This window comes from Cryobacterium sp. N22, assembly GCF_002929555.1.
Lineage (GTDB): Bacteria > Actinomycetota > Actinomycetes > Actinomycetales > Microbacteriaceae > Cryobacterium.
The window spans coordinates 1-56,524 of sequence record NZ_PJJP01000018.1 but is presented as its reverse complement, the minus strand read 5'-3'; the positions used below and the strand labels follow the sequence as shown (position 1 = coordinate 56,524).

The following is a 56,524-nucleotide window of genomic DNA, read 5'->3' as shown; positions in this document are numbered from 1 at the left end:
GCACGGCCAGCTCGGTGAGCAGGCGGATGCGGTCGTCGGGCGCGAGGGCGCCCATGTCGGAGCGGGCCTGGTCGGCGAGGCCGAGCTCGGTGAGCACGCGCTTGACGGCGCGGCGGCGGCCGAGCCGGCCGGCGAACATCAGTTCCTCGGCCACGACTTCGTCGACCTTCACGTCCGCGGCCGGCTCGGAGACCCCGAGGGCGTCGACGAGGGCGACCTGGCGGCGCAGGCCCGCATAATCGGTGTCGCCGTCGAGTGTGACGGTTCCGGCATCCGGCCGCATCCGCCCCGAGGCGATGAGGCCCAGGACCGTGGGGCGTCGTTCGGTCTCGGCCCTGGCGAAGGTGACGGCGCCGCTGGCGAATTCCAGGGTCGTCTCCGGGAGGGCCGAGTCCTTCGGTCCTTTGGTGACTGCAGTGAGGGTAACGCGCATGCGAGCGCCTCCAGTAGTAGAGGGCGGCCCGGCCAACGCCGGACCGAATCCTGGGGGATAAGAGGCATCGCGGCGCTGCGACAGGGTCACACTCTAATTCACTCGACCTGACTTGTGCTGACTAGTCAGTGTGAGGTTCGAAACCTCTCAGGGAACACCCGGACGAGGGGTGCGCTTGCATCCGTCGCCGGAGCGGATCTATACTGACTGGTCGGTACAAAAGGTGCCGACGAGAAGGGAACGACGTGCAGGCGACACTGATAGCGGATGAACTGAGCGTGAGTCACAAGCGAGGCGTGGTCTTCGGGCCGCTGAGCTTCAGCGCCGACAACGGCCTCACCGTGATCTGCGGTCCGGCCGGCAGCGGCCGCACGAGCCTGCTCCTCACCCTGGCCGGGCGGATGAAGCCCAGCTCCGGCAGCCTGTTCGTGCTCGGGGAGGACCTGCCCCGCCACGCCAGACGGATACAGCGCCGCACGGGCGTGTCAGGGTTCCACGGCATCGACAGCCTCGAGGAATCGGTCAGCGTGGCGGCGGCGATCCGTGAACGCCACGCCTGGCTCGCCCCGTGGTGGTCCTTCATCCGCGCGGTCGACGACGCAGAGGTCGCCCGCGTCTGCGGTCCGGTCTTCGGTGACATCCCCGTGCCGGCCGCCAGCACCATGATCTGGGACCTCGACGAGGTGGAGATGGTGCTGCTGCGCGCATCGCTGGCCATGATGAGCCGGCCCGACGTGCTGTTCTTCGACCAGGTCGAGCAGGTGCACTCCGCTGAGGCCCGCCGCCAACTCTGGTACCGGCTCGGCGCGATAGTGCAGGCCGGCACCCCCGTGATCGCCTCGGCGATCGCACCGGACTTTGAAATGTGGGCGGAACTGGGCATCGACCCGACCGTCCTGTACATGAACCAGGAGATTCGCTAGATGTTCGCCTTCCTCTCAACGGGCACGGAGCTGCGCCGATTCGGCAAGGGCACCCTCCCCAAGATCGCTCTCGTCGTGCTGATGTTCATTCCCCTGATCTACGGCGCCCTGTACCTGTGGGCCTTCTGGGCGCCCGACAAGGAGCTCAGCCACCTCCCGGTCGCCCTGGTCAACACCGACACCGGCGCCACCCGCGACGGTGAGGACTTCAGCGCGGGCGACGACCTCGTCGACAAACTCATCGACGGCAACGACCTGGGCTGGGTCGAAACCAGCGCGGCGGATGCGGCCACCGGCGTCATCGACGGCGACTACTACTTCTCCGTCACCATCCCGGCCGACTTCTCCACCGACGCGATCTCCGCCGGCACCGACACCCCCACCGCGGCAGAGGTGCAGGTCGACTACAACGACAGCAACAGCTTCCTCGCCTCCACCCTGGGCAAGCAGGCCATGGTGCAGCTGCGCGACGCCGTGTCGGTGAACATCGGCGACCAGACCGTGAACGCGATGCTCGTGGCCGTGAACGAAGCCGGCGACGGCATCCGCAGCGCCGCAGACGGCGCCGGCACCCTCGCCGACGGCCTCACGACGGCCGAAACCGGCACCGGGACCCTCGTTGACGGGTTGGGCGACCTCAACGCGGGCGCCGTGAAGCTCGACGACGGCGCCGCGCAGGTGGCCGACGGTTCGTCCACTCTGGCAACCGGGATCGGCACGCTGTCCACCGGCGCGGCCACCCTGTCCGGCTCCTCGCTGAAACTCGCCGATGGTGCCACAGCGGTTGCCGACGGATCCCAGAAGGTGTCCGATGGCTTCGCCAAGGCCGCCACCGGGGCGGCCACCCTGTCCGACTCCTCCGACCAGCTCGCCGCCGGGGCAACCTCGATCGCCACCGGTGCCGGTCAGCTCGCGACCGGGACGACCACGCTCTCCGGCGGTCTGAAGGATCTCGAGGCGGCCATGGCCGCCGCTCCGGCCGGCACGCCGGCCTCCGCCTTCCTGCCCTCGGTGACGAAGCTCGCCGGCGGCGCCGACACCCTCAACACCCAGACGCAGGGCGCCGCGACCCAGATCTCCGGCTACGCGACCTCCAGCGGGCAGTTCGCCGCCGGTCTCGGCCAGCTCTCCGATGCCCTCGCCGGTGGTGCCCCCGGCGCCGCCCAGGTCGCATCGGGTGCCTCCGACGTCGCCGCCGGTGCCGGCGCCCTCTCGGCCGGCGCCGGCCAACTCGCCACCGGAGCGGCGACCGCGGCCACCGGATCAGCCACCCTCGCCGACGGTGCGGACAGCCTGGCCGCGGGAACGGGAACCCTCGTCGACGGCAGCACCAAGCTGGTCGACGGCGGCACCGAATTGCAGTCCGGAACCGTGCAGCTCGCCGACGGCAGCCACACCCTCGCCGACGCCCTCGCGACCGGTGCGGCAGCCGCGCCGGACGACAGCGACGCGCAGATCGCCACGAAGGCCTCGGTGATCGCGAACCCGGTTGACCTCAAGCAGAGCTGGGAGAACGCCTCCGACAGCTTCGGTGAGGGGTTCGCGCCCTTCTTCCTCGCCCTGGCCACCTTCGTCGGTGCGCTGATCACCTGGCTGATCCTGCGGGCCCTGCCCACCCGGGCACTGGCCAGTGCCGCCTCGGGCCTCCGCGCCACGATGACCGGGTTCCTGCCGGCCATGGCGATCGGCCTCAGCCAGGTCGTGATCATGGTGCTGGTGCTCGTCTACGGCATCGGGCTCACCCCGGCGCACTGGCTGGGCATGTCGGTCTTCATCTACCTCACGACGCTGGCTTTCCTGGCGCTGCAACAGATGTTCATCATCCTGTTCGGCACCGCGGCCGGCCGCGTGGTCAGCCTGGTGCTGCTCATGCTGCAACTGAGTTCGTCGGGCGGAACGTACCCGGTCGAGACCACGCCGGAGTTCTTCCAGATCCTGCATCCGTGGATGCCGGCGTCGTACGTGGTCACCGGGCTCCGGCAGCTCATCACCGGCGGAATCGACTCTAGACTGTGGCTCTCCGTGCTTGTGCTCGTGGGCATCCTGGTCGGCTCGATCGCCATCAGCGCCTGGAGCGCGTCCCGGCAGCGGATGTGGACGATCACCCGGCTGCACCCCGAGATGACCATCTAGGCTGCGAGCCCGACACGAGAGCGACGAAAGGACCGGCCATGCCCCGCGCGACTGGAACGAAACGGGCGATCCTGGATGCCGCGCTGGAGCTGGCCGCCACCCGGGGGATCACCGGCACCACGATGGACGACGTCGCGGAGCTCGCCGGGGTGGCCAAGGGCAGCCTGTATTACAACTTCAGCTCCAAGGACAACCTCTTCGAGGCGCTGTTGCAGGAGGGGGTCGGCGCGCTCGCCGAAACCCTCCGCGAGGCACGCAACGGCCTGCATGGCCGGGCCGCGCTGGAGGCGTTGATCACGGTGCTGCTCGACCGGATCGAGGCCAATGCGGGCCTGGCCAAGCTGATGGCGGCCGAGATCTTCCGCACCGACCGGGCCTGGCAGAAGACCCTGTTCGCCCTGCGGCACGACGCCCTCGCGGTCTTCGCCGAGGCCATCGCCGAGGCCAAGCCGGCCACCGCGGCGGCCGGCACCAGCGGGCTGATGGCGTCGAGCGTGTTCGGTGCCGTGCTCATGGCCGGCCTGGAATGGCTGGTCTTCGAGCCGGACCGCCACCGCGACGAGGTCTCCGCGGCCATCCTCGAGTCCCTCTCCGGCGGCCTGCTCGCCTGACTCGTCTCCTCCCGCGAACTGTGACTCAAGCCCCAGAATCTCGCGATTTTTGGTGCTTAAGTCACAGCTCGCGGGGCTGAATCTCGGGTCGCGGTAGTATCGAGTGTGACCGGCGCAAATCTGATCGACCAGCCCGAGACCCTCCTACCCGCGGAACCGGAGGTGACCGAAGCGCTCAGCCGAACCGCAACGCAGGATATTGCGACCGTGGTGGCGGCGCATCCGAAGTCATCGCTGGCCTGGTCGGCGCTCGCCGACTACACGCACAGCCAGGGTCGCCTGCTTGAGGCGTACGCCTATGCCCGGGTGGGCTACCACCGCGGCCTCGACGCCCTCCGCAAGGCGGGCTGGCGTGGCCAGGGACCGATCCCGTGGGCGCACGAACCCAACCGGGGAGTGCTCCGTGCGCTGTTCGCCCTCCGCCGCGCCGCGGCCGAGATCGGCGAGACCGACGAGTTCGAACGCCTCACCGCGTTCCTCGAAGGCGCAGACCCCACCGTGATCAGCCGGCTGCGTTCGCAGCACACCGAGACCCAGATGTTCCCGGCGATTCAACCCGCCGTTTCGCCCGGCGACGACCCGGCCCCGCCGACCGCCGCCTTTGTTATTCGAGGAGACAACTAACCCATGCCAGCAATTGTTCTGATCGGCGCCCAGTGGGGCGACGAAGGTAAGGGTAAGGCCACCGACCTCCTCGGCAGCCGGGTCGACTACGTCGTCAAGTTCAACGGCGGCAACAACGCCGGCCACACCGTGGTCGTGGGCAACGAGAAGTACGCGCTGCACCTGCTGCCCTCCGGTATCCTCACCCCCGGCGTCACCCCGGTGATCGCCAACGGCGTCGTCGTCGACATCGAGGTCCTCTTCGAGGAGCTCGACGCGCTGAGCTCCCGCGGCGTGGACGTGTCGAAGCTGCGCGTGAGCGCCAACGCCCACGTCATCACGCAGTACCACCGCACCATGGACAAGGTCACCGAGCGGTTCCTGGGCAAGCGCCAGATCGGCACCACCGGCCGCGGCATCGGCCCGACCTACGCCGACAAGATCAACCGGGTCGGCATTCGCATCCAGGACCTGTTCGACGAGAACATCCTGCGCCAGAAGGTCGAGGGTGCCCTCGGCCAGAAGAACCACATGCTGGTCAAGGTATACAACCGCCGGGCCATCACGGTCGACGAGATCGTCGACGACCTGCTCAGCTACGCCGAGCGCCTGCGCCCCATGGTCGCCGACACCGCGCTGCTGCTGCACCAGGCTCTCACCGACGGCAAGACCGTTCTGTTCGAGGGCGGCCAGGCCACGATGCTGGATGTCGACCACGGCACCTACCCGTTCGTCACCTCCTCCAACGCCACCTCCGGCGGCGCGGTCACCGGGTCCGGCATCGGCCCGAACCGGATCGACCGCATCATCGCGGTCGTCAAGGCCTACACGACCCGTGTCGGCGCCGGCCCGTTCCCCACCGAGCTGTTCGACGAGTCCGGCGAATTCCTGCGCGCCAAGGGCTTCGAGTTCGGCACCACCACCGGTCGCCCGCGCCGGTGCGGTTGGTACGACGCCCCGATCGCCCGGTACACGGCCCGCATCAACGGTGTCACCGACTTCGTGCTCACCAAGCTCGACGTGCTCACGGGCCTGGCCACCATCCCGGTCTGCGTCGCCTACGAGGTCGACGGTGTGCGCTTCGACGAGGTACCCGTGTCGCAGTCCGACTTCCACCACGCGAAGCCGGTCTACGAGGAGTACCCCGGCTGGACCGAGGACATCACCATGGTGCGCCACTTCGAGGACCTGCCCAAGAACGCCCAGGACTACGTGCTCGCCCTCGAAGCGATGAGCGGCGCCCGCATCTCCGCGATCGGCGTGGGCCCCGACCGCGAGGCCATCCTCACCCGTCACGACCTCATCGACTAACCCGCACCGCCCGCGAACCGTGAGTAAAGCCCCGAAGACCCCGAGTTTTTGGGGCTCAGCTCACGGTTCGGCGAAGGGAGAACCCACGTGACTGCGCTACCACCCCACGCGACGCTGCTGACGGGGCGCTTCGTGTGCCTGGAACCGCTCAGCCGGGCCCACCTCCCCGAGCTGCACCGCGCCATCGCGCATCCGGCCGTCTTCGCCGGCGGCTACGGCGGCGGCCCGCACGGACTGCCCGCCGACCTCGACGACTTCGTGGCCTTCTCCCTCAATTACTACCAGTGGGATGCCCAGCCGTACGCCGTTCGTGTTGTCTCCGGCCCACACGCCGGCGACCTGGTCGGCACCTCGACGCTAGGCGACATCGACCTGCCCAACGAGGCGCTGCACCTGGGCTGGACCGCATACGCCCCGCAGGTGTGGGGCACCGCGGTGAACCCCGAAACCAAGCTGCTGATGCTCGGCGCCGCCTTCGACAACGGCTTCGGCCGGGTCAAGATCCAGGCCGACGTGCTCAACTCGCGCTCCCGGGCCGCGATCCTGGGCATCGGAGCCCAGTTCGAGGGCATCCACCGGCGGGTGCAGCGCCGGGCGGACGGGTCCTGGCGGGACACCGCCGTGTACTCCGTCCTCGCCGACGAGTGGCCCGTCGTGCAGGCCGGGCTGCACAAACGACTCGACCTGTTCGACGGCAAGGCCGTGGAGTACCGCGACCCGCGGGCCCCCCGCCGGCGGGTCACACCCAGCTGATTTACGGTCATCCGCCCGCGATTTTCGGACATCACCGTCGGCGGCGGTCAGAGTGCCCGCCGGGCACCGCGCCGGTGGGCTAGGGTCAGCGAGTGACCGACAATTCCAGCCCCCGCGACCCCAGGGTCGCCCTGCAATTCCTCGGGATGGGCGTGGTCTGGGGCGCCAGCTTCCTGTTCATGAAGGTCGCCCTCGACGGCGTGAGCTTCGGCCAGGTGGCCTGGTCACGCCTGGTGTTCGGCGGGCTCACGCTCGGCCTCATCGTGCTGGCCACCCGCCCGCGGGTGAACCGCGGTCCGGTGCTGCCCCGGGAGGGCGTCGTCTGGCTCCATTTCCTGGTGATCGCGCTCACCGGATGCGTCGTGCCGCACCTGCTGTTCGCCTGGGCGGAGCAGTACGTCTCGTCGAGCCTGGCCAGCATCTACAACGCCGTCACGCCCATCATGACCGCGCTGATGGTCACCGCCGTGTTCAGGGTGGAAAAACTGGCCCGCGACCAGGTGATCGGGGTGCTGATCGGCATCGTGGGCGTGGTCGTGATCATCGCGCCGTGGCAGTACTCGGAGCTGTCCGGCGACCTCTGGGGCCAGCTCGCCTGCCTGGGCGCGGCGCTTTGTTACGGCTTCACCTTCGGGTACACCCGCAAGCACCTCAGCGGCCGGCCCATCGCGGGCACCACCTTCGCCTTCCTGAACATCGGCCTGGCCGGCGTCGTGATGCTCGTGCTCACGCCCGTGCTCGCCTGGCAGCCGGTGACCCTGAGCGTGCCGATCGTGCTCAGCCTGCTCACCCTCGGGGTGCTCGGCACCGGATTCGCGTACATCTGGCACATCAACGTGCTGCGGGCCTGGGGGCCGACGACCACCTCGACGGTGACCTACGTGACCCCGGTGGTCGGCGTGTTGCTCGGCGTGCTGGTGTTGGCCGAAACGTTCTCCTGGCACGAACCGGCCGGGGCGGTGCTCGTGCTGCTCGGCATTTTGCTCACCCAGAAGCGACTGCGCCTGCCGATCGCGGTGCCGCGCACCGCCTGACCCGCCGGCCTAGCGAGCTGCCCACCTGCGGACGAGTTGCCCGGCCGTGCCGGGGCAACTCGTCCGGAACGGGGCAACTCGGCGCGGGCATCCGGGCGGGTGCAATATCGTAAGGGCATGGCTGTAAACGAGGAATTGCCCGCTGACGCGGGGCAGGACGCGATCAACGAGTTGCAGGGCATTCGCCAGAGCATCGACAATATCGATGCCGCACTCATCCACCTGCTCGCCGAGCGGTTCAAGTTCACCCAGAGCGTGGGAAGGCTGAAGGCCCAGCACGGCCTGCCGCCGGCCGACCCCGCCCGGGAGTTCCTGCAGATCCAGCGCCTCCGCGGCCTCGCCGAGGAGGCCAGACTCGACCCGGCGTTCGCCGAGAAGTTCCTCAACTTCATCATCGCCGAGGTCATCCACCACCACGAGAAGATCGCCGGCGACTCGTCCGGCGGCGCCCGGACCGCGGGCACCGCCGCGTCGCGCCCCGCCGCATCGCCCACTGCCGCCGCATCCACTCCCGCGGGCACCGACGGCCCGTCGGATTCCGCAGACCCGGCCCACCCCGCCGCCTCCGCGTGAACTGGAACCCGCGCGCGCTGCCCGACCAGTCCGGCCGCACCTTCGTCGTCACGGGCGCCAACGCGGGCCTGGGTTACTTCACGAGTGAGCAGCTGGCCGGCGCCGGCGCCCACGTGGTGCTGGCCTGCCGCAACCCGGCCAAGGCCGCGGCGGCGATCGCCGCGATCCGCGGTCGGGTGCGGGGAGCATCCGTCTCGAGCCTGGTCCTCGACGTGGCCGACCTGGGGTCCGTGAGCCGCGCCGCCGAGCGGATGCGGGAATTCCCGCGGCTGGACGGCCTCATCCTCAACGCCGGCATCGTGCACCCGCCCCAGGACCGCTCCGTAAGCCTGGACGGTGCCGAACTGGTGCTCGCCACCAACTACACCGGGCACTTCCTGCTCTCCAGCCTGGTGCTGCCCGTGCTGCAGCGCACCCCGGGCAGCCGGGTGGTGTCGCTCGGCTCGATGATCTCCCGGCTGCTGGACTCATCACTCGACGACCTGCAGCTGGAGGTCACCTACAACAACTGGAAGGCCTACGCGCAGTCCAAGATCGCTATGCAGGTGTTCGGCTTCGAACTCGACCGCCGGCTGCGCGCGGCCGGACAGGGCGGCCCCGACGGTGTGCAGAGCCTGGTTGCGCACCCCGGTTACTCGATCTCGGGACTCACGCCCGGCATCCGCGGGGTCAACGAGGTCAGCCGGGCCAAGCGCTTCGCCGACACCCTGCAGGGCTTCATCGGCGCTCAGGGCAAGGATGCCGGCGCCGGGTCGACAGTGCGCGCGACGACCGACCCCGCCGCCGTCGGTGGCCAGTACTACGGCCCGCGGCTCCTCACCCGGGGCGCCCCGACCCTGCAGCGCCCCACCCGCACCTCGCTCGACCGCGGCGTCGCCGCACACCTCTTCACCCGCACTGAGGCCCTCGTCGGCGAGGCCTTCGCCCTGCCTGCCTAGCCTTCCCCCTCCCGCCTAGCGGCCGCTCTCGGGTCCCGCTGTCTCGCGAGAGCGGCCGCGTGGCTACCTCCCGCACCGAGAAACGACCACGGGGCCGCTTTCGTGCCTCACGGGCGCCACCCTGCGGCAGCCAGAGCCGTGGTGATCTTCCGCAGGGCGGGCGAGGGCGACATCCTCAGGTGCGATTTATTGACGCGGATGACGCGCCAGCCGGCCTCCATGATCGCGTCAAGACGGTCCACGTCCCAGTGATACTGTTCCTCGTCCGTACGGTGCTGCTCGCCGTCATACTCCACCAAGACCCGGTACCCGCGAAAGACCAGATCTCCGGTCGCGATCTTGCGGCCGAGCCGATTGAAAATCTCACCGTTCACCTCCGGTTCGGGCAGCCCGGCGCGCACGATCACCAGCCTGGTCGCTGTCTCCTTGGCTGAATCCGTGCGGGGCCGCACTGACTCGAAGGCTTCACGCAGCCTCTTCGCGCCCCGCTGCCCGGTGTAGCGCATCACGCCACTGCGCAGCTCGTCCATGGTTGCCAGCGGCCGCTTGCGTCGCACCAGTGCATCTCCCACCTCAATGAGGGTGTCCAACGCCAACAGGGTGGACAGCTGACACCACGTGTCGACCGGAGCCGTCACCGGCACTCCGCTCACGGCGACAACCCGAACACGGTCGCTTTGCACGTGGTGCCCCACCACCCCGCGGCCGCCGTGCCGAAACCCGGCGATGTGCGTCGACACGTGCACGCGGGGGTCCGTGGCGAGGCGCAGCGGCAGCGGCAAACCGTGGATCAGAGCCGCGCTGGTGTGGCTGAAGAACTGCTCCCCGCTGAGATGGGGCAGGTAGGCACGCACGTGGGCGAGCGGGTCGGTCGAATCCAGGGGTTGAGAGCGGATGCCGTAGTACGGCGTGGCCAGGTCGTCGCCACGCATCCGAGCCCGCGTCATGCCCTCGGCCAGCCCTTCTTGGTGGCTGAACGCACGCCCGCGTAGAGCTGAAGGTATCTCGGTGCGCCGTTTCATCCCCAGAGGATGCACCTTGACCCCGTCGCCGCGCCGAACTTATCCCCAGCCCGCGCCCCGGCATCCCGCGAGAGCGGTCGTGTGGCTGCTTCATCTCGGTGAGGTAGCCGTTTCACCGCTTTCGCGGGAGGTGGGGTGGGGACGTTTTCGCGAGAGCGGTCGTGTGGTTGCTTCATCTCCGTGAGGTAGCCGTTTCACCGCTTTCGTGGGAGGCCGACAGCGGGCCGGCGGGGACGGCGCGCCAGCCCGGAGACCACTTTGTCGCTGGGCCGGGCATTGCCCGGGCATCTTTCCGGGGGCAGGATGCCACCGTGCGGGGTTCGTCGAACCGGTGGTCCGCCAACAGGCGGTGGAAAAGGACGGACGGGCATGGGCGAGCGCATTGCGATCATCGGCGGCGGCATCGTGGGGGTCGCCATTGCGCGGGCGTTGGTGTTGCGCGGCCTCGGCGACGTCACGGTGTTCGAGAAGGAAGACCGGCTCGCAGCGCACCAGACCGGCCGCAACTCCGGGGTGGTGCACGCCGGCCTCTACTACCAGCCGGGCACGCTCAAGGCTCAGTTGTGCGCCGCGGGCCGCGTCAGCATCCGCGACTACTGCGCCGAGAAGAACCTGCCGTACCGCGAGGTGGGCAAGCTCGTCGTCGCGGTCGACGAGTCCGAGCTGCCCGCCCTGGCCGACATCGAACGGCGCTCGCTCGCCAACGGGGTACCCGATCTGGCCCGCCTTGACGGCCTCGCCCGCCTCCGCGAGATCGAACCGTCCGTGGCGGGCATCGCGGCGGTGCACTCGCCGCACACCGCGGCCGTCGACTACGGCGCGATCACCGAGGCAATGGCGCAGGATGTCCGCAGCAACGGCGGCACCATCCTCACCGGCCAGGAGGTCGTCGGGTTGCACATCGACGGCCCGAGCGTGCGGGTGCGCACAACGACGGGCGAGCAACTCTTCGACAGGGTCATTGCCTGCGCCGGGCTGCAGTCCGACGTGGTGGCGCGGCTGGTGGGCGCGGACCCCTCGCCCAAGATCCTGCCGTTCCGCGGCGAGTACTGGGCGCTGGACCCCGCCCGCACCGACCTGGTGCGCGGCATGATCTACCCGGTGCCTGACCCGCGGTTCCCGTTTCTCGGGGTGCACTTCACCCGCGGTGTCTACGACGACGTGCATGTGGGCCCCAATGCGGTGCCGGCGCTGGCCCGCGAGGGCTACGGCTGGCTGACCGTCTCACCGAAGGACACCTGGGAGTCGCTGCGCTGGCCGGGGGCCGGTGCCCTCGCGAAACAGCACTGGCGGATGGGCATCGACGAGATCAGCGGCTCACTGGTGAAACCCCTGTACTTCCGCAAGGCCCGCCGGTTCATCCCTGAGCTGCGGATGCGCGACCTCACCCAGAAGACCGCCGCCGGGGTGCGTGCCCAGGCCTGGGGCCGCGACGGAACCCTCCTCGATGACTTCGCGGTCGATCAGGTCGGCCCGGTCACGCTGCTGCGCAACGCTCCATCCCCGGCCGCCACCTCGTCGATGGCCATCGCCGATCACCTGATCGAACACTACGTCTTTGCCCGCACCACCGACTAGCTCACGGGGCGCACCCGCGCCCACTCCCGGATGGCGCAACCCGCCACAGCCGGTGCGGCAGGGACCTGCCTACTCGCTGAGGTTGTCGCTGAGGATCTCGAGCACCGCCGAGCGGGTGGTGCGGGCATGATCGCCGAGCCGGGCGGCGACCACGTCGACAAGCGACTCGATCAGGATCACGTGCGGCACTCGCGAGGTGTGCTCGAGTTCGTGCCGGAAGGTGCCGCCTGCCGGGGCCACGACGAGGCTGATGTCGGCCAGGCTCACCAGCGGTGAGGTGGCGAAGGAGGTGATGACCACCACCGCAGCCCCGGTGTGCCGGGCGGCGCGGGCCGCCTTGAGGCTCGCCTCGCTTGCGCCGCTGCCGCTGATGATCAGCACCGCATCCGCGGCCGTCAACTGCCGGGCCGCGATCTGCTGCCCGATCGGGTCGGCCACGAACTCGGTGGGCCGGCCGACCGCGGTCAGCCGCATGCCCACGTCCAGCGCGAGCGGCGACGAGAGCCCGCTGGCCAGCGCCAGCAATCTGCCCGCCCCCACGATGGTGCTCACGGCCTGTTCCACCGCATCCTCGCTGAGCACACTCGCGATGCGCGGCAGCGTGGCGGCCAGCGTGTCGATATCGGCACGGATGGCGCCCAGCGCGGATTCGCCGTAGTCACGTTCGCCCACCAGCGTCTGCGCGAGTTCCCGGGTGAGGGCCACCCGCAGTTGGGCGAACCCCCGGTAGCCCAGCTTCTGGCAGGTGCGAATCACACTCGACCGGGCCACACCGGCCCGGTCGGAGAGATCCTGCGCGGTCATCTCGACCACACCCTCCGCGTCGTCGAGGATCAACGCCACCACACTGAGTTCGCTCGGCTGCAGGGAGTTCTGCACGGTGGCGATGCGGGTCGTCACGGTGGCGTCGTCGTTACCGGTCCAGCTCACGAACGGATGCTCCTTCGGTTATGCGCCGGCGCAGGGCACCGGACACGGCGTCGATGCTCATCGTCACGACGACCACCACGAGGAGCAGCATCCCCACGGTGGACCACTCGCGATACTGAGTGTACGAGGTGAGCATGTCGCCGATGCCGCCGACACCGATCAGGCCGAGAATCGCGGAGGCGCGCACGTTGATCTCGAACCTGTACAGCCAGAACGACACGAAGTCGGGCATCGCCTGGGGCCAGACGCCCCAGCGGATGACCTCAGGGGTCGACCCGCCCGCTGCGCGCACAGCTTCGATGGGCCCCGGGTCGACGCCCTCGATTGCCTCGTACCCCCACTTGCCGAGCGTGCCGACACTGTTCACCGCCAGGGCGAGTGCCCCGGTGAGCGGGGTGAGCCCGGTCACCGAGAGGATGGCGATGGCGATGATGATCTCCGGCACGGCCCTGATCACCGAGAACAACAGGCGCAGCGCGCCGCGGGCCGGCGCCGGGGCGAAGCCGCGCGCGGCGAGGAAGCTGAGTGGCAGCGAGATCACCAGGCCGATGACCGTGCCGACCCAGGCCATCTCCACCGACCGCCAGGTCTGCAGCAGAGCCTCGCCGATCTTGTCCCAGTTGGGGTTGGCGAACATCAGCCAGAGGTAACGCACGATCTCGCCGGGCAGGCTGCCCAACCGGGCCCAGTTGATGTCGACCGACCAGAACGCAACGATCACGATCACGGTCACCACGATCGTGGCGGTCAGCCGGCGCCAGGAACTGGGCTTGGCCGGCACCACCAGGGCAGATCGGCCGAGGGTGGCGGGCGGGGTGGGGGTGAGGGTTGTCATACCAGCCTCCGTCGAATGGCGGCGCTGACCGCGTCGATGACGACGACCACCACGAGGATTTCGAGGATGATCAGCGACAGCTGGTCGTAGCGGTAGAAGGTGCGCACGGCGTCGATGAGCAGGCCGAGCCCGCCGGCACCGACGAGGCCGAGCACGGTGGAGGCGCGCACGTTGAGTTCGAGCACGTAGAGGGTCTGGTTGACGAACGCGGGCCAGGCATCCGTCAGGGCGATGGCCCGGTTGATCTGCAGCTGGGTGCCGCCGGCGGCACGGCCGGCTTCGAGCGGGCCGGCGTCGTTGACCTCGATCGACTCCGACACCATCTTCACGATGATGCCCACGTTGAACAGCACCAGAGCGATGATGCCGGGCAACGCGCCAACGCCCACCATGGCCACCAGCACGGATGCGTAGAGCAGGTCGGGAATGGAACGCACGGCGTTGAGCAGGGTCTTGAGTGCCCCGCGGGTGTACCGGTTCGGATTGGTCAGCCGGGCCGCCCAGAGGCTGAGTGGCAACGACACCACGGCACCCACGAAGGTGGCGATCACGGCCATCTGCAGAGTCTCCACGAGCGGCGGGATGGTGCGCGGGAAGAACGTCCAGTCGGGCTGCAGGAGGGCGAGCACCTTGTCGGCGCCGTTCTGCCAGTTCCGCGCGATCGCGTCGAAGCTGAACGCGATGCCCCACTGCGGGCTCAGTGTGACCGCCGTGATGAGCAGCACGATGGCCAGGCCCAACCAGGGTTTCCAGCGACCGCGCGGCTTCGGTGGCAGAACCAGCGGTGCCAGGGTGCTCATCAGCCGAGCACATCCTCGTGCTGGATCGACCGGCCGTAGATGGTCTCGAACACGGCGTCGGAGGCCGTCGCGGCCGGGCCGTCGTAGACGACCTCGCCGGCGCGAAGTCCGATCAGCCGGGTGCCGTAGGTGCGGGCCAGGTCGAGGAGGTGCAGGTTGGTGAGCACGGTAATACCCAATTCCTGGTTGATCCGGCGCAGGTCCCGCATCACCCCGTGCGCGGTGGGCGGGTCGAGGCTGGCTACGGGTTCGTCGGCCAGCACCAGCTTGGGCTGCTGCGCCAGGGCGCGGGCGATGGCCACCCGCTGCTGCTGCCCGCCGGAGAGCGTGGAGGCTCGGTCATATGCCTTAGCGAGAATACCGACGCTGTTCAGCGCCTCGTAGGCGATCCGCACGTCCCCGGCCCGGTAGAGGCCGAGCAGGGTGCGCCAGGTTGGCGTGTGGGCGAGTCGGCCCACGAGCACGTTGTTCAGCACGCTGGCACGGCGAGCCAGGTTGAAGCCCTGGAAGATCATGCCGATCTCGCCGCGCAGCTGGCGCAATTCCCGGCCGCGCGCGGTTTCCAGGTGCCGTCCGCCTACCTCGAGGGTTCCGGAGCTGATCGGCACGAGCCCGTTGATCGTTCGGATCAGGCTGCTCTTGCCCGAGCCGGAGAGTCCGACCACCGAGACCATCTCGCCTGCTTCGATGTCGAGTGAAACGCCCTTCAGCGCCACGACCCCGTTGGGGTAGCGCACGGAGACGTCGCGCATCCGGATTGACCACGGCGCGGCGGCCGAGGTGTGTACCCCGGCCGCCGCGCTGTCGTGAAGGTCAGTCATCGGTTACTGCAGGCCCAGCTTCGTGGCCGCGTCGGCGACGACGGAGAGCGTCGACGGGTCGGCGGGCGCGAGCTTGGTGATGGAGTAGATGGAGGTGAGCACGGCGGAGCCCTCTTCGGTGGCGGAGTAGTCGGCCAGGGCGGTGGTGATCTTCTCCTGCAGCTCGGGGGAGAGGCTCTTGGTGAGTGCGACGCCGTCGTTGGGGATCTCGTCGGTCAGCGCGAACACGACGACCTTCTGGCCCACATCGGGCTTGTCCTTGGCCACGATGTCGCGGGCGTCCCAGAAGCTGAAGCCCACCTCGGCGTCGCCGTTATAGACGGCGAGCACGGATGCGTCGTTGGCGGTGACCGGGATCTGCTCGATGTCGGAGTCGGTGTCCAGGCCCGCGTTCTTCAGCGCAAGGATCGGGTAGATGTATCCGGCGGGGGAGCCCGGGCCGAGCACAGCCACCTTGGCGCCCTTCACCTTCTCGATCGCGTCGAGCCCTGCCGGGCCGGCGAGGGCGTCGGCGCCGTTGCAGAACAGCTTGCCGTCGCGTTCCACAGGGGTGTCGTCGCAGTACTTGTCCGGGTTGTTGGTCATGAACTGGGCGGGGTAGGTGATGTTGCCGTTGCGCTCGGTCTGGAGCACGACCGATGCGTCGTACATGTCGCTGGCCTGCCAGAGCTGCAGCGACGGCAGGAAGCCGATCTGGGCCTGGTCGGCGCCCATTGCTTCGACGGCGGCCTGGTAGTCCTTGGACACGACGCCCGTGACAGGGATGCCGAGGGCCTCGGTGAGCATATCGGTGAGCGGCGCGGCCGTGTCGACGAGCCCGGCCTGGTCCTGCGAGGGCACCAAGGCCAGGGTCAGCGACTCGGGGTCGGCCGCCGGGGTGGGCGTGCCTTCCGCTGCCGAGCTGGTGGCGCAGCCGGTGAGGGCGAGAGCGGCGAAGGACGCCGCCGCGACGAAGGAGAGTGCTTTCTTATTGATCACTGGTCAGCCTTTTTCTGTGGTGAGAGCGGTGGTGAAAGTGGGATCAAGCAAGGTGGTGCCTGGTGCGGGAGATGTGGCGGAATCGAGCCATTCCCGCAGAGCCGGATACAGCTCGTGCAGGTGGTCGGCCCGGTAAGTCGGGGTGGCGGTGCGGGGCGGCTGGGCGCCGACGAGCGCGGTGGTTGCGCCGCGGCGATGCGCGGGAGCAAGGTCGTTCTCCCAGACATCGCCGATGCTGGTGAGGTTGGCCGAGCTCGCACCGGCGGGCAGCCTGGCGAGCAGGCTGTCCAGCAGCGGGCCGAAGCCGTCCGGCTTGCCCACGGAGGTGTGCACGGCATCGAACGCCCCTGCCAGACCGAGCGCGGCGAGGGCTTCCTCGAGGCGGATGGCGGGGGCATTGGTGGCCAGCACCAGGTAGGCCGCCGGGCGGGCCTCGGCGAGGAAGTCAGCGAGGCCGGCGGGCGAGGTGACCGGGGCGGCGTGGGTCGCGAGCACGCGCCGGCTGGCCAGGTAGGCGGTGCTGCGGGCGCTCGCCGTCACGTCGTACTGCTCGGCCAGGAGGCGCACCAGGTCGTACCCGTCGATGGGCCGCTCGTCCCATCCGGTCGCCGACGGTTGCGCGGAGATATCGGTTTCGAAGCGGCCGAGGAACTCGACGGCCGCGGCGGTGGGCAGGCCGCCGGCGATGAAACGCGCGTAAGAGCGAATCGGTCCGTGTCCGAGGGAGACAGTCCCATCGAAGTCGAAGACCAACACCCGTTCGCGAGAAGGCACGCTCACTCATTCCTGTTCCGGCGCCCCTCGTGGACGCATGGTTCATGTTAGGAGTCACATATGGACTAAATGTCCGCGCCAGGTGAACAGGATGTAAACCTTCCGTCCAGACCCGTTTGCGCGAGGTGCCTACGATGGGCAGATGATGTTCGAGCAGATCGCCCGCGACGCCGAGACGGGACGCTTCGACGACTGGGCGCTGTCCACGGTGATCGACGAGAACGTCCAGTCCCCGGTGATCTCCAAGGCCGAGTTCCTCAGGTTGCACGCGGCGGCGGGCATCACGGCGACCTGGCCGATCGGCAACGCCGGTCTGATGCACGTCTACGGGTATCTGCTCTCGAGGGTGGTCACGCCGTTCGGTCTCAAGGGCGACCGCTGGCGAAACGGCGAGCTGGCCGGCCAGTTCGGTCTGACGCCCGCGGCATTCCTGCTCGACGCGGCGGATGCGGCCGGCGAAACGGTGCTGCAGCGGGTCACGGATGCGGCGCTGCCGCATCTGGCGCATCCCGCGGGTGCACGCGGCGACGTTCTGGTCATCGACGACGAGGTTCCCGGCGAGGCCACGTTCTTCCGCACCACCGTGGTGAGCGCACCCGGCCGATCCGGAGCGGCCCTGGTCTACGGAGTGCACGACGGCGGCCGGATGCGCGTGGTCACGGTCTTCCCGCTGGCCAATCCGTCCCCGGTGTCGCTTGACGCCCTCGCGGCCGAACCGCCACGGATGCGCTACAACGCCGCCCTGGCGGCCTTCCCGCCGCGCACGCCGCTGCGCCGTCGCCCCTGAGCCCCGTGCAGGAACGGCCCACTCGCGTGTTCACCCGCTTTCGCGGATGGTGCTTCTCGCGAAAGCGGCCGTGTGGTCGCTTCAGCGGTGCTGAAGCAACCATTCGCCCGCTCTCGCGAGAGGTACAGCTAGTTACGCGAACGCGTTCGGCAGCGTGCTGCGGTGACGCGACTGCAGCTCGGTCAGCGGCACCGTGAAGTAGTCCTGGATCTCCAGGACCGGAGCGGTCGCATCCGTCACGCCGATGCGCAGCACCGGGTAGTCGCGGCCCTCGCAGAGGCCGAGGAACTTCACGTCGTCCTCACGCGGCACCGAGACCAGCACGCGGCCGGTCGACTCCGAGAACAGGGCCACGGATGCGTCGACGCCGTCGCGCTCGAGGATGTCGCCGAGCCAGACCCGGGCGCCCACACCGAAGCGGAGCACAGCCTCGGCGAGGGCCTGTGCGAGGCCACCCGTGGAGAGGTCGTGCGCGCTGTCGATGAGCGCCTCGATCGACGCGGCGTGCAGCAGACCGGCGAGGTCGGCTTCGCGGCCGAGGTCAACCACGGGCGGCATGCCGCCGAGGTGGTCGTGCACCACGGCGCTCCAGGCGGAGCCGTCGAGCTCTTCGCGGGTGACGCCGAGCAGGTAGATGTTGTGGCCGTCGTCCTGCCAGCCGCTGGGCACCCGGCGGGCGACGTCGTCGATCACGCCGAGCACGGCCACGACCGGCGTCGGGTGGATCGGCTGGTCGCCGGTCTGGTTGTAGAACGACACGTTGCCGCCGGTGACCGGGATCTCCAGCTCGAGGCAGCCATCCGCCAGACCCTCAACGGCCTGGGAGAACTGCCACATGACCTCGGGGTTCTCCGGCGAGCCGAAGTTGAGGCAGTCGCTGATGCCCACCGGCACCGCGCCGGTGACGGCCACGTTGCGGTACGCCTCGGCCAGGGCCAGCTGGGCGCCGCGGTACGGGTCGAGCTGGCAGTAACGGCCGTTGGCGTCGGTCGAGATGACGAAGCCGAGGCCCGACTCCTCGTCGATGCGGATCATGCCGGCGTCGTCGGGGAACGAGAGGGCGGTGTTGCCCATCACGTAACGGTCGTACTGGTCGGTGATCCAGCTCGGGTCGGCCAGGTTGGGCGAGCCGAGCAGCGCGAGGAACTGCTCCTGCAGCGTCGCGGCATCCGTTGCGCGGGGCAGCGCGGACGCGGAGTCGGCCTGCAGGGCGTCGATCCAGGTCGGGTAGGCCACCGGGCGGTCATAGACCGGGCCGTCGACGGCGACGGTGCGCGGGTCGACGTTGACGATCTCTTCACCGTGGAAGTCGATGATCAGGCGGCCGGAGTCGGTGACCTCGCCGAGCACGCTGGTCTCCACGTCCCACTTCTCGACGACGGCGAGGAAGCCGGCGAGCTTCTCCGGCGTGACGACGGCCATCATGCGTTCCTGGCTCTCGCTCATCAGGATCTCTTCGGCGGTCAGCGACGGGTCGCGCAGCAGTACCTTCTCCAGCTGGATGTACATGCCGCCGTCGCCGTTGGAGGCCAGCTCGCTGGTGGCGCAGGAGATGCCCGCGGCGCCCAGGTCCTGGATGCCCTCGACGAGCTTCTCGCGGTACAGCTCGAGGCAGCACTCGATGAGCACCTTCTCGGCGAACGGGTCGCCCACCTGCACGGCGGGGCGCTTGGTCGGGCCGCCCTCGCTGAAGGTGTCCGACGCCAGAATGGATGCGCCGCCGATGCCGTCGCCGCCGGTGCGGGCCCCGAAGAGCACCACCTTGTTGCCGGCGCCGGAGGCGTTGGCCAGGTGCAGGTCCTCGTGGCGCAGCACGCCAACGGACAGCGCGTTGACCAGCGGGTTGCCCTGGTAGACCTTGTCGAACCAGGTTTCGCCGCCGATGTTGGGCAGGCCCAGGCAGTTGCCGTAGAAGCTGATGCCGGAGACCACGCCGTGCACGACACGGGCGGTGTCGGGGTCGTTGATGTCGCCGAAGCGCAGCGCATCCATCACGGCGACCGGGCGGGCGCCCATCGAGATGATGTCGCGCACGATGCCGCCCACGCCGGTCGCGGCGCCCTGGAACGGCTCGATGTACGAGGGGTGGTTGTGCGATTCGATCTTGAAGGTGACGGCCCAGCCCTCGCCCACGTCGAGCACGCCGGCGTTCTCGCCCATGCCCACCATCAGGTTCTTCTTCATGGCGGGGGAGACCTTGTCGCCGAACTGGCGCAGGTACTTCTTCGAGCTCTTGTAGGAGCAGTGCTCGCTCCACATGACGGAGTACATGGCGAGCTCACCCGACGTGGGGCGGCGGCCCAGGATGGTGCGAATCTCGGCGTATTCGCCGGGCGTCAGCCCGAGGGCAGCGTACGGCTGCTCCTTCTCGGGCGTGTTGATCGCATTGGTCACGGTGTCAGCGACGCCGCGGGAGGATGTATTGGAAACAGCGGTCACGAGTGGCGTTCTCCCAGAGATAGCGGATGCTTGACCCGCTTAGTCTACCGGCCCGCATCATCGCCGGGCCGGTGCCGTCTATCGCGCACGTTAGGGTGGCGCCAGGGGCACTGGTCCCTTCGAGCGGGGGGCTCAATGACACGTCACACATCCACATCCACCACCCGGCTGGCGCGGCGAGCGGCGGTCGGCCTGATGGCCCTGGGCCTGCTGCTGAGCGGATGCTCGACCGGGCCCGCGGCGGAGGCCCCGACGTCTGCACCGACAGTCACGCCGCCGGCCGATCCGAAAGAGATTGCGGCGGATATCGCGGCGACGTTCCCCACCGAGGCGGAGTGGCTGGAAAACTACGAGACGGGGGAGTTGTGCACGGCGGAGATCGCCGGTCTGACCAGTTGCGGCCAGGAGGTGATCGTGCCCGTCACATCAAGTAGAGGAAAGGGCCTCCGTGAGGGTGTCACCGCGGTGACCGCCGCAGTCGTGGCCTTGAACGTCGCCGAGTTTGGCACCGACGAGGTGGCGGAGGAGTGGGCCGGCAAGACCAAGGCCGCCGATATTCTGTTCACCGGCGACTTCGACATTCCCGCGAATGCCGAAACGAAATCAGCGGGGGCGCGCGGAACTGGCACGCTGGTTGACTTTGCCCGGGATGGCTGGGCCGGTTACCGGATGTCCCAGGTGTCCGAGGCAACCGGTTTCGACGGGAGCGCCCGGGATCCCGCAACCAGCACGAATTCGATCGTGATGACGAATGGACCGCTCAGGTTCAGCCTGAGCGTCTACTTCGCCAGCGCCGAACCCGGCGCGGGCGACGCCGAAACTGACGCCTGGCTCGACCGCGTCTTCGGGCCCGAGGAGACCGACTGACGGCGTCGGTCCGGTGGGCTAGGCGGGTCGGGCGCCGCTGCGCGGGTGGCGCGCCACCCGCAGAGCGGCGCGTGCCCCGCGCTCGACGAATGCGGCGCCCGGACGCGGGACCGAGGCGAAACGCCCGGCGCAGTGCAGGCGGCTAGCTCTGGCCGCCGGGCGGGCCCACCGTGAGCAACACCGTGAACACGGCGACCAGGCCCACCACGAGCACGGATGCCAGCAGCACCGGTCGGGCCAGCCCGAACCGAAGCAGCCGGCTCACCAGGGTGTGGTCGCGGGGGTCGTCCGTGGCCTCCCGGCGCCAGCCGCCGTCGAGCAGGTTTCGCCGCTCAAGCCAGCGGTCGAACGGGATCGTGGCGTAGGGCACCACGGCGGTGGCCACGGCGAGCAGCATCAGCCGGGGCCGCCAGTGCTGGTTCACGCCCACGAGCACCGCGGTGATCCCGTAGGCCAGGAACACCAGCCCGTGCACGAAGCCGCCCACCCGCACGGCGCCGTCGCCGAAGTCGCCGGGTGCGAACACGTACTTGAGCAGCATCGCGGTGATCAGGACGGTCCAGGTGATCGCCTCGGCGATGGACAGGATGCGGTAGAGCAGGCGGGGTGACACGGGGAGGACTCCGTAAGACAGAGGTGGGCGGGTAGGGTCCCAGCCTGTCAGGTCCGTCTGAGCGGAGCATCCGTCGAAGGTTTGACCCTTCGTCAGGCCACTGTGCCAGCATGAGGAGATGACGTACCTTCCCGCAGACACCCGTTACGACTCAATGCCCTACCGCCGCACCGGGCGCAGCGGCCTCAAGCTTCCCGCGATCTCGCTGGGCCTGTGGCAGAACTTCGGCGGCACCGTGCCCGTGGAGACGCAACGCGCGATCCTGCGGGGGGCCTTCGACCTCGGGGTCACCCACTTCGACCTGGCCAACAACTACGGCCCGCCCTACGGCAGCGCCGAGACGAACTTCGGCCGGATCTTCGGCGAGGACTTCTCCGCCCACCGCGACGAGGTGGTCATCTCGACCAAGGCCGGCTACGACATGTGGCCGGGACCGTACGGTGATTTCGGCTCGCGCAAGTATCTGCTGTCCAGCCTCGACCAGTCGCTGGACCGGATGGGCCTGGACTACGTCGACGTCTTCTACTCCCACCGGGCGGACCCGGACACCCCGCTCGAGGAGACCATGGGCGCGCTGCACACGGCCGTCACGAGCGGCCGGGCGCTCTACGCCGGCATCTCGTCCTACTCACCAGAGCGCACCCGGCAGGCCGCCGCGATCCTGGCCGATCTGGGCACTCCGCTGCTCATCCACCAGCCGTCGTACTCGATGTTCAACCGCTGGGTCGAAGACGGCCTGCTCGACACCCTCGACGACCTCGGGGTCGGCTGCATCGCCTTCTCCCCGCTGGCCCAGGGGCTGCTCACCGACCGCTACCTGAACGGCGTGCCCGAGGGCTCCCGCGCCTCGCAGGCCGGTTCGATGAGCCGCGACATGGTGAACGATGCGACGGTGGGGCGCATCCGTGCCCTGACCGAGATCGCCACTGAACGCGGCCAGTCGCTCGCCCAGCTCGCCCTGTCGTGGGTGCTGCGCCGCGAAACCGTCACCTCGGCGCTCGTGGGCGCGTCGTCGGTGCAGCAGCTGGAGACGAACATTGCCGCGATCGACAACCTCGTCTTCAGCGCCGAGGAGGTCGCCGCGATCGACGAGCACGCCGTCGACCTGGGCATCAACCTCTGGGAGCCGTCCAGCGCCGTCTAGGTCCGACCGGCGAGTTGCCCCTTAACGGACGAATTGCCCCGGCGCACCGGGGCAACTCGTCCGAAACAGGGCAACTCGGCGCAGAAAAACCTACGCGTTGACCAGCGAACGCTCGATCACCGAGGTGAAGAACGCGAGCCCGTCCACACCGCTGCGCATGGCGGCAACGGTGTCGGGGCCGAAGCCGGGCTCCACGGCGTGCTCGGGGTGCGGCATCAGGCCCACGACGTTGCCGCGGGCGTTGGTGATGCCGGCGATCTCGTTGAGCGAGCCGTTCGGGTTCACGTCGAGGTAGCGGGCGATGACGCGGCCCTCGCCCTCGAGACGGGCGAGGGTGTCTTCGGAGGCGATGAAGCCGCCCTCGCCGTTTTTCAGCGGGATGGTGATCTCCTGGTCAGCGGTGAAGCCGTTGGTCCAGGCGGTGTCGGTGTTCTCGATGCGCAGACGCTGGTCGCGGCAGATGAACGCGCCGGCCTCGTTGCGGATCAGCCCGCCCTCGAGCAGGTGCGCCTCGGTGAGCATCTGGAAGCCGTTGCAGATGCCGAGCACGGGCATCCCCTTGTTCGCGGCGTCGATGACCTCGGCCATGATCGGCGAGAGGCTGGCGATCGCGCCGGCGCGCAGGTAGTCGCCGTAGCTGAACCCGCCGGGCAGCACGAGCGCGTCAACGCCGTGCAGGTCGTGCTCGCCGTGCCACAGGGCCACCGGGGTGGCGCCGGCCAGGCGGATGGCGCGCTGGGCGTCGCGGTCGTCGAGCGAGCCCGGGAAGGTGACGACGCCGATGCGCATCAGTGCGTTTCCCCGGCGACGGCCTCGAGCACGAAGATGCTGGTGACGTCCTCGATCACGGAGTTGGACAGCACGGTGTCGGCGAGTTCCTGCACCTCGGCGAGCAGCGCGGCGTCCGCGGGGCCCTCCACGGTGAGTTCGAACCGCTTGCCGACGCGCACGCCGGTGAACTCGGTCTTGCCGAGGCGGCGGAGGGCGCCGGCGACGGCCTTGCCCTGGGGATCGAGCAGTTCTGCCTTGGGCATAACTTCTACGACGATGGTTGGCATGGCTCACTCCGTAAGACGTCGGGGGCGGATTCGTCGATTCTACAGGCCCGCAGCCGAGCCGAGTCCGGCCTGGCCGAGCAGGATGCCGCGCAGCACGTCCCGCACGGCCGCGACGCCGTCGTAGGTCTCCACGAAGCTGGTGCTCAGCGGCGACAAACCGATCCGCAGACCCTCCGGCGCGCGGAAGTCGGGGATCACGTCGTGCTCCCAGAGAATCCGGGTGACCTGGCGCATGGCCGGGTGGTTCACGGTGAGGTGGCCGCCGCGGTGAGTGTGCTCGCGCGGGGACGCCACGGTCACGCCCAGCGGCACCAGCCAGGCATCCACCAGTTCGAGTGCGAACTCGGTCAGCGCCACCGACTTGGCTCGCACCTGCTCGATGCCCACCTCGTCGATCATGGCGATGGTGTCCTGCATCGCGAGCATGCCCACGATCGCCGGCGTGCCGCTCATGAACCGGCGGATGCCCGCGGCCGGCACGTACTCCGGCCCCATCGCGAACACGTCTGCGGTGCCCATCCAGCCCTGGATCGGTTGGGACAGATCGGGTTGCAGCTCGGCGCGTACGTAGCCGAACGCGGGGGCGCCGGGCCCGCCGTTGAGGTACTTGTAGCTGCAGCCCACAGCGAGGTCGACGCCGTCCAGGTCGAGGTTCACCGGCACGGAGCCGGCCGAGTGGCACAGGTCCCACAGCACCAGGGCGCCGGCCTCGTGCACGGCGGCGGTGATCGCGGGCACGTCGGCGAGGTAGCCGGAGCGGTAGGCCACATGGCTGAGCACCACGAGCGCAGTCTGCGGGCCCACCACGGCGCGCACCTGGTCGACGGTGACGCCGCCCGTGGTGCCCGACTCGATCCAGCGCAGGGTGAGGCCGCGTTCGGCGGCGATGCCGGCCAGCACGTACCGGTCGGTGGGGAAGTTGTCGGTATCGAGCACGATCTCGCTGCGCGCCGGCAGCGAGTCCACGGCGGCTCGGGCGAGCTTGTAGAGGGTGACAGTGGTGGAATCGCCGATGTACACCTGGCCGGGAGCGGCGCCGAGGGCAGCCGTGCCGAGGGCGTCGCCGATGGTCAGCGGCAGCGCCATCCATTCGTCGTCCCAGCCGCGGATCAGCCGGCTGCCCCAGGCGGTGCCGAGGAAGTCGGTGATGCGTTCCACGCTGGCGATGGTCGGGCGGCCGAGGGAGTTGCCGTCGAGGTACACGATCGACGGCGCATCCGGGTCGGCGTTCGCGGTGGTGTCGGCCAGGCCCACGAACCGGCGGCGGTAGTGGGCGAGGCCGTCGATGCGGTCCATCCGCCGGGCGAACGCGAGATGGGCGTCGAGGCCCTCGGCAACGCTGGTGTCGTGCTGGGTCATGATCGGAGGTCCTCGAGGTCGGGCCGGGTGAGTGCGCGGGCGGGCAGTGAGCTGGCGGGCAGTGCGTGGGCGGAGAGTAGCCAGTCGGTGAAGCCGGCCAGATCGTGGGGGTCGGTGGGTCGGTCGCCGGGTACAACGGTAACGGTCCCGGCCGGGGCGGGACGGTCGACGGATGCTGCGGCGCCGGATGCCGTGTCGACGGATGCGGCGGCCGGCCGGCTCGGGAAGTCGGCGGTGAGCGCCGCGAGCACGTCGTCGGGGGAGAGGCCGCAGGTCAGCAGCGCCTCGATCTCGCGCCGGTTGAGCCCGACCGGCAGCGGTCCGTTGCCGAGGTCGGTGCCGTAGAGCACCCGGCCGCCCGCAGCGTGGAACCGGGCCAGGTTGTCGCACGCCACGGAGAACGCCGCGGTCGGCTCGCCCCAGCCGTGGATGTCCAGGGTGCTGATCCAGGTCATCCGGCCGGCCATCGCGCCCAGCAGCGCATCGGGCAGGGCCTCGCTGAAGGGGGTGTGCGCCAGCAGGTCCACCCCGGCGTTGAGGGCGGCCGCGGCCTGGCCGGCGCCCTCGGTGTGGGCGGCGACGGGCAGCATCCGAGCGTGCGCCGCCACCACAATGGCCGCGAGGGTGTCGGGCGCGAGCACCGGACCGGCCGCCGAGTTGAGCGTCACCTTGATCAGCGAGGCGCCGGCCGCGACCTGCCGGGCGACGGCGATGGCCGCCTCCGACGGTGACGCCACGGGGCAGGCGCTGCCCGCGGGAGCCCAGGCCTGCCGGCTGGGGTAGCCGCCGGGGGCGCCGAGAAACTGGCCGGCGAACCGGGTCTCGAGAAAGTTCGCGGTCCCCTCCGGCTCAGCGCCCGTGGGGTCGTCGGAGGGCGTCCAGCCGCCGAGGTCGAGCACCCGGCCGATGCCGCCGGCGGCCAGCCCGGCCGGATTGATCAGCGCCAGGTGCACGTGCGCATCCAGGAACCCGGGCAGCAGCACGGTCACCGGCCCACCTCGGTGCGCACGGCGAACAGCTCGGGGAAGAAGGTGAGCTCGAGCGCCTTCTGCAGAAACCCGGCGCCGCTGGAGCCGCCGGTGCCGGGCTTCATGCCGATGATGCGCTGCACGGTCTTCAGGTGCCGGAATCGCCAGAGCTGGAAGTTGTCCTCGAGGTCCACGAGCTCCTCGCAGGCCTCGTAGACGGTCCAGTTCTCGGTCTCGTTCTCGTAGATGCCACGGAAGGTCTGCACCAGTTCGGGATGCAGCACCCAGGCCTCGGTCACGTCGCGTTCGAGCACCATGGCGGGGATGTCGAAGCCCTGCCGATGCAGGTAACGCAGGAACTCGTCGTAGATGCTCGGCGCCCGGTACACCTCGGTCAGCAGAGCGAGTGCGGCCGGGTCGTCCGCGAAGACCTCGAGCATGCGCGGATGCTTGTTGCCGAGCACGAACTCCACAGCCCGGTACTGGTACGACTGAAAGCCCGACGAGCTGCCGAGGAAATCCCGGAACTGGGCGTACTCGGTGGGGGTCAGCGTGGCGAGCACCGACCATTGCTCGGTGAGGGTGCGCTGGATGTGCTTGACCCTCGCGATGCCCTTGAGCGCCGGCGGCAACCTGTCGTTCCGCAGGTGCTCCGCGGCGGCGCGCAGCTCGTGCAGCACCAGCTTCAGCCAGAGTTCGGTGGTCTGGTGCTGGATGATGAAGAGCAGCTCGTCGTGGTGCGCGGGCGTGCTCACTGGCGTCTGCGCCGAGAGCAGGGTGCCCAGGTCCAGGTAGCCGCCGTAGCTCATCCGCTCCCGAAAATCGGTCACGATCTCCGCCTCGAGGTCGCGGCTGTTGTTCTCGACTGGCACTGGTTCCTTCCCCGCCGGGCGCGCGTGGTGCCCCCGGTTCCGTTCCCTGAATTGTGTGGGCTGGGAAGCGCACGCGCAACATGCACGGCCCGACACGCCAGGGTGATGCCGGCATCCGCCCGCGCCGGCCAGAACCTCAGCGGCCGGGGAGGGCTCCCTCCGCGACCTTGCAGGAAGTGGATCTAGAATCGACCCCATGACTACCTCTGCCCGGCCCCCGCAGGACGCGTCTCAACCGCGGCGCCGCGACGCCCGGCAGAATCGGGAACGCCTCATCGACGAAGCCCGCAGCATGATCGCCGAGCACGGTGTTGACGCCTCTCTCGAGGAGATCGCCCGCCGCGCCGACGTAGGCGTCGCCACCCTGTACCGCAACTTTCCCACCCGCGACGACCTGGTGCGGGCCCTGTACGACATCGCCCTCGCCGAGTTGTTCGCCGTGCGCGGCGAGATCGAGGCGGCACCGTCGGCCTGGGCGGGTGTGGTGCTCTACACCGAACGCCTCGCCGAGTGGCTCGTGGCCGACCCGTCGCTGCCGCCCATCCTCAAGCGGATGGCGACCATCGATCCCACGGCGCGGCCGTCGGTCGAGCTGGAGAGCTTCATCACCTCGCTCATCCTGCAGGCGAAGAAAGACGGCGACCTGCGCCCGGATGTCGACTCGATGGACCTGGCCGTGCTCGTCACCATGATCGGCTCGCTGGGCACCCTCGGCGGCGGTTACACCGGCCAGTGGCGCCGGCAGCTCTCCCTCGTTCTCGACGGGCTGCGGATGCCGGAGAAGCCCCGGCCCAAGCTGCCCGGGCGCCCCCTGAGCGTCAAGGAGTTCCAGGCCACGGTGCACGGCCTCACTCGTCGCGCCAAGCGCGCCGCCCGCGGTTCCCGCGCCGCCGGCTGACGCGCCGCGGCTACGCACGCACAGACGCCACCGGAAAAAAGGACAAAGCGCGCAAAAAAGGACGCAAGAGCCGAAATGGTCCTAATTTGGTGACTATTTCCTTATTTGCGGCGGCCGGGCTACCCGGCGGTCAATAGTCCGAGCAGCTCGCGGTACCGGGCCGCGGTCTGCGCCACGATCTCGGCGGGCAGCTCCGGCGGGGTGCCGGTCTGGTCCCAGTTGGCGGCCAACCAGTCGCGCACGATCTGCTTGTCGAAACTCGCCATGCGCTCACCGGGGGTGGCGCCGTCCAGCCAGCGCGCGGCATCCCAGTACCGACTGGAGTCGCTGGTGAGCACCTCGTCGCCGAGGGTGAGCAGGCCGGTGGCGCGGTCGGCGCCGAACTCGAACTTGGTGTCGGCCAGGATCACGCCGGCGGTCTCGGCGATCACGGATGCCCGGCTGAAGATCTCCAGCGACGCGTCCCGCAGCGCCGCGGCCACGTCGGCCCCCACAAGCTCCACGGTGCGCTCGAACGAGATGTTCTCGTCGTGCTCGCCCATCGGGGCCTTCCACGCGGGAGTGTAGATCGGTTCGGGCAGCCGGTCGCCGTTCTGCAGTTCGGGGGGCAACGGGATGCCGCAGACCGTCTGGCTGGCCACGTACTCGAGCCAGCCGGAGCCGGTGAGGTAGCCGCGCACGACGCACTCGATGGGGTACATGTCCAGGGTCTTGCAGAGCATCGCCCGGCCGGCGACGGCGGCGGGGATCAGGCTCGTCGCGTCGAGCGCGTGATCGGGCACGAGGTGGTTGGGCACGCCGTCGAGCTGGTCGAACCACCACAGGCTCAGGGTGGTGAGCAGTTCGCCCTTGCCGGGGATGCCCGGTTCGAGCACGTGGTCGAACGCGCTCACCCGGTCGCTGGCCACGACGAGCACCCGGTCGGCGGAGGCGAGGTCGGACTCGCCGGCCGGCACGTACAGGTCGCGCACCTTGCCCGAATACACGTGCTGCCAGCCGTCCAGCTGCAGCGCGGCCATCAGTTCGCGACCTTGGCAGCGATGTCGCCGCGGTGCTGGGAACCCTCGAGCCCGATCAACCCGACGGCCTCGTAGGCGCGCGCGCGGGCCTCGGTGAAGTCCGCACCAACGGCCACGACGCTGAGCACCCGGCCACCGGTGGCGACCAGCGCCGAACCGTCCAGCGCGGTCGCGGCGTGCGCGATGGTCACACCGGCCACCGTCGCGGCGTCGGCCAGCCCGGTGATCGTACGTCCGGTCACGGGGGTCTCCGGGTAGTTCTCGCTGGCGATCACCACGGTCACGGCGGCGTCGGCCGAGAACTCCGGGCGGGGCAACCCGGCTAGTTCCCCGGTCGATGCGGCCAGCAGCAGGCCGCTCAACGGGGTCACCAGGCGCGGCAGCACCACCTGGGTCTCCGGGTCGCCGAAGCGTGCGTTGAATTCGATCACCCGGATGCCGGCATCCGTGAGAATCAGCCCGCAGTAGAGCAACCCGATGAAGGGGGTGTCCTCCGCGGCGAGCCGGCGCACGGTGGGCAGCGCGATCGTCTCGATGACCTCGTCGACGAACGCGGTCTCGCTGCCGAAGCCGGCGTCGAGCCAGGGCAGCGGCGAGTAGGCGCCCATGCCGCCGGTGTTGGGGCCCTCATCGTTGTCCGCGAGGCGCTTGTAGTCCTGGGCGGGGGAGAGCGGCAGCACGGTGTGGCCGTCGCTGAGGAAGAAGAGGGAGACCTCCTGGCCGGAGAGGAATTCCTCGACCAGCACGGCGCCGTGCTGCAACCAGCGCACCGCGTGGGCGAGGGCGTCGTCACGGTCGGTGGTGACGAGCACGCCCTTGCCGGCGGCCAGGCCGTCGGCCTTGACCACGTAAGGAGCACCGTATTCGTCGAGCGCGCCCTGCGCCTCGGCGAGGTTTCCCGCTCGCACGGCACGGCCGGTGGGTACGCCGGCCTCGTCCATGATGCGCTTGGCGAAGGTCTTGCTGCCCTCGAGGGCGGCGGCGGCCTGGCCCGGGCCGAACACGGGGATGCCGCGGGTGCGCAGGGCGTCGGCGACGCCGGCCACCAGCGGTGCCTCCGGGCCCACCACGACGAGGTCGATGTTGTGCTCCTGGGCGAAGTTCGTCACCACGTCGGAGTCGGTGGGGTCGAGATCGACCACAGGCACGTCCGCAGCGATGCCGGCGTTGCCGGGTGCGGCGATCACGTGGGGTCGCGGCTCCTCACGCAGGAGGGCAGTGACGATGGCGTGCTCGCGGGCACCGGAACCGAGGACCAATATTCTCACCGGATCAGGCTACCCGGCGAACGCGATCGCGCGCACCCGCCGCGACCCCGCGGGTCACAGAACGGGGCCCGAGACGGCAGACTGGGAGCATGGCACGAGCGAGAATCGATGACGGGTTGGGCAGGACCGCCGTGAAGGCGTACCTGGCCGACGAAGCGGGCGCGACCCGCGACACCCGGGCGCTCGCCGTGCGGTACACCCTGCAACTGCTCGCCGAGCAGGCCGAGGGCAACACGGTCGAGGTGCGCGTTCCCCCGTTCGGCGCCACGCAGTGCATCGCCGGCCCCCGGCACACCCGCGGCACCCCGCCCAACGTGGTCGAAACCGATGTCGCCACCTGGCTCGGCCTGGCCACCGGCACACTGACCTGGACCGACGGCCTCGCCTCCGGCCGCATCCACGCCTCCGGGCAGCGCGCCGACCTCAGCGCGGAACTTCCGCTGTTCCCCTGAAGCCCTGCGGTTCGGGCCACAGACGGCGCGGCGCGTGCCAGATGTCGGCCATCCGCCACGATTCGGCCTCGTGCACCTGCACGCGGCCGCGGATGCCGGCGAACTCTACCCCGTTCGCGTCGGGTCGGGTCGGGTAGACCCGGCACGCCAGCGGTTGCCCGTTGACGAAGATCTCCAGCGCGGAGTGATCGACGAGCACACGCACCTGGATGAGCCCGTCGACATGCCGGATCGGGCCGCCGCGCGGGGTCGCGTCCACGCTCGGGTCAAGGCTGCTGGCCGTGCGGATCAGTTCCAGGGTGACGTCGGCGTGCGTGTCGTCTGGCCGGCTGAACCGGATGACAGTGCGCTCGGCCCCGTCGTCGGTGGCCCGCACGACCAGTTCGGCCGCGGATCCCGGCTCCAGGTGCAGCTCGGCCACGATGTCGATCTGGTCGCCAGGGGTCAGGCCCACACGGCGTTCCCCACCGATGAGCGTGAACCCGCCCAGCCGCACGTGGTCCCGGCGCAGCGTCTCCAGTTCCGGCACCGGCTGCTGGCGCAGGGTGCCGTCCGGGGCGCGGGTGACCAGTCGCGGCAACGACATGACGCCCGACCACCCCGCCGTCTCGGCCGCCGCGTCGGAGCGGCCCTCCTGCAGCCAGCCGAACATCACCCGGCGGCCCCGCGCATCCTGGGTGGATTGCGGCGCATAGAAGTACCGTCCGCCGTAGTCGAGCCGATGCAGTGCTGTGCGCTCAAACCGGGTGCCGCTGTAGCGACCCGTGAGGTACAGCGTGTGCCGGGTCACCCCGTCGTCCCACGCGGAGAACACGAGAACGTCCGGGTCGACCGGTTCGTCGTCGGCGCCCGCGGGTTCCAGGCGGAACAGGTCCACGCACTCCCACATGGTGCCGGTCCAGTCGTCGGCGGTGGTCTCCCGGTCGCCGCTGTCGCCCACGATCAGCGGGCCGAGGTAGCTCCAGTTCCGCAGGTCCGGGGATTCATAGAGCAGCGCGGTGCCGCCCTGGCCACGGATGCCGGAGCCGATGAGTTGCCGCCAGCCGCCGCCCGGGTGCGGCCACACACAATGATCCCGAAAGGCCGTGAGCTCGAGCGACTCCGGCGGTGCGGAGATCACCGGGTTGGCCGCATCGGCGACCCACTCGGTGAGATCCATCGACCCCACGGCGACGCAGGGCAGCTCCCGGTCACCACGGCGGCCCGAATACACCAGCGTCGGCACCCCGTGGTCGTCTACGAGCACCCCGGACCAACACCCGTCGGCATCGGCGGCATCCGCGGCGTCCCCCGGGACCAGGGCCACCGGGGCATCCGTCCAGGTGACCAGGTCGGGGCTCGTCGCGTGCCCCCAGTGGATGCGGCTGTGCACGGCCTTGTGCGGGTTGTACTGGTAGAAGAGGTGGTACACGCCGTCCCAGTGGCTCAGGCCGTTCGGGTCGTTGAGCCAGCCGGCCGGGGACACGAAGTGGAACCGGGGACGGTGCCGGTCGCCCTCCGCGCGCGCCACGAGGGCATCAGGGCGGTCATCGTTGGTCTCGAGAAGCGGGTTCACCGGGCAGCCTTCCTGGTCGATGCCGGGGCGGAGTCGTGAGCGGAGTCGAGCTCGGAGTCGAACTCGGAGTCATGGTCGGTGAGCAGCGGATTGCTCAAGGCGGAGACCTGCGGCGCGTACAGGTGGCAGCGTACCCAGTGATCGGGGCCGACGGTGTGCCGCACCGGCACGCTTCTGCTGCAGTCCGGTCCCTGCCACGGACAGGTGGTCGGGGCCAGCACAGCCTGCCGCAGCCGCGCCCGGTGAATCGGGTCGTAGCGCACGGTCCGGGCCGGATCCGGAACGGCCGACAACAGCAACCGGGTGTACGGATGGGACGGGTTCTGCATCAGCTCCAGGGATTCCCCGCCCTCGACGAGGGCTCCGGCGAACATCACGAGCGTGGTGTCGGCGACATACCGGGCCGAGGCCAGGTCGTGGGTGATGAACAGCATCGAGATGCCGCGCTCGTCACGCAGCCGGGCCATCAGGTTGAGGATGCCGATGCGCACCGAAACGTCGAGCATCGAGGTGGGCTCGTCGGCGAGGATGATCTCGGGGTCCACGGCGAGCGCCCGGGCGATCGACACCCGTTGGCGCTGCCCGCCGGACAGCTCGTGCGGGTAGCTGTCGAGCATGTCTTCGGTCAGCCCGACCGTGCGCATCAGCTCAGCGGACTGGCGGCGCACCTCCTGGCGGGTCCGTGCCTTGCCGTGGATGCGCAGGGGCCGTTCCAGGAAGTGTTCCACCCGGTGCGCCGGGTTCAGCGAGCCGAACGGGTCCTGGAAGACCATCTGCACCGTCCCCCGGTACCGGCGGGACGCCGCCGACTTCTCGGTCTTGAGCACGTCCCGGCCGCCGACGACGATCGACCCGGCCGTGGGCCGTTCCAGGCGGGCGAGGGCTCGGGCCACTGTGCTCTTGCCGCTGCCGGATTCCCCGACCAGGGCGACGATCGTGCCGCGGGGAATGTCGAAGTCGACGTTGTCCACCGCGCGCACGCTTCGTCGGGAGAACAGCCCGCCGAGCGGGAAATCCTTCGTGAGCCCGCGCACCCGCACGCTGACGTCGTCGATCGGGGCCGTGCCGGGTCGGCGCTGGCCGGTGCTTGTCGTCATGCTGCGGTTCCTTCGATGCTCGTACGCGGGTGCTCGGCCACAAAACGTCCAGGCGCAACCTCGCGGAGGTCGGGGATGTTGCCGGAACAGTTGGCCAGGTCGGGTGGGCAGGAAACGTGGAAGGAACAGCTCCCCGCGGAGCCGTCGGCCGCGCGCACCGAATCCGACAGGCCGGTCAGGCGAACGCGCGGACCGGTCAACGGCGGGAACGCGTTCATCAGCGACAACGTGTACGGATGCAGGGGACTGTCGAACATGAGCTCGGCGTCGGCCATCTCCACGAGACGGCCGCTGTGCATCACGGCCATGCGGTGAGACAGCTCCACCATGAGGGACATGTCGTGGGTGATGAAGAGCACGGAGAATCCCAGCTGCCGCTGAAGATCGCTGATCTGCGCCATGATCTCCTGTTGCACGACCACGTCGAGCGCGGTCGTCGGTTCATCCATGATCAGCAGCGAGGGCTCCAGGGCGAGGGCCATCGCGATCACGGCCCGTTGGCGCATGCCGCCGGAGAGCTGATGCGGGTAGGAGTCCAACCGCACCGGATCGATGCTGACCAGGCGCAGCAGCTCGGCCGAACGGCTGCGGGCCTGTTTGACCGACAGCCCCTCGTGGGTGGTGAAGATGTCCACCATCTGGCTCCCGATGGTCATCACCGGGTTGAGCGAGTTCATGGCGCTCTGGAAGATCATTGCGATCTCCTTCCAGCGGAACCGGCGCAGTTCTTCTCCGCGCAGGGCCAACAGGTCCCGGCCCTTGAACCTGATCTGCCCGCCCGTGATCTCGGCGGGGTCCTTGAGCAGCCGCATAATGGCGTTGGCGACCGTGGATTTGCCGCAGCCGGATTCGCCGGCCAGGCCGAAGATCTCGCCCTCACCGATGCTGAACGACACATCGTTGACGGCGACCACCTGGCGGTTGGCACCGTGGTATTCCACTCGCAGGTTGGTGACCTCGAGGATCGGCGTGGTGCTCATGCGCGGGTCCGTCCTTTTTTCGTCGTGCGCAGCCGGGGGTTCGTGACCTCGTCGACGGCGTAGTTGACCATGGCCAGGGCGAATGCCACCAGCGCGATGCACAGGCCGGAGGGCACGAAGGCCCACCACGCACCGGTGAACAGTGCTCCGTCGTTGCTTGCCCAGTAGAGGTTGGTGCCCCAGCTCACGACGCTTGCGTCGCCGAGGCCGAGAAACTCGAGGCCCGCCTGGGCGCCGATGCCGAAGATGACGCAGGCCAGGAAGGTGCTCATCACGATGGAGGCCATGTTCGGCAGGATCTCGCGGAACATGATGCGCAGCGGATGCTCGCCCGTCACGACCGCGGCGGCCACGAAGTCCTTGCTGCGGATGGATAGCGCCTGCGAGCGCAGCACCCGGGCCGAACCGGCCCAGCCGGTGATGATCAGCACCACGACGACCGTTCCGATGCCCGGCGGCAGGAACGCCGCGAGGATCACCAGCAGCGGCAGCCCGGGGATCAGCAGGAAGACGTTGGTGACCAGGGAGAGCAGGTCGTCGATGACCCACCCGAAATAGGCCGAGGCCACGCCCACCAGGAGCCCGACCAGCGTCGCCGCCGCTCCCACGACGAAGCCGACCAGCAGGGAGGTCCGGGCGCCGTGCATGGTCAGGGCGAGAATGTCCTGGCCCTTGGCGGTGGTGCCGAACAGGTGCTCCAGCGACGGGGGCTGCGAGGCGATCGCGGTGATGAGCGACGGGTTTCCGGGGGCCAGCAGCGGTGCCGCAAGCGCGACCACGCCGAACAACAGCAGCACGGCGGCCCCGAAGGCGGCCTTGCGATTGCCCAGGATGCCGCGAATCAGGCCGCGGCGTGGCCGGCGGCCGGACGCCGGCGCGGTGGCGGGGTCATCCGGTGTGGCCAGCGCCACGGTTTCAGAGGGAGTGGTGACAGACATGGTGTTCTCCGTCTCAGCTCACGCGCACGCGCGGGTCGAGGCGCACGTACACGATGTCAACCAGGAAGTTGGCAACGAGCACGGCGGCCGTGATGGTGAGGAAAATGCCCTGCATGAGCGGGTAGTCGAGACCCTGCACGGCGGCGAGCAGCTGGTAGCCGACGCCGGGGTAGGCGAAGACCACCTCGGTGAGCAGCGCACCGCCCACGATGAAGCCGAAGGACATGCCGAACGCGGTGACGCTGGGCAGCATGGCGTTGCGGGCGGCGTAGCGGAACATGATGCGGTTGTTCGTCAGGCCCTTCGCCTCGGCCATGAGGATGTAGTCCTCCGCGGTCGTGGCGATCATGGTGTTGCGCATGCCGAGCATCCAGCCGCCGATCGAGACCAGCACGATGGTCAGTGCGGGCAGGAACAGGTGGGTGGCGATGCTGGAGAGGAAGGTCCAGGACAGCTCCGGCGTCATCCCGGCGTCGAAGGCGTGCCGGATGGGGAACCAGCCCAGCACCACCCCGAACAGGTAGAGCGCAGCCATGGCGAGCCAGAAGTACGGGAACGAGCCCACGAAGACCAGAATCGGCGGGAAGACGGAGTCGAGGACGCCGCCGCGTCGCCAGGCGGCGAGGATGCCGAGAAGGTTGCCGATGACGACGGCGATCACCAGTGCGGTGCCGCCGAGCAGCAGGGTCCAGCCGATCTGGCTTCCGATGACCTCCGAGACGGGGGTGGGAAAGCGGGAGATCGATACGCCCATCTGGCCGGTGAAGATGTTCTGCACGTAGCTGAGGTACTGCTGCCAGATCGGGCGTTCGTCGAGGCCGAACAGCTGGCGCAGCTGCTCGATCTGGTGAGGCTGCATCTTGTTCGCCGCCTGGGCGAACATGCGGGTGACGGGGTCGCCGGGCATGAAACGCGGCAGAAGGAAGTTGAGGGTGATCGACACCCAGAAGGCGAGGAGGTAGAAAGCCAACCGCCGCACTATGAATCGCACAGGTTGTGCTCCGTTCTTGACATGGCAATGGGGCGGCTGCCGGTGCCGGGAAGCCGCGGGGGCGGCACCCCCGGGAAGGGGTGCCGCCGAACGCTACTTCGTGACGGGTTCCAGGCTGGTCAGCACGAGAACTGTCGTGGGGGATTTGGTGGAGAGCGTGGCGTACGGGTCGCTGGCCGTGGGCCATCCGGTGAAGCGGGTGTCGGTGAACATGCCCCATTCCGGACCGGCGAACAGCGGGATGACCGGCGCTTCGGCGTCGAACTCGGCCTGCAGGCCGTTCACGGCCTCGGTCTGGGCGGCCTCGTCGGAGCTGGCGGCGAAGGTGGCCAGCAGGGCGTCCGCCTCCGGGCTGGCGAAGCGGTGGTAGTTCTCGAAGGTCTTCTCGCCGACCGGTTTCACCGTCTCGGACGACATGACGCCGCGGAAGAACTGGTACGGCGTCGGTGCATTGTTGCTCCAGACGATTCCGGTGTCGAAGCTGCCGTCTTCGTAACTGGCCACGACCGTGGGCCAGTCGGGCGAATCGACGGTGGCGGTGATACCGACCTCGGCCAGGTTCTGCGAAATGATGGTGGCCGCGGAGAGCCAGTCCGACGAGGCGGAGCCCACAGAGATATCCAGGGTGAACGGGGACCCGTCCGGAAGGGTGCGGGTGCCGTCGGCGCCGAGGGGGTAGCCCGCGGTGTCGAAGAGTGCATTGGCCGCGTCGACATCGTGCTTCGTCCAGTCGCAGGATGCGGCGGTGTCGGCATCCGTCCAGGTCGTGTAGGCGCCGGAGAGGCCGGTGCAGTCGGCCGGGGCCGTGTAGCCGTTCATCGCGATGTCGGTGACCTGCTCGCGGTCCACGGCCATGCTCAGCGCCTTACGCACGTTGACGTCGTCGAAGGGAGCCTTGGTGGTGTTCAGCTGCCAGTTGATCATCGAACCCGTGGACGGGAACCAGAATTGGCGGTGTTCGGGGTCCTTCGCGACGAAGGACTTCTCGATGTCCGGCATGAACTGGTACGCCCAGTCGACCTCGCCGTTGACCGCGGCGAGGTTCGCCCCGTCGTTGCCGGCGAAGGCGAGCATGCGGATGCCCGCGATCTTCTGCTTGTCGGGCTGCCAGTAGTTCGGGTTCTTGCCCAGGTCGAAGCTCTGGCTCTGGAAACTGGTGACCTCGGTGTACGGGCCGGTTCCCACCGGGGTGCCGTTGGTGTCCTTGGCGGGGTCGTCGATCTCTTCCCAGATGTGCTGGGGAACGATGATCTGCTGGCCGATTTCGTACAGGGCGGGGGAGTAGGGGCGGTTCAGGACGAACCGTACCGTCTGGTCGCCGTCTGCTTCGACGCTGTCGAGGTAGTCGAAGCCACCGAGAAGCTCCTTCTGCAGCATGAAGGTGTACGCGACGTCCCCGGCGAGCATGGGTTCACCGTCGGACCACAGGACGCCGTCGCGCATGGTGAAGGTGAGCTCGAGCCCGTCGTCGCTCGCGACCCAGTCGGTGGCCAGCCACGGGGTGGTGCCGCCGTCGGCCGGGTTGTACACGAACATCGATTCGTAGATCGCCTGCTGCGTCATCGGTGCCGCGTTGGGGGTGAACGGGTTGAAGTTGCGCGAGAAGGTGCCCATGTCCTCGCGCGGAATGGTGAGCAACTGGTCGCCGGAGGTGTCGATGGCGTTACCGCCGCCGGTGCACCCGGCAAGCAGCACGGCACCGGCGAGGACCGCGGTCAAAGCCACGGCCGATCGGCTCTTTCGTATGGAGTGTGGCATTATGGTTGTGTCCTTTCATCGACGCTGAGCGCGTGGTGGGGTGGCAATGCGTCGGTCTGATTCGCAGTCAGACCGACGCACGTTCAAGCAGCGGGCAGTCGATCAGCATCCGGTTGGTGCTGAGCGGTTCCCCGGCTATGAGCGCAGCGAGCATGGTCACGCCCACCGCACCCATCTGCTCGAAGGGCAGCGCCACCGTCGTGAGGCGGGGGCGAAGGAATTGGGCGATGATCTCCTGGTTGTCGAAGCCGACAACGGCGATGTCCTGCGGGATGCGCAAGCGGCGCTCCTTGATGGCGTCGTATGCTCCCATGGCCATGCGGTCGTTGCCGCAGAAGAACGCCGTTGGCGGCTCTGCCCCGTCGAGCAGGGCCGCGGCGGCGTCGTAACCGCCGTCGGCCAGGGCATGACCGTAGACGATCAGTTCGGGGTCGACGCTGATGCCGGCTTCGGCGTGGGCGCGGTCATAGCCGGTTCGGCGACCGAGGGCCGCCGGCATGGCGGGATCGAGGTTGATGAACGCAATCCGGGAATGCCCAGCGTCGAGCAGCCGCTTCGTTGCGCGGTAGCCGCCCATCTCCTCGTCGGGTACCACGCACGGGAACCGGTCCTCGGGGTCGAAGCAGTTGATCAGGACCGTGGGCACCTCGAGGGCTGCCGGCGGCAGCGAGACGGCGCGGTGCCAGGTGGTGGCGTAGATGAGTCCTTCGACGCGTTGTTCGAGCAACTTCTCGATCGCGGCCGTCTCCATGGCCTGGTCGCCCTCGCTCGAGGCGATCAGCACGAACTTGCGCTCGTCCCAGGCCGTGTCCTGCACGCCCTTGATGATGTCCACGGCGAACGGGGCCGTGACGATCTCCGTGATGAGGCCGTACCAGTCGCTCTTCTGTGCGGCGAGGGCCTGCGCTCCGGCATTGGGCCGGTAGCCGAGAGCGTCGACGGCCTCAAGGACTCGCTGCCGCGTGCTGTCGGGGATATTGGCGTTCTCGCGGTTGCTCAGCACGAACGAGACCGTGGTGCGCGATACGCCGGACCGAGTCGCGACATCCGTCATCGTCACGTTGCGGGTCCGCTTGATCGCCATTGCCCACTGCCTTTCGTCATTGAAGTGCTGAACCGACCACTATCCCGCGTTACTAACGCGCGTTAGTCGATGTTGCAACTGTAGCGATCACGATTCAGGGGTGTCAAGAGCTTCCGCACATCCGGTACCCGGCGGCGCCTAGGCCAGGATCGCGGCGACTTCTGCCAGCGACGGCATCGAGCTGGTGGCACCGTGCCGGGTCACCGAGATCGACGACGCGACGGTGGCCCAGCGCACGGCGTCGATCATCCGTTCTTCGGAGATACCGCCGCGCACGCCGGTGACCAGGTCGGCGGAGGCCAGTCGGGCCACCAGGGCACCCACGAAGGTGTCGCCGGCGGCCGTGGTGTCCACGGCCGTGACGGGCCGTGCCGGTGCCAGGCCGAGCGCGGTGCCGTCGTAGGCGACGACGCAGCCTTCGGCACCCAGCGTCACGATCGCCCAGGTGCGACCGGCGCTGAGCACTTCGGCGGCCCGAACCGGGTCGCTCTCGCCGGTGAGCTCGGCGGCCTCGATCTGGTTGGGCACAATCAGGTCCACCGACGCCAGGAAACCCGTGGGCAACGGAACGACGGGCGCCGGGGTGAGCACCGTGAAGACGCCGTTCGCCTGGGCGATCGTGATGCCCGCCGCGAGCGCCTCCACCGGAAGCTCGCACTGCATCACGAGGAACGAGGCCTGCTGGATCGTCGATTCCTGCGCCGCGGTGAGCGCGGTCACCGCGGCGTTGGCGCCGGACACCACGACGATCGAGTTCTCGCCGGAGTCCACGACGGAGATGTGCGCGGTGCCGGTCGGCGCCGATACCTCGGCCAGGCCGGCCGCACCGATGCCTTCGCCTGCCACGAGGTCCCGCAGGTCGCGGCCGTAGGAATCCGCGCCGATCGCGCCGATGAAATCCACGGCCCCGCCCTGCCGGGCCGCGGCGACGGCCTGGTTGAGCCCCTTGCCGCCGGGAATCGTGCTGAATTCGCTGCCGAACATGGTCTCGCCCGGCTTCGGCAGGCGGGGTTGCCGCACCACGAGGTCCATGTTGGCGCTGCCGAGCACGGCGATCCGGCTGGTTGTGCTGAAATCGTTCACCGGCCCAGTCTGCCGGATGGCGCATCTCCGCGGCAGCGCGGCTGAGCGCCCGACCGCACCGGCAGCACAATCGCTGTATTCACTCTCCTTCACCCTCATCCACTCGCATTCTCCGCGAGAAATACGTGGGCCTCTCCCGCGAGATGACACGTGGGGCCCGTGCGGATGCCCAGAACAGGCCCGACGTGTCCTCTCGCGTCGATCTCGTTCCGCGAGATGACACGTGAGGCCCGTCGCGCGGCCGTGCAGAGGCCTCAACTGGCCGCTCGGCAGCTCCTGCCGCACCTGCGCGCCCAACCGGTCCGCCGGCCGGCCCGCACGCCGAATATCGCCAACGCCCCTGCGCAGGCAGCATCCGGTTTCTCCATGCGACAATAGAGGAGTGAGCTCCGCAGATCAGCACGGTGACGCCGAGACGCGAGCGTCCGGCAGGGTTCCGCCAGCCGCGACCCGGCCCGACCCGGTCGTCGTCGCCGGCATCCCGGTGCCCGTCGAACCCACCGAGACCGTTGTCTCGGAGGAAACCCTCGTCGTGCGTCGGTCGCCCAGGTACACCAGCTTCATGATCGTCGGCGCCGTCGTGGGCGCACTCCTGGCCCTGTTGCTCACCGTGATCTTTCCGCGGAACGCCGACTTCGATCCGGCCCAGGTCTTCGGATTCCTGCTGCTGGGCGGCGTCGCGATCGGTGTCGCGGTCAGCTGCCTCATCGCGATGGTGCTCGATCGAATCGTCGGGCGCTCCTCAACCACGGTCCTCGTCGATAGACTTGACGCGAACTCAACAAGCGCCTTCGAGGCTCCGGATCCTGGATCCGACCCCCAACCTTCCAACGAGAATTCCAAGTAAAGGGGCTGCGGCTTGCCCGGTGGCGACGGACGACTGAATCATGATCTTCTTCCTGGCGAGAAGGGTCCGCAGGATGCCTGCGGAGTCTTCGGTGTCTGGGCCCCGGGCGAAGAGGTAGCCAAACTCAGCTACTTCGGCCTGTACGCCCTGCAGCACCGCGGTCAGGAATCGGCGGGCATCGCGACCAGCGACGGCTCGAAGATCCTCATCTACAAGGACATGGGCCTGGTTTCCCAGGTCTTCAACGAGGCCTCGCTGAGCACCCTGCTCGGCCACCTCGCGGTGGGGCACACCCGCTACTCGACGACAGGGTCGTCGAGCTGGCAGAACGCCCAGCCCACCCTCGGCCGCACCGCCGCCGGCACCGTCGCGCTCGGCCACAACGGCAACCTCACCAACACCGCCGAACTGCTCGAGCTGGTGCGCGAGCGCTACCCCAAGGTCGACGGCGAACTCGCCCGCGGCAACACCACCGACACCGCCGTGATCACCGCCCTGCTCACCGGCGACCTCGACCACAGCCTGGAAGCCACCGCCATGGAGGTGCTGCCGCGCCTGCGCGGCGCCTTCTGCCTGGTCTTTATGGACGAGACCACCCTCTACGCCGCCCGCGACCCTCAGGGCGTGCGCCCGCTGGTGCTCGGCCGGCTCGAGCGCGGCTGGGTCGTCGCCTCCGAGACCGCCGCCCTCGACATCGTCGGCGCCAGCTTTGTGCGCGAGGTCGAACCCGGCGAGCTGATCATCATCGACGAGGACGGCCTGCGCACCCAGCGCTTCGCCGAGGTCAAGCGCGCCGGCTGCGTGTTCGAGTACGTCTACCTTGCCCGGCCGGACACCACCATCGCCGGCCGCGGCGTGCACGAAGCCCGGGTCGAGATGGGTCGCCAGCTCGCCGCGGAGTACCCCGTCGAAGCCGACCTCGTCATCCCGACCCCCGAGTCCGGCACGCCCGCGGCGATCGGCTATGCGCAGGCATCCGGTATTCCGTTCGGCCAGGGCCTGGTGAAGAACACCTACGTGGGCCGCACCTTCATCCAGCCGTCGGAGACCATCCGCCAGCGTGGCATCAAGCTCAAGCTGAATCCGCTCAAGGCCGTGATCAAGGGCAAGCGCTTGATCGTCGTCGACGACTCGATCGTGCGCGGCAACACCCAGCGCGCCCTGGTCAGTATGCTGCGCGAGGCCGGCGCCGCCGAGGTGCATGTGCGCATCTCCAGCCCGCCGATCACCTGGCCGTGCTTCTACGGCATCGACTTCGCCTCCCGCGCCGAACTCATCGCCACCGGCCTCGGCGTCGATGAAGTGCGCCAGGCCATCGGCGCCGATTCGCTCGGCTACCTCTCGGAGGACGGCATGATCGCCGCCACCGAGCAGCCGCGGGAGAGCCTGTGCACCGCCTGCTTCACCGGCGTGTACCCGATCAAGCTGCCCGAGACCCAGCACCTGGGCAAGAACCTCCTCGAGCGCGACTTCTCCACCTCCGACGGATGCGATCCTGGTCCCGACGCTGAGTTCGAGAGCGTGCTCACCCCTGAACCGGAGCGAGCCACCGTGCTCATCGAACACGGTCAGGTCCCGTTCGGCGATCCCGGAAGACCAGAATGAGCAACGCAACCTACGCCGCCGCCGGAGTCGACACCCACGCGGGTGACCTCGCGGTGTCCCTGATGAAAAAGGCCGTCTCGGCCACCCACGGTCCCGAGGTGCTCGGCGGCTTCGGCGGTTTCGCCGGCCTCTACGACGTGTCGTTCCTCACCGGCTTCACGCGCCCGCTGCTGGCCACCTCGACGGATGGCGTCGGCACCAAGGTCGCCATCGCCCAGGCGCTCGACAAGCACGACACCATCGGGCAAGACCTGGTGGGCATGGTCGTCGACGACATCATCGTCGTCGGCGCGCGCCCGCTGTTCATGACCGACTACATCGCCTGCGGCAAGGTCGTCCCCGAGCGCATCGCGTCGATTGTGGAGGGCATCGCCACGGCCTGCGCCGCCACCGGCACCGCCCTCGTCGGCGGCGAGACCGCCGAACACCCCGGACTGCTCGGCCCGGACGACTACGACGTGGCCGGCGCCGCCACCGGCGTCGTCGAGGCTGACCAGGTCCTCGGCGCCGAGCGCGTGCAGTCGGGAGACGTCGTCATCGCGATGGCGTCCTCGGGCTTGCACTCCAACGGTTTCTCGCTTGTGCGGCACATCCTGAGCAAGCGCGGTATCGGCTACACCGACACCTCCGACGAGCTCGGCGGCGTTGTGGGCGAGGCACTGCTGGAACCCACCCGCCTCTACACCGGCCCGCTGCTCAGCGTGCTCTCCGACCCGGAACTCGCCGGCGTCGTGCACTCGCTCAGCCACGTCACCGGCGGCGGCATCGCCGCCAACCTGGCCCGCGTGCTGCCCGTGGGCAGCTGGGTCGAGGTCGACCGGTCCACCTGGTCGCCCGCGCCGGTCTTCAGGGTGCTCGGCGACATGGCCGGCACCACGCTAGAGAGCGCGGAAGGCACCTGGAACCTCGGCGTGGGCATGTTCGCCGTCGTCGCGGCCAACGCCGCGTCATCCGTCATCGCGCGGCTGAAGTCTGAGGGCATCCCGTCCTGGGTCGCCGGCCGGGTCTCGATGGCGCCGCACGACCTCACCGGCTTCGAGCAGGGCGCCAAGGGTGTCAACGGCGGTGCCGTGCGCCTCGTCGGCGGTTACGCCTCGTAGCTGAGCGCCCGGTCGGGCTCAGGACTCGCCCTTTTCGCTGGTGCGGCGGTGTCGCCACTGGCAAGAAGGGGCGAGTCTTCTCGCGCCGGCGGGCTCACGCTGAGAGTTGCCCGGGAACCGGTCGACGGGCGCGCCAAAAGGTCCGCGCACGCGAACGCGCGCGGACCTTGGAGAAGCGAGCTAGGCGCGCTTCTTCTCGTCTTCGGTGTCGTAGTGGTCGACATAGTCGTCCGACTCGTCCGTCGTCGTCTTGTTCGCTTCGTACTCCGGCCACTTGGCCAGGTCCTCGTCGAGCCGCGGATCGGTCACCGGATGCCCGGTGAGCTCGCGTTCGAGCGCGTTGTAGTTGGTGTCCGGGCTGAAGTATTTCAGCTCGCGGGCAACCTTGGTGTGCTTTGCTTTTTGACGGCCGCGCCCCATGCGTGACCCCCTAACGATGCCAGGCCGGGTGAGTGATGAGTCACCCGGGAGTTGCCGAACGGAATAGTGAAATCTAGCCGCTAGTTTAGCATGGTGGGCCTCTCGCCCCGATGCCGCGGTTCCGCGGCCAGAACCCAGGGGACGAGGACGCATGGTGAACGCCACGGCTGTGCCGGTGGTGATCATCGGTTCCGGCCAGGCCGGACTCTCCGTGGCGTACCACCTCAAGCGGTTCGGGCTCGTCGCGGGGCGCGACTTCGTGATCTTCGACCGCGGTGCGGATGCCGGCGGCGCCTGGCAGTTCCGCTGGGAGTCCCTGCGTCTCGGCGCCGCCCACAGGGTCAACGACCTCCCCGGCCTGAACGAGCTCGGCCTGAGCTTCGAGACCGCCGACCGTTCCCGGCCGGCGCGGGACGTCGTGACAGAGTACTACCGCCGCTTCGAGGAGCACTTCGAACTGAACGTGGTGCGCCCGGTGTCGGTGCAGTCGGTGTTCAACCGGCGTGCCGACCTCGTCGTGCAGACGACATCCCCGGCCTACGGCGAGCGGGAGACCCTCGCCGGGCTGCTCGTCAACGCCACCGGCACCTGGGGTGCACCCTTCGTGCCGCACTACCCGGGCGCCGGGCTGTTCGCCGGCCGCCAGCTGCACACCACCGGGTTCCGGGATGCCGCCGAGTTCGCCGGTCAGCGGGTCGTGGTGGTCGGCGGCGGCACCTCCGCGATCGGCTTCATGCTCGAGCTGGAGGGCGTCGCCGCGAGCCTGACCTGGGCCTCGCGTCGCCCGGTCGACTGGGTGCACACGGAGCATCTCGATCTCGAGGGGGCGTCGGCCGCGGTGGCGATGCAGGACGACGCCGCCCGCAACGGCCGCGCGCTGCCGAGCATCGTCAGTGGCACCGGCGTGCCGGTCAGCCGACGCATCCAGGGCGGAATCGACAGGGGCACCCTGGTCGAGCGGCCGATGTTCGTCAGCCTCGAAGCGAACGGGGTGCGTTGGGCCGACGGCTCCGTCACCGAAGCTGACGCGATCATCTGGGCCACCGGCTTCCGGCCGGAGCTGCGCCACCTGGCGCCGCTCAAACTGCGCGACAAGGCGGGCGGGCTCGTGGTCGGCGCCGGCTCGTCCTGGACGGACCCGCGGATCTTCCTGGCCGGCTACGGACCGCAGGCCAGCACCATCGGCGCCCGACGAGCGGGCCGGACCATCGCGCGACAGGTCTTCGCCCTGCTCTGACTCCCGCCGGCCCACCGTTGATCGAGCCTGTCGAGATCTCGCGGGTGATCTTGCGGTGGTGACCCTTCCGTTGATCGAGCCTGTCGAGATCTCGTGAGTGATCCTGCGGTCGTGACCCTTCCGTTGATCGAGCCTGTCGAGATCCCGTGAGTGATCCTGCGGTCGTGACCCTTCCGCTGATCGAGCTGTCGAGATCCCGCGAGGGATCCTGCGGTCGTGACCTATCTGCTGATCGAGTCTGTCGAGATCTCGCGGGTGATTCTGAGGTGGTGACCCATCCGCTGATCGAGCCTGTCGAGATCTCGTGAGTGATCTTGCGGTCGTGACCCTTCCGTTGATCGAGCCTGTCGAGATCTCGTGAGTGATCCTGCGGTCGTGACCCTTCCGTTGATCGAGCCTGTCGAGATCTCGTGAGTGATCCTGCGGTGGCGACCCATCCGCTGATCGAGCCTGTCGAGATCTCGTGAGTGATCTTGCGGTCGTGACCCTTCCGTTGATCGAGCCTGTCGAGATCTCGCGACCAAACCGCGTTCGCGACGGTTCTGACGCTACCTGCGCTTGCGCCGGTTCGATTTGACCGGCCGGGCCCGCGGCTTCATCGGCGGGCTGGCCGGGCTCGACTTGGGGCCGGCATCCTCGGTCTGCACGGCGACGCTCGTCGTATCCACGCCCACCGGTGCGAGGGGCTTGCGTGGGATCGGGTGTGAGCGCACGGGCTCGCCGCGGCGTTCCTGGCCGGGGATCGGCCGGGACCGGCGCCCGTAGATGAGCTCGGAGGAGTCCAGCAGCCACGGCACCAGCGCGATGGTCACGCCGTGCACGAGCATCAGCTTCTGGCGCAGCCGGCGGGCCTTGTGGTTGTGCAGCAACGATTCCCACCAGTGCCCGACGATGTAAATCGGCGTGTACACGGTGACAACCTCGGAGCCGTACTCCTCGCGGCGGTCCTTGATGTAACAGATCAGCGGCCAGCTGATGTCGCGGTACGGCGAGGCCACGATGTTCAGCGGCACCTGGATGTTCTGCTTGGCCCAGTCGATGATGAGGTTCTCGGTCTCCTCCTCGTCGATCGACACGTGCACGGCCTCGAGGCTCACGTGCCGGGCGGCGATGGCGTAGTCGAGGGCCTTGAGTACGGGCTTCTGCATCTTTCCCACGAGCACGATGGCGTGGTCGCCCTGCGAACCGAACGTCGTGATCGGGTCGACCTCGATCTCCTTGGCCACGTCGCGGTAGTACCGGTTCACGCCGATCATCAGCACGAACAGGATCGGCATCATCAGGAACACCAACCAGGCACCGTGGGTGAACTTGGTGATCGTGACGACGATCAGCACCACGCCGGTGAGCAGGGCCCCGAAACCGTTGATCGAGAGGCTGCGGATGATCGAGCCCCGGTTGGGCGGATCCGTTTTCAACAGGGTCAGCCAGTGCTTGACCATGCCGGTCTGCCCGATGGTGAACGACACGAAAACGCCGATGATGTAGAGCTGGATCAGCACGGTGAGGTTGGCCTGGTAGATCACGATGATCACGATGGCGGCCAGCGCGAGCAACACCACGCCGTTCGAGTAGATCAGGCGGTCGCCGCGGGTGCTCAGCGACTTGGGTGCGTACGAGTCGCGGGCCAGCACGCTGCCGAGCAGCGGGAACCCGTTGAACGCCGTGTTCGCGGCCAGCAGCAGGATCAGGGCCGTTGCCCCCTGCAGGATGAAGAACATCAGCGAGTTGTTGCCGAAGGTGGCCGCGGCGATCTGGGCGATCAGGCTGCGCTGGGGCTGGGTCTCGCACTCCGCCCAGCCGATCAGGTCGCAGGGGTTCTCCGCGTAGTGCACCTTGGAGAACAGCGCCAGCGCGGTGAGGCCCACGAACAGCACAATGGCGATGCCGCCCATCAGGGTCAGGGTGATCTGCGCGTTCCTGATCTTGGGGCGTTTGAAGGCCGGCACACCGTTGGCGATGGCCTCCACGCCGGTCAGGGCGCTGCAGCCGCTGGCGAAGGAGCGCAGCAGCAGCAAGATGAACGCGGTCTGGGCGAGGTTGTGGGCCTGTACCTCGAATCCGGCCGACTCCGCGACCGGCGGGTTGCCCAGGGCCACGCGGCCCAGCCCGACGACGATCATCAGCAGCACGCTGCCGATGAACACATAGGTGGGCAGGGCGAAGGCCTTGCTCGACTCGGCGACCCCGCGCAGGTTGACGGCGGCGAGCACGATCACGAACACGACGGCCAGTTCCACGCGCAGGGGCGCCAGCCCGGGCAGCGCCGAGATGATGTTGTCCACGCCGCTGGACACCGAGACCACGACCGTCATCACGTAGTCAACGAGCAGGGCGGATGCGACGACGAGGCCGGCCTTCTCGCCGAGGTTCTTGGAGGCGACTTCGTAGTCGCCGCCGCCGTTGGGGTACGCCTTGATGAGTTGGCGGTACGAGGCCACGACCACCACCAGGAGCAGTACGACCACGGCGGCGACCCAGGGTGCGAAGCTCAGGAATGCGAGCCCGCCGAGGGTCAGGATCATCAGCAGTTCCTGCGGAGCGTACGCGACGCTGGACAGCGGGTCACTGGCGAAAATCGGGAGCGCCAGGTGCTTCGGAAGCAGCTGCCCGTCCAGGTGTTCGCTGGCAAGCGGTTCGCCGATTATCCACCGTTTAGGTGATCGGGCTTCAGGTGCTGGGGGGTTCCCCTCTGGTGTCACGAGGGATGACACTACTCCGATGCCCCTCACTGTCAAGTTGTCGGCAGATTGACAGGATTAGCCGGGCGTTCCTGAAGCCACGGTCCCCTGGTTCGTGGGTATCGTTCCGGCTGATGGGCGCGCGGTTTCGCGGGACCAGCCGGGGGAGTCCGGGCCTCGAGGCGCCGCGCGGACTCTCCCAGCTGCCGCGCAGGTTACCGTCTGAGCGAGTCGCGGATGCTGGCGCGCACGGCGTCGAGCTGGCGACGCAGTTCCGGCACGGTGTCCACCGGCATCGTTGAACGGTAGGCCTGGCGGCGCAGGTCGGCGCGCAGCTGCTGCCGGAACTCGTTGAGCACCATGTCGGCCTCCCGCAGTGCCAGGTTCGCGTCGCCGGTGGGGCGGGCATCCGCCGTGGGTTTCGTCGGCTCCGGCGGCTTCTGGCGGGCGGCCGAGGCCAGGTCGGCCCGCAGGCTCTTCATGGCCTCGGTGACCCCCGTGCGAACCTCGTCGGCGAGGCGGCGCACCGAGTCGGTGACCTCGCTCTCGATGTTGGCCAGGTCGTCGGCGCGGGCGGCCAGTTCGGCGCGGCCGGCGTCGGTGATCTCGTACACGGTCTTGCGGTCGCCCGCCGTCTTGGTGACCAGCCCCTCCTCCTCGAGCTTGGCCAGGCGCGGATAAATGGTTCCGGCGCTCGGGCTGTAGGTGCCGCCGAAGCGGTCGCTCAGCGCCTGGATGAGCTCGTAGCCGTGCCGGGGGCGCTCGGCGAGCAGGCTCAGCAGGTACAGGCGCAGGCTGCCGTGGGCGAAGATCGGGGTCATGACGACGCTCCGTCACCCGCGGTGTCGGTGCTGCCGGCAGCGCTGCCCGCGTCGTTCACGCCGGCGCCGTGCCGGCGTATCACCGAGATGTTTCCGGAGACCGAATTCGCGCGAAGGTCGAGCCAGGCGCCGTCGAGGTTGCCGGTGCTGCCGTCGAACCCCTTGCCGAGGGTGCCGCGGATGGTCTGGTTGTCCAGCTGCAGAGTGCCGGAGACCGTGTTGATCTTGTAGCGGGTCGGCACGTCGGCGCCGATGCGCACGGTCAGGTTGCCGCTGACCAGATTGGTCGCGACCTGGTCGGGCACGCCGTCGATATCGAGGAACACCGCGCTCGTGACCCCGTCGACGGTGAACCGGCCGATGTCCCCGCTCGCGGTGATGTCGCCGGACACCGTGTGCGCCACGATGTTGCCGGTGTGATTGCGCACCGACATCTCACCATTCACACCGTTGAGCTCGAGGTCGCCGATGATGTCGTCGACGACGAGGTCGCCGGAGACCGTGCTGAGCTTGGCGTCGTTGCGCAGCCCCGTGACCAGGGCGTCGGCCGTGACCACACCGAACTTCATCGCGACGTCACGCGGCACGGTGATGCTCACCTCGGCCTTGGCGCTGCCCCGGAAGGAGGCGAACACGTCGATGAAGTTGTCCCAGCGCAACTGGGGGTGATCGATCTCGAGGGTGTCGTCGACCACCGAGATCTTGAGGTCCTTACCGGAGACGCTGTGCACCTCGATGCGCGCGCCCGGCTCGTCGCTGCCGATCACGTCGACTTTTCCGCCGATCAAGCCCACTTTAAGCGAGCGAACCAGCTCAACGTCGATGACCTTGGTCTGTCCAGGTGCGACGAGCCATTTTTCCTGCGTCATAGTCTTCTCCTTCGCGATATATCGCGTTCAATGCATCTCAAGCTATATCGCGTGTTGCCTTCCGGCAAGGCCCTCACGGCAAACCCGAAGGTAACCAGGTCAGTAGGGGAAGATTGCCAGCCAGTCGCGGTTGTGGGCGTGCACCAGCACGAGGAACACCGCGAGGTCGAAGAGCAGGTGCACGCAGACCACGTAGGTCAGCGACTTGGTGATCGAGAAGGTGTAGCCCTGCAGCAGGGCGAAGGGGATCGTCAACAGCGGCCCCCAGCTGCGGTAACCGAGTTCCCAGAGGAACGAGACGAAGATCACCATCTGCAGCAGGTTCGCCGTCCAGAAAGAGAAGTGCCGCCTGAACAGGGCGAACACCGTGCAGATGAAGAACAGTTCGTCCCAGATCCCGACAAAACCCACACCAACGAAGAGCCGGCCGAGCTCGTCAGGGGCGCTGATGCTCGGCCAGTTCAGGTACGCGCCGGAGCGGATGAAGTAGCTCGGCAGAATGAGGTAACCCAGCAGCAGCACGCCCACCAGGTACCAGCGCTCGAGGGTGGTCCAGCGTTGCCCGGTCTTGATCGGAAACCACACCTGGCGGTCCCCGAAGACGCGCCGGGAGATGAGGTACGGCACCACGACCGCGGCCGAGAGCACCACCCCCATCAGCGCCATGTTGGGGTAACTGATGTTCGCCTCGACCGAGATGGTGCTGATGATCAGGAGCCCCACCGCGATGAGGAGCAGGTCACGGAACAACGCCCGGTCCACCAGCACGGCCACGAGCAGCGCCGCCGCGAGCGTCGCGTAGCCGGGCAGCGGCATCCGCAGCGCGAACAACAGCACCGCGGAGGCCGAAATCATCGCCGCCGACAGCAGCCGAAGCGGCGCGCTCGCGGATGCCCGCCCCGGCGTGGCCGGAGCGTCCACGGCGGCTTCGTCTCCCATCGTGCAATTCTCGCCGAAACCATCGCCGGGGTAAACAGCGCGACCGCCCGGCCCGGGTCAGAGCCCTGCCCGGGCCGGGCCATCGGGCACTAGATTCGGTGGATGGCGACCAATCCTCCCCGCGACCCGGGCATGGCCGGCGCCCTCGACCCCGCCGACGACGGCCACCTGGATCCCGTCGCGCTGGCCGCCCGCCTCATCGCGATCGACTCCACCAACCCCGACCTCGCACCGGGCGGCGCCGGCGAGGCCGAGATCGCCGCCTGGTGCGCCCGGTGGCTGGCCGCACGCGGTTTCGAGGTGCATCGACTGGAGGAACGAGCCGGCCGGCCGTCCATCGTCGGCATCAAGCGCGGCACCGGCGGTGGGCTCTCCCTCATGCTCAACGCCCACCTGGACACCGTCGGTGTCGACGGCTACGAGGGCGACCCGTTCTCCGGCGCCCGGCACTCCGACCGGTTGCACGGCCGGGGCGCCTTCGACACCAAGGGAGGCCTGGCCGCCGTCCTGGTCGCGGCGCACCGGGCCACCCTCACGCCGCTGGCCGGTGACCTCCTGGTGACGCTGGTCGCCGACGAGGAGTTCGGCAGCCTCGGCACCGAGGAGGTGCTGCGGCGGTTCACCGCCGACGCGGCGATCGTCGTGGAGCCGAGCGAGCTCAGCCTCACCGTCTGCCACCGGGGCTTCGCCTGGTTCGGCCTCACCCTGCACGGGCGGGCGGCTCACGGGTCGATGCCGGGCCAGGGTGTCGACGCCATCCGGCACGCCGGCCTGGTGCTGCAGGGCCTCGATGAGCTCAGCACCGGCATCGGGCAGAAGCCCGCGCACCCGCTGCTCGGCCACGGCAGCGTGCGGGTCGCCACGATCTCCGGCGGCACGGATGCGGCCACCGTCGCTGCGAGCGCCACCCTCACCATCGAGCGGCGCTCGCTGCCCGGCGAGACCCCGGCGATGATCGAAGCCGAGCTGCGGCGCCTCCTCGACAGCCTGGCCCGCGACACCGCCGACTTCAGCTACGACCTGACCCGGCTCGTCGCCCGTGGCGCATTCGAGGCCGATCCGGACTGGCCCATCGTGCGGCTGCTCGACGAGCAGGCCGAGCGGGTACTCGGCCACGCCGTGGTGCAGCGGGGTGAGCCGTTCTGGACCGACGCGGCGCTGGTTCTCGAGGCGGGCATCCCGTGCCTGCTGTTCGGCGTCGACGGGGCCGGAGCGCACGCCCCGCTCGAGTGGGCCACGGAGGCGTCGATCCACCAGGTTGCCGAGATCCTCGAGGACACCATCGTCGCGTTCAGCGGTTGACATTGACGTAACGTCAAGAAATATTCTGGATGACGTCGGGCAGCCCGCCCGGCGCCGCCACCGAAGGGGACCGACAGATGGACCACTCGATCCAGGACATCGCCCGGCTGGCCGGAACCACGAGCCGCACCCTGCGCCACTACGGCGCCGAGGGGTTGCTCCCACCGAGCCGGATCGCCGCGAACGGCTACCGCTACTACGACGACCGGGCGCTCGTTCGGCTGCAACGCATCCTGCTCCTGCGCCAGCTCGGCCTCGGGCTGCCGGCGATCCGTGAGGTGCTCGACCGCGAGACCGACGAAGCGGCGGCCCTGCGATCCCACCTGGGCTGGCTCGAGCAGGAACAGCAGCGGCTGCAGCGCCAGATCCGTTCGGTGCACACCACCATCAATGCTTTGGAAAGAAAGGACCAGCTCATGGCAGAGACGATGTTCGACGGCTTCGACCACACCACCCATAAGGAGGAGGTCGAGCACCGCTGGGGAGCCGACGCCTATGCCAGTGGCGACAGCTGGTGGCGGGGTATGGACGCCACTCAACGCGCCCAGTGGCAGGCCGCGACCGCCGCGCTCCAGGCTGCCTGGCAGGACGCCGCCGAGCGACAGATCGCCCCCGACGGCGCCGAGGCGCAGGAGCTGGCCCAGCGGCACGTTGCGTGGCTCGATGCCGTGCCCGGCATCCCCCGGGAGAACGGCCGCCCCTCCGCAGACTACGTGCGGGGGCTCGGCGAAATGTACGTCGCCGACGACAGGTTCGCGGTCCACTACGGCGGCCAGGCCGGCGCCGGGTTCGTGCGCGACACGCTGGCCGTCTACGCCAACCGCACCCTCTGACGCGGGCGGTGCCAGCCCGCGAGAGCGGCGGTGTGGTCGCCTCCGGGCGCTGAGGTCGCCACGGGGCCGCTCTCGTGAGCGGTCAGGCGGGATCGAGCGCGGGGGCCGCGGTCGGCAGCCGGCCGTGATCCCGGTCCCTGGCGAACAGCGGCAGGGTCCACTGGCAAAGTGGCCCCACCAGGAGGGCGAACAGCACCGTGCCCACCCCGACATTGCCGCCGAGTACCCAGCCGGTCGCGAGAACCAGCCCCTCGATGCCGGTGCGTACCGCCCAGATCGGCCAGCCGGTGCGGGCGTGCAGCCCGGTCATCAGACCGTCACGCGGACCGGGGCCGAGCCCCGCGCCGATGTAGATGCCCGAGGCGATGGCCAGCAGCAGCAAACCGGCCGCGAACAGCAGCACTCGCAGCCACAGGGCGAGGTCTGCGGGCACCAGCCACAGGCCCACGTCCGCCGCCGGGCCCACGAGCACCGCGTTGAGGACGGTGCCGATGCCCAACCGCTGCTTGAGCGGGATCCACAACAGCAGCACGATGCCGCTGATGATCGTGGTGATGGCCCCGAAACCCAGGTGCAGGTGCCCGTCGATGCCCTGGGTCAGCACGTCCCACGGGGCCACGCCGATGGCGCCGCGCACGATCAAAGCGATACCGATTCCGTACAGGAAGAGGCCAATAATGAGTTGAATCACACGACGGGTCATAAGAGTCAATCCAATTGCATCAGCACCCTGTACTCAAGTAGCCAATTTGCCTAGAGTGGCTTCATGTTGTCGAACCAGCTCACCGCGCGCAGCCTGGAGTCGTTGCTGGGCGACTGGCGCACCGGGGGCAGCGCCTACCGGGCGCTGGCCGACCGTATCCGCCTGCTCACTCTCGACGGCCGCATTCCCACCGACAGCCGGCTGCCCGCCGAACGCGACCTCAGCGCCAGGCTGGGCCTCAGCCGCACCACGGTCACGGCCGCGTACCGACGGTTACGCGAGGCCGGCTACCTGCACAGCGTGCAGGGCTCCGGCAGCGTCGCGCGTCTGCCGGGGGTGACTGTGGTGACGGATGGCGCGGCACCGGCCGGCGTGCTCGATCTCGGCCAGGCGGTGCTGCCCGCCTGGCCCGGCCTGGCCGAGGTGGCCGTGCTCGCCGCCGCGGACCTGCCGGCGCACCTGACCGGCTCGGGCTTCGACCCGGTGGGTCTGCCCGAGCTGCGCCGGGCCATCGCGGACCGCTACCGGGCCAGGGGGCTGCCCACCGAACCCGAGCAGATCATGGTCACCGTCGGCGCCCAACACGCCATTGCCCTGCTCGCTCGGGTGTTGATCAACCGAGGCGACCGGGTGCTTGTCGAGACGCCCACCTATCCGCATGCCTATGAGGCGCTGCGGGCGGCCGGTGGTCGCCTGATGCCGGTGGCGGTCACGGCCGCGCTGCCCGGCGCCGATGCCGGCTGGGACGAGTCCGCATTGCTGCAAACGATCCAGCGCAGCAACCCGGTCCTCGGCTACCTGATGCCCGACTTCCAGAATCCCACCGGGCAGACCATGCCCGTCGCCCAACGCGAACGGGTGCTGGCCGCGGCCGCCCGGCAGGGCACCGTGCTGATCAGCGACGAGACCATCGGTGAGCTCGACATTGACCGGGCCGGCGAGTTCGGCCCGTTCGCCGCGTCGGCCGACCCGAATCGGCCCGACCTCGCGATCACGGTCGGGTCGGTGGGCAAAACGGTCTGGGGTGGCCTGCGGGTCGGTTGGATCCGGGCGGATCCGGGCCTGATCCGCAAGCTGGCCGCGGCCCGACTGGCCAACGACCTCGGCACGCCGGTGCTCGAGCAGCTCATTGTCACCCGGCTGCTGCGGCAGCTGCCCGACATCCTCGAGTCCCGCCGGATGCTGCTGCGGGCGGGACGGGACCGCCTCGTGACGGGTCTGGCCGAGCGATTCCCCGACTGGCAGGTGCCTCACGTGGATGGCGGTGTCACCCTGTGGGTCAACCTCGGCCGGCCGGTCAGTTCCCAGCTCGCCCTCGCGGCCCGCGCCCAGGGGCTGTTGCTGCCGGCCGGGCCGCGCTTCGGCATCGATGGGGCGTTCGAGAGGTTCCTGCGCATCCCGTTCTGCTCCGGTCCCGACGAGATGCCGCGCGCCCTCGACGCCCTCGCGCTGGCCTGGGAGTCGCTGCTGCGGCATCCGCTGCCCGACACCGGCTACCTCGCCGACGTGGTGTGACGGTGGGCGGACCACGGCGCTGATCTAGCCGATGCCGAGGCCGATCCCGCGGTCGGCGAAGAAGGGTTGCGGGTCAATGGCTGCGCCGTCGATTCGCACCTCGACGTGCAGGTGGCAGCCGGTGGAGGATCCGGTGCTGCCCACGCCGGCGATCATCTGACCGGCCGTGACGCTCTGGCCGCCAACCACCAGCGTGGCGCCGTCAGCGATGTGGGCATAGCCGGTAGTCACCCCCTCGCCGTGATCGATCAGCACCCAGTTGCCGTAGGAGCCGAACCGGCCCGTCTGCGTGACGACACCGGCGCTGGCGGCGTATACGGGGGAGCCGCAGGCGGCGGAGACGTCAACACCGGAGTGAAACGGCAGGACGCCGGGCAACGGCAGGTCAGGTCGGGGACCGAACCCGTCGTTCAGGCTCCCCACCGTAGGGGTGGCCCAACCCTGGTCGCTCAGCCGCGCGCCGAGGGTGCCGGCCAGCTGGCTGGCCGCCTGGGTGGCGCGGTCCGTGGATGCCTGGGCGGAGTCGGCCAGCGCCGATTCGGCGTTTGTGCTGGCGGTGGTGAAGGCCGTCGTGGCTTGGCTGAGCGATACCTCGGCGGTGGCGAGGGCGTCCTGCTTCTCGGCGACCGGGAAGGCCAGCGCTGCCGCCTGCGCGGCGGCGAAATCAGCCTGCAGGGCGGCTGCGCGTTGGGCGTCCCGGTCGACGAGGGCGCGGATCTCGCTCATATTGCCCGTCAGCATCGAGATCCGGTCGACGGTTCCCAGCCGGGAGAGCAGATCCGCCGAACCCTGATCGCTGAGCAATGCATCAAGTGTTGCCGTACCACCGCCCTGCTGCACCATCGTTCGCACCAAGGCGGCCAGCGTGCGGGTCGACACGTCCGCTCGGAGTGCGGCCGTATCGGCCAGCACACGCACCTCCTCGAGCCGGCTGAGGGCGGCGGTTTCGTCGGCCATCGTCGCCGCAAGGTCGAGCCGGGCGGCGTCGTAGGTCGACTGGGCGCTGGCTCGGGTGCTCTCAGCGGCCGCGAGAGCGGATGCCGCCCGGGCCGCGTCGAGTGAGGGAGCGGCCACCTGGGCGCTCAGCGGCGCCCTCGGGCGAGCTGGCGAGCGTGGGGCCGGCGACAACGGCCTCGGTGAGGTCGAGGGGACGTCTTCTGAGGTCGCGGGCGGCGTGCCTGGAGACATCGGGGGCGTGGTCGTGGGCGGGGTGGATGAATCCGTCGGCGGGGACGTCGGTGTCGGCGTTGGCGTCGGTGTGGGTGTCGGCTCCGCTGTCGGCGTCGGCGTCGGCGTCGGTGTCGGTGTCGGAGTGGGCGTCGGCTCAGGGCTCGTCGGATCACCCGGTGTGGGCGGGCTGGTCGGGCTGGGG

Annotated in this window: 55 protein-coding genes (1 of these 55 cut by a window edge); 23 read left to right on the top strand and 32 right to left on the bottom strand. The window is 69.1% G+C overall.

Annotated features, from left to right (window positions below; all coding sequences use genetic code 11):
* Nucleotides 1–433 carry the 5' portion of a hypothetical protein gene (locus CXY76_RS01930; RefSeq protein WP_199190170.1) on the bottom strand. It extends 242 nt beyond the left edge of the window, so 433 of the gene's 675 nt are visible here — the first part of the coding sequence; it begins with the start codon at nt 431–433; its stop codon lies beyond the left edge, outside the window.
* 278 nt (nt 434–711) lie between these two features.
* On the opposite strand from CXY76_RS01930, the gene CXY76_RS01925 reads away from it, so the two are divergent.
* From CXY76_RS01925 to CXY76_RS01885, 9 genes are all read left to right on the top strand, one after another.
* Nucleotides 712–1,356, top strand: coding sequence for an ATP-binding cassette domain-containing protein (locus CXY76_RS01925; protein ID WP_158253816.1), 645 nt, complete (start codon nt 712–714; stop codon nt 1,354–1,356).
* Nucleotides 1,357–3,489, top strand: a complete 2,133-nt coding sequence (locus CXY76_RS01920; RefSeq protein ID WP_104162585.1) for a YhgE/Pip family protein — start codon at nt 1,357–1,359, stop codon at nt 3,487–3,489.
* A gap of 38 nt (nt 3,490–3,527) precedes the next feature.
* The gene (locus CXY76_RS01915; RefSeq protein ID WP_104162584.1) at nt 3,528–4,100 is read left to right on the top strand and encodes a TetR/AcrR family transcriptional regulator; all 573 of its coding nucleotides are present in this window, start codon (nt 3,528–3,530) and stop codon (nt 4,098–4,100) included.
* A gap of 105 nt (nt 4,101–4,205) precedes the next feature.
* On the top strand, nt 4,206–4,724 hold the full coding sequence (locus tag CXY76_RS01910; protein WP_104162583.1) for a DUF3151 domain-containing protein: 519 nt from the start codon (nt 4,206–4,208) through the stop codon (nt 4,722–4,724).
* 3 nt (nt 4,725–4,727) lie between these two features.
* Nucleotides 4,728–6,014: an adenylosuccinate synthase gene (locus tag CXY76_RS01905; protein ID WP_104162582.1), complete on the top strand. Its 1,287-nt coding sequence runs from the start codon at nt 4,728–4,730 to the stop codon at nt 6,012–6,014.
* 87 nt (nt 6,015–6,101) lie between these two features.
* On the top strand, nt 6,102–6,767 hold the full coding sequence (locus CXY76_RS01900; RefSeq protein WP_104162581.1) for a GNAT family N-acetyltransferase: 666 nt from the start codon (nt 6,102–6,104) through the stop codon (nt 6,765–6,767).
* A 92-nt stretch (nt 6,768–6,859) separates the two neighbouring features.
* Nucleotides 6,860–7,801 (top strand): DMT family transporter, encoded by a 942-nt coding sequence (locus CXY76_RS01895; protein WP_369826046.1) that lies wholly within the window; start codon nt 6,860–6,862, stop codon nt 7,799–7,801.
* Between the two features lie 117 nt (nt 7,802–7,918).
* A complete protein-coding gene (locus CXY76_RS01890; protein WP_104162580.1) occupies nt 7,919–8,374 on the top strand; it encodes a chorismate mutase in 456 nt (151 codons plus the stop codon).
* Entirely contained in the window at nt 8,371–9,312 is a 942-nt protein-coding gene (locus CXY76_RS01885; RefSeq protein WP_104162579.1) for an SDR family NAD(P)-dependent oxidoreductase, read from the top strand. Before CXY76_RS01890 ends, CXY76_RS01885 begins: the two co-directional genes overlap by 4 nt.
* 107 nt (nt 9,313–9,419) lie before the next feature.
* Here the strand turns inward: CXY76_RS01885 and CXY76_RS01880 are convergent, their stop codons facing one another.
* Nucleotides 9,420–10,334, bottom strand: coding sequence for an endonuclease domain-containing protein (locus CXY76_RS01880; protein ID WP_104162578.1), 915 nt, complete (start codon nt 10,332–10,334; stop codon nt 9,420–9,422).
* Nucleotides 10,335–10,703: 369 nt separating this feature from the next.
* Here CXY76_RS01880 and lhgO point away from each other — a divergent pair, with 369 nt between their 5' ends.
* Nucleotides 10,704–11,912, top strand: a complete 1,209-nt coding sequence (lhgO, locus tag CXY76_RS01875) for an L-2-hydroxyglutarate oxidase (RefSeq protein WP_104162577.1) — start codon at nt 10,704–10,706, stop codon at nt 11,910–11,912.
* A gap of 69 nt (nt 11,913–11,981) precedes the next feature.
* Here lhgO and CXY76_RS01870 read toward each other — a convergent pair whose 3' ends face one another.
* From CXY76_RS01870 to CXY76_RS01845, 6 genes are read right to left on the bottom strand one after another with little or no spacing between them, the layout of a single operon-like run.
* Nucleotides 11,982–12,842: a MurR/RpiR family transcriptional regulator gene (locus tag CXY76_RS01870; RefSeq protein ID WP_104162576.1), complete on the bottom strand. Its 861-nt coding sequence runs from the start codon at nt 12,840–12,842 to the stop codon at nt 11,982–11,984.
* A complete protein-coding gene (gene phnE, locus CXY76_RS01865; RefSeq protein WP_104162575.1) occupies nt 12,826–13,677 on the bottom strand; it encodes a phosphonate ABC transporter, permease protein PhnE in 852 nt (283 codons plus the stop codon). Before phnE (CXY76_RS01865) ends, CXY76_RS01870 begins: the two co-directional genes overlap by 17 nt.
* Entirely contained in the window at nt 13,674–14,477 is an 804-nt protein-coding gene (phnE, locus tag CXY76_RS01860; RefSeq protein ID WP_104162574.1) for a phosphonate ABC transporter, permease protein PhnE, read from the bottom strand. Before phnE (CXY76_RS01860) ends, phnE (CXY76_RS01865) begins: the two co-directional genes overlap by 4 nt.
* Entirely contained in the window at nt 14,477–15,298 is an 822-nt protein-coding gene (gene phnC, locus CXY76_RS01855; protein WP_104162573.1) for a phosphonate ABC transporter ATP-binding protein, read from the bottom strand. The genes phnE (CXY76_RS01860) and phnC overlap by 1 nt, the downstream gene beginning before the upstream one ends.
* A 3-nt stretch (nt 15,299–15,301) precedes the next feature.
* Entirely contained in the window at nt 15,302–16,273 is a 972-nt protein-coding gene (gene phnD, locus CXY76_RS01850) for a phosphate/phosphite/phosphonate ABC transporter substrate-binding protein (protein ID WP_104162590.1), read from the bottom strand.
* A 6-nt stretch (nt 16,274–16,279) separates the two neighbouring features.
* A complete protein-coding gene (locus CXY76_RS01845) occupies nt 16,280–17,050 on the bottom strand; it encodes an HAD family hydrolase (RefSeq protein WP_199190169.1) in 771 nt (256 codons plus the stop codon).
* 142 nt (nt 17,051–17,192) lie between these two features.
* Here CXY76_RS01845 and CXY76_RS01840 point away from each other — a divergent pair, with 142 nt between their 5' ends.
* Nucleotides 17,193–17,837 carry an amino acid deaminase gene (locus CXY76_RS01840; RefSeq protein ID WP_104162572.1) on the top strand — a complete coding sequence of 215 codons (645 nt, stop codon included), beginning with the start codon at nt 17,193–17,195 and terminating at the stop codon, nt 17,835–17,837.
* A 132-nt stretch (nt 17,838–17,969) separates the two neighbouring features.
* Here the strand turns inward: CXY76_RS01840 and purL are convergent, their stop codons facing one another.
* Nucleotides 17,970–20,276: a phosphoribosylformylglycinamidine synthase subunit PurL gene (gene purL, locus CXY76_RS01835; protein ID WP_104162571.1), complete on the bottom strand. Its 2,307-nt coding sequence runs from the start codon at nt 20,274–20,276 to the stop codon at nt 17,970–17,972.
* 195 nt (nt 20,277–20,471) lie between these two features.
* Between purL and CXY76_RS01830 the strand changes: the two genes are divergently transcribed.
* A complete protein-coding gene (locus CXY76_RS01830) occupies nt 20,472–21,143 on the top strand; it encodes a hypothetical protein (RefSeq protein WP_146073336.1) in 672 nt (223 codons plus the stop codon).
* A 142-nt stretch (nt 21,144–21,285) separates the two neighbouring features.
* On the opposite strand, the gene CXY76_RS01825 is transcribed toward CXY76_RS01830, so the two are convergent.
* Entirely contained in the window at nt 21,286–21,756 is a 471-nt protein-coding gene (locus tag CXY76_RS01825; protein WP_104162569.1) for a DUF3817 domain-containing protein, read from the bottom strand.
* A gap of 118 nt (nt 21,757–21,874) precedes the next feature.
* On the opposite strand from CXY76_RS01825, the gene mgrA reads away from it, so the two are divergent.
* The gene (gene mgrA / locus CXY76_RS01820) at nt 21,875–22,900 is read left to right on the top strand and encodes an L-glyceraldehyde 3-phosphate reductase (protein ID WP_104162568.1); all 1,026 of its coding nucleotides are present in this window, start codon (nt 21,875–21,877) and stop codon (nt 22,898–22,900) included.
* 90 nt (nt 22,901–22,990) lie between these two features.
* On the opposite strand, the gene purQ is transcribed toward mgrA, so the two are convergent.
* From purQ to kynA, 5 genes are read right to left on the bottom strand one after another with little or no spacing between them, the layout of a single operon-like run.
* Nucleotides 22,991–23,689, bottom strand: a complete 699-nt coding sequence (gene purQ / locus CXY76_RS01815) for a phosphoribosylformylglycinamidine synthase subunit PurQ (protein ID WP_104162567.1) — start codon at nt 23,687–23,689, stop codon at nt 22,991–22,993.
* Nucleotides 23,689–23,958: a phosphoribosylformylglycinamidine synthase subunit PurS gene (gene purS / locus CXY76_RS01810; protein WP_104162566.1), complete on the bottom strand. Its 270-nt coding sequence runs from the start codon at nt 23,956–23,958 to the stop codon at nt 23,689–23,691. Before purS ends, purQ begins: the two co-directional genes overlap by 1 nt.
* A gap of 39 nt (nt 23,959–23,997) precedes the next feature.
* Complete coding sequence (locus CXY76_RS01805; RefSeq protein WP_104162565.1) at nt 23,998–25,317, bottom strand: aminotransferase class V-fold PLP-dependent enzyme; 1,320 nt, start codon at nt 25,315–25,317, stop codon at nt 23,998–24,000.
* Nucleotides 25,314–26,306, bottom strand: a complete 993-nt coding sequence (locus CXY76_RS01800) for an amidohydrolase family protein (protein ID WP_146073335.1) — start codon at nt 26,304–26,306, stop codon at nt 25,314–25,316. The genes CXY76_RS01805 and CXY76_RS01800 overlap by 4 nt, the downstream gene beginning before the upstream one ends.
* The gene (gene kynA / locus CXY76_RS01795) at nt 26,303–27,157 is read right to left on the bottom strand and encodes a tryptophan 2,3-dioxygenase (protein WP_104162564.1); all 855 of its coding nucleotides are present in this window, start codon (nt 27,155–27,157) and stop codon (nt 26,303–26,305) included. The genes CXY76_RS01800 and kynA overlap by 4 nt, the downstream gene beginning before the upstream one ends.
* Before the next feature lie 196 nt (nt 27,158–27,353).
* On the opposite strand from kynA, the gene CXY76_RS01790 reads away from it, so the two are divergent.
* Entirely contained in the window at nt 27,354–28,055 is a 702-nt protein-coding gene (locus CXY76_RS01790) for a TetR/AcrR family transcriptional regulator (RefSeq protein ID WP_104162563.1), read from the top strand.
* Nucleotides 28,056–28,174: 119 nt separating this feature from the next.
* Here the strand turns inward: CXY76_RS01790 and CXY76_RS01785 are convergent, their stop codons facing one another.
* Nucleotides 28,175–29,074 (bottom strand): phosphoribosylaminoimidazolesuccinocarboxamide synthase, encoded by a 900-nt coding sequence (locus tag CXY76_RS01785; protein WP_104162562.1) that lies wholly within the window; start codon nt 29,072–29,074, stop codon nt 28,175–28,177.
* Nucleotides 29,074–30,342, bottom strand: a complete 1,269-nt coding sequence (gene purD, locus CXY76_RS01780) for a phosphoribosylamine--glycine ligase (protein WP_104162561.1) — start codon at nt 30,340–30,342, stop codon at nt 29,074–29,076. Before purD ends, CXY76_RS01785 begins: the two co-directional genes overlap by 1 nt.
* An 89-nt stretch (nt 30,343–30,431) precedes the next feature.
* Here purD and CXY76_RS01775 point away from each other — a divergent pair, with 89 nt between their 5' ends.
* On the top strand, nt 30,432–30,794 hold the full coding sequence (locus tag CXY76_RS01775; RefSeq protein ID WP_104162560.1) for a sterol carrier family protein: 363 nt from the start codon (nt 30,432–30,434) through the stop codon (nt 30,792–30,794).
* On the opposite strand, the gene CXY76_RS01770 is transcribed toward CXY76_RS01775, so the two are convergent.
* From CXY76_RS01770 to CXY76_RS01735, 8 genes are all read right to left on the bottom strand, one after another.
* Nucleotides 30,766–32,349, bottom strand: coding sequence for a glycoside hydrolase family 32 protein (locus CXY76_RS01770; RefSeq protein ID WP_104162559.1), 1,584 nt, complete (start codon nt 32,347–32,349; stop codon nt 30,766–30,768). The genes CXY76_RS01775 and CXY76_RS01770 overlap by 29 nt on opposite strands.
* Nucleotides 32,346–33,446, bottom strand: a complete 1,101-nt coding sequence (locus CXY76_RS01765; RefSeq protein WP_104162558.1) for an ATP-binding cassette domain-containing protein — start codon at nt 33,444–33,446, stop codon at nt 32,346–32,348. Before CXY76_RS01765 ends, CXY76_RS01770 begins: the two co-directional genes overlap by 4 nt.
* A complete protein-coding gene (locus tag CXY76_RS01760) occupies nt 33,443–34,426 on the bottom strand; it encodes an ABC transporter ATP-binding protein (protein ID WP_104162557.1) in 984 nt (327 codons plus the stop codon). Before CXY76_RS01760 ends, CXY76_RS01765 begins: the two co-directional genes overlap by 4 nt.
* A complete protein-coding gene (locus CXY76_RS01755; protein ID WP_104162556.1) occupies nt 34,423–35,364 on the bottom strand; it encodes an ABC transporter permease in 942 nt (313 codons plus the stop codon). Before CXY76_RS01755 ends, CXY76_RS01760 begins: the two co-directional genes overlap by 4 nt.
* Nucleotides 35,365–35,377: 13 nt before the next feature.
* Nucleotides 35,378–36,355: an ABC transporter permease gene (locus CXY76_RS01750; protein WP_104162555.1), complete on the bottom strand. Its 978-nt coding sequence runs from the start codon at nt 36,353–36,355 to the stop codon at nt 35,378–35,380.
* Between the two features lie 93 nt (nt 36,356–36,448).
* Nucleotides 36,449–38,080, bottom strand: a complete 1,632-nt coding sequence (locus CXY76_RS01745) for an ABC transporter substrate-binding protein (protein ID WP_233199511.1) — start codon at nt 38,078–38,080, stop codon at nt 36,449–36,451.
* Nucleotides 38,081–38,180: 100 nt separating this feature from the next.
* Nucleotides 38,181–39,197 (bottom strand): LacI family DNA-binding transcriptional regulator, encoded by a 1,017-nt coding sequence (locus tag CXY76_RS01740; protein WP_104162553.1) that lies wholly within the window; start codon nt 39,195–39,197, stop codon nt 38,181–38,183.
* Nucleotides 39,198–39,335: 138 nt separating this feature from the next.
* Nucleotides 39,336–40,280, bottom strand: a complete 945-nt coding sequence (locus tag CXY76_RS01735; protein WP_199190168.1) for a ribokinase — start codon at nt 40,278–40,280, stop codon at nt 39,336–39,338.
* A gap of 382 nt (nt 40,281–40,662) precedes the next feature.
* Between CXY76_RS01735 and CXY76_RS01730 the strand changes: the two genes are divergently transcribed.
* The 3 genes from CXY76_RS01730 to purM are packed head-to-tail and all read left to right on the top strand — an operon-like array spanning nt 40,663 to nt 43,832.
* Nucleotides 40,663–41,127 carry a hypothetical protein gene (locus CXY76_RS01730; RefSeq protein WP_104162551.1) on the top strand — a complete coding sequence of 155 codons (465 nt, stop codon included), beginning with the start codon at nt 40,663–40,665 and terminating at the stop codon, nt 41,125–41,127.
* Between the two features lie 12 nt (nt 41,128–41,139).
* Nucleotides 41,140–42,732, top strand: a complete 1,593-nt coding sequence (gene purF, locus CXY76_RS01725) for an amidophosphoribosyltransferase (protein ID WP_104162550.1) — start codon at nt 41,140–41,142, stop codon at nt 42,730–42,732.
* Nucleotides 42,729–43,832 carry a phosphoribosylformylglycinamidine cyclo-ligase gene (gene purM, locus CXY76_RS01720; protein ID WP_104162549.1) on the top strand — a complete coding sequence of 368 codons (1,104 nt, stop codon included), beginning with the start codon at nt 42,729–42,731 and terminating at the stop codon, nt 43,830–43,832. The genes purF and purM overlap by 4 nt, the downstream gene beginning before the upstream one ends.
* Nucleotides 43,833–44,012: 180 nt before the next feature.
* On the opposite strand, the gene CXY76_RS01715 is transcribed toward purM, so the two are convergent.
* Nucleotides 44,013–44,252 (bottom strand): DUF3073 domain-containing protein, encoded by a 240-nt coding sequence (locus tag CXY76_RS01715; RefSeq protein WP_104162548.1) that lies wholly within the window; start codon nt 44,250–44,252, stop codon nt 44,013–44,015.
* A 151-nt stretch (nt 44,253–44,403) separates the two neighbouring features.
* On the opposite strand from CXY76_RS01715, the gene CXY76_RS01710 reads away from it, so the two are divergent.
* Nucleotides 44,404–45,489 carry an NAD(P)-binding domain-containing protein gene (locus CXY76_RS01710; RefSeq protein WP_104162547.1) on the top strand — a complete coding sequence of 362 codons (1,086 nt, stop codon included), beginning with the start codon at nt 44,404–44,406 and terminating at the stop codon, nt 45,487–45,489.
* A 548-nt stretch (nt 45,490–46,037) separates the two neighbouring features.
* Here CXY76_RS01710 and CXY76_RS01705 read toward each other — a convergent pair.
* The 4 genes from CXY76_RS01705 to CXY76_RS01690 form a co-directional block, all read right to left on the bottom strand.
* Nucleotides 46,038–48,191, bottom strand: coding sequence for an APC family permease (locus CXY76_RS01705; RefSeq protein ID WP_104162589.1), 2,154 nt, complete (start codon nt 48,189–48,191; stop codon nt 46,038–46,040).
* Between the two features lie 194 nt (nt 48,192–48,385).
* Nucleotides 48,386–48,991, bottom strand: a complete 606-nt coding sequence (locus tag CXY76_RS01700) for a PadR family transcriptional regulator (RefSeq protein WP_104162546.1) — start codon at nt 48,989–48,991, stop codon at nt 48,386–48,388.
* The gene (locus tag CXY76_RS01695; RefSeq protein ID WP_104162545.1) at nt 48,988–49,860 is read right to left on the bottom strand and encodes a DUF4097 family beta strand repeat-containing protein; all 873 of its coding nucleotides are present in this window, start codon (nt 49,858–49,860) and stop codon (nt 48,988–48,990) included. The genes CXY76_RS01700 and CXY76_RS01695 overlap by 4 nt, the downstream gene beginning before the upstream one ends.
* A 99-nt stretch (nt 49,861–49,959) precedes the next feature.
* A complete protein-coding gene (locus tag CXY76_RS01690; RefSeq protein ID WP_233199510.1) occupies nt 49,960–50,799 on the bottom strand; it encodes a CPBP family intramembrane glutamic endopeptidase in 840 nt (279 codons plus the stop codon).
* 102 nt (nt 50,800–50,901) lie between these two features.
* Here CXY76_RS01690 and CXY76_RS01685 point away from each other — a divergent pair, with 102 nt between their 5' ends.
* Together CXY76_RS01685 and CXY76_RS01680 are read left to right on the top strand one after the other, a co-directional pair.
* A complete protein-coding gene (locus CXY76_RS01685; RefSeq protein ID WP_233199509.1) occupies nt 50,902–52,101 on the top strand; it encodes a M20/M25/M40 family metallo-hydrolase in 1,200 nt (399 codons plus the stop codon).
* A gap of 77 nt (nt 52,102–52,178) precedes the next feature.
* The gene (locus CXY76_RS01680) at nt 52,179–52,934 is read left to right on the top strand and encodes a TipAS antibiotic-recognition domain-containing protein (RefSeq protein WP_104162587.1); all 756 of its coding nucleotides are present in this window, start codon (nt 52,179–52,181) and stop codon (nt 52,932–52,934) included.
* Between the two features lie 82 nt (nt 52,935–53,016).
* Here the strand turns inward: CXY76_RS01680 and CXY76_RS01675 are convergent, their stop codons facing one another.
* Complete coding sequence (locus tag CXY76_RS01675) at nt 53,017–53,637, bottom strand: YitT family protein (protein ID WP_104162543.1); 621 nt, start codon at nt 53,635–53,637, stop codon at nt 53,017–53,019.
* A 63-nt stretch (nt 53,638–53,700) separates the two neighbouring features.
* On the opposite strand from CXY76_RS01675, the gene CXY76_RS01670 reads away from it, so the two are divergent.
* A complete protein-coding gene (locus CXY76_RS01670; protein WP_104162542.1) occupies nt 53,701–55,152 on the top strand; it encodes a PLP-dependent aminotransferase family protein in 1,452 nt (483 codons plus the stop codon).
* Between the two features lie 24 nt (nt 55,153–55,176).
* Here CXY76_RS01670 and CXY76_RS01665 read toward each other — a convergent pair whose 3' ends face one another.
* Nucleotides 55,177–56,226 (bottom strand): M23 family metallopeptidase, encoded by a 1,050-nt coding sequence (locus CXY76_RS01665; RefSeq protein ID WP_104162541.1) that lies wholly within the window; start codon nt 56,224–56,226, stop codon nt 55,177–55,179.
* A 100-nt stretch (nt 56,227–56,326) separates the two neighbouring features.
* On the opposite strand from CXY76_RS01665, the gene CXY76_RS19145 reads away from it, so the two are divergent.
* Nucleotides 56,327–56,524, top strand: a 198-nt coding sequence (locus tag CXY76_RS19145) for a hypothetical protein (protein ID WP_199190167.1), incomplete at its 3' end; no start/stop codon positions are given.

What these genes read in the sequence shown, in the direction of transcription:
- CXY76_RS01920 (WP_104162585.1), top strand. Translation starts at nt 1,357, where the DNA reads ATGTTCGCCTTCCTCTCAACGGGCACGGAGCTGCGCCGATTCGGCAAG.
- CXY76_RS01915 (WP_104162584.1), top strand. Translation starts at nt 3,528, where the DNA reads ATGCCCCGCGCGACTGGAACGAAACGGGCGATCCTGGATGCCGCGCTG.
- CXY76_RS01905 (WP_104162582.1), top strand. Translation starts at nt 4,728, where the DNA reads ATGCCAGCAATTGTTCTGATCGGCGCCCAGTGGGGCGACGAAGGTAAG.
- CXY76_RS01890 (WP_104162580.1), top strand. Translation starts at nt 7,919, where the DNA reads ATGGCTGTAAACGAGGAATTGCCCGCTGACGCGGGGCAGGACGCGATC.
- CXY76_RS01880 (WP_104162578.1), bottom strand. Translation starts at nt 10,334, where the DNA reads ATGAAACGGCGCACCGAGATACCTTCAGCTCTACGCGGGCGTGCGTTC.
- lhgO (WP_104162577.1), top strand. Translation starts at nt 10,704, where the DNA reads ATGGGCGAGCGCATTGCGATCATCGGCGGCGGCATCGTGGGGGTCGCC.
- phnE (WP_104162575.1), bottom strand. Translation starts at nt 13,677, where the DNA reads ATGACAACCCTCACCCCCACCCCGCCCGCCACCCTCGGCCGATCTGCC.
- phnE (WP_104162574.1), bottom strand. Translation starts at nt 14,477, where the DNA reads ATGAGCACCCTGGCACCGCTGGTTCTGCCACCGAAGCCGCGCGGTCGC.
- phnC (WP_104162573.1), bottom strand. Translation starts at nt 15,298, where the DNA reads ATGACTGACCTTCACGACAGCGCGGCGGCCGGGGTACACACCTCGGCC.
- CXY76_RS01840 (WP_104162572.1), top strand. Translation starts at nt 17,193, where the DNA reads ATGATGTTCGAGCAGATCGCCCGCGACGCCGAGACGGGACGCTTCGAC.
- CXY76_RS01830 (WP_146073336.1), top strand. Translation starts at nt 20,472, where the DNA reads ATGGCCCTGGGCCTGCTGCTGAGCGGATGCTCGACCGGGCCCGCGGCG.
- mgrA (WP_104162568.1), top strand. Translation starts at nt 21,875, where the DNA reads ATGACGTACCTTCCCGCAGACACCCGTTACGACTCAATGCCCTACCGC.
- purQ (WP_104162567.1), bottom strand. Translation starts at nt 23,689, where the DNA reads ATGCGCATCGGCGTCGTCACCTTCCCGGGCTCGCTCGACGACCGCGAC.
- purS (WP_104162566.1), bottom strand. Translation starts at nt 23,958, where the DNA reads ATGCCAACCATCGTCGTAGAAGTTATGCCCAAGGCAGAACTGCTCGAT.
- CXY76_RS01805 (WP_104162565.1), bottom strand. Translation starts at nt 25,317, where the DNA reads ATGACCCAGCACGACACCAGCGTTGCCGAGGGCCTCGACGCCCATCTC.
- CXY76_RS01790 (WP_104162563.1), top strand. Translation starts at nt 27,354, where the DNA reads ATGACTACCTCTGCCCGGCCCCCGCAGGACGCGTCTCAACCGCGGCGC.
- CXY76_RS01785 (WP_104162562.1), bottom strand. Translation starts at nt 29,074, where the DNA reads ATGGCCGCGCTGCAGCTGGACGGCTGGCAGCACGTGTATTCGGGCAAG.
- CXY76_RS01775 (WP_104162560.1), top strand. Translation starts at nt 30,432, where the DNA reads ATGGCACGAGCGAGAATCGATGACGGGTTGGGCAGGACCGCCGTGAAG.
- CXY76_RS01765 (WP_104162558.1), bottom strand. Translation starts at nt 33,446, where the DNA reads ATGACGACAAGCACCGGCCAGCGCCGACCCGGCACGGCCCCGATCGAC.
- CXY76_RS01760 (WP_104162557.1), bottom strand. Translation starts at nt 34,426, where the DNA reads ATGAGCACCACGCCGATCCTCGAGGTCACCAACCTGCGAGTGGAATAC.
- CXY76_RS01755 (WP_104162556.1), bottom strand. Translation starts at nt 35,364, where the DNA reads ATGTCTGTCACCACTCCCTCTGAAACCGTGGCGCTGGCCACACCGGAT.
- CXY76_RS01740 (WP_104162553.1), bottom strand. Translation starts at nt 39,197, where the DNA reads ATGGCGATCAAGCGGACCCGCAACGTGACGATGACGGATGTCGCGACT.
- purM (WP_104162549.1), top strand. Translation starts at nt 42,729, where the DNA reads ATGAGCAACGCAACCTACGCCGCCGCCGGAGTCGACACCCACGCGGGT.
- CXY76_RS01715 (WP_104162548.1), bottom strand. Translation starts at nt 44,252, where the DNA reads ATGGGGCGCGGCCGTCAAAAAGCAAAGCACACCAAGGTTGCCCGCGAG.
- CXY76_RS01710 (WP_104162547.1), top strand. Translation starts at nt 44,404, where the DNA reads ATGGTGAACGCCACGGCTGTGCCGGTGGTGATCATCGGTTCCGGCCAG.
- CXY76_RS01700 (WP_104162546.1), bottom strand. Translation starts at nt 48,991, where the DNA reads ATGACCCCGATCTTCGCCCACGGCAGCCTGCGCCTGTACCTGCTGAGC.
- CXY76_RS01695 (WP_104162545.1), bottom strand. Translation starts at nt 49,860, where the DNA reads ATGACGCAGGAAAAATGGCTCGTCGCACCTGGACAGACCAAGGTCATC.
- CXY76_RS01690 (WP_233199510.1), bottom strand. Translation starts at nt 50,799, where the DNA reads ATGGGAGACGAAGCCGCCGTGGACGCTCCGGCCACGCCGGGGCGGGCA.
- CXY76_RS01685 (WP_233199509.1), top strand. Translation starts at nt 50,902, where the DNA reads ATGGCGACCAATCCTCCCCGCGACCCGGGCATGGCCGGCGCCCTCGAC.
- CXY76_RS01680 (WP_104162587.1), top strand. Translation starts at nt 52,179, where the DNA reads ATGGACCACTCGATCCAGGACATCGCCCGGCTGGCCGGAACCACGAGC.
- CXY76_RS01675 (WP_104162543.1), bottom strand. Translation starts at nt 53,637, where the DNA reads ATGACCCGTCGTGTGATTCAACTCATTATTGGCCTCTTCCTGTACGGA.
- CXY76_RS01670 (WP_104162542.1), top strand. Translation starts at nt 53,701, where the DNA reads ATGTTGTCGAACCAGCTCACCGCGCGCAGCCTGGAGTCGTTGCTGGGC.